Below are 57,671 nucleotides of genomic sequence, written 5' to 3' on the forward strand. Positions count from 1 at the left end.
TATTAGTAAACGGATTAGGGCGGTTCTGCTCAAGACTTATTGGCTGTTCAGTTGGGTCTATCTCAGCAAGGCGCCTATGGTCTTTTACTGAAGTGTCTATGGATTCTCCACCTCCTGGCTTAAAAGGATTAAGGCCTTTTTCTACAAGATTCAACCAAGAACCTGCGGCAGTATGCTCTACACCTTCAGGAGGAACAATCCAACCATGCTTAGTGTACACAAGTCCTAATTCAGCATATAAGACTGCAAGCATATTATCTCTTTCGACAACAAGACGAGTATCAGGAGAAGTAACTATGCCATCATAAAGCTCTCCAGCCCATCGCATTAATTCTGTACGCCAAGCATCTGCATTAGCAGGATCTACATTAGGGTTCTTCCTATAATATGTCGCTGCATCCCTGCATGCAAGGATCATAAATATAGACCATTCTGCAGATCTATTATTTCGTGTATCACTATAATCAACGCCTGTTAGATTCCCATCTGCATCAAGAATACCAGCCTTATACATTGCGTTTTCTATTATCTTGAAGGTTTCGCCTGGGCCTCCTAAATTATCATCAATCCATTTAGGGCCCTTAGACAAAGAAGCCCATAACTGGACATCTGTAGCAAAAACCTCATCCTTGGTCCATGTCTGGCTACCAATGTCAAAACTGGCACCTCGACAAAATTCATGCTTACTCGAATCATGTGACCAGCTAAGAAACTCATCTATCCACTGTATGCCTTGTGACAATTTTATTTCCTTACCGTCATGTAAGGTTTCATCGTATCCGCCAATAAGTTCATGATACTGCTCGTAAAAGTTAAGCATTGACTGATTATTCTCTAAAGATGCTGTATTATTAAAATGATCCATGCCAAGCCAATGATATGTACCTCTTGGCGCCATAGGAACAGGTTTTAAATCTGCACCCTGATTTTCTTTATCCTTTTGAAGTATCAATGATGCGCGCAAAATCTCTTCAGCTAATTGTGCTCGAACATCATTCTTCCAATCAATTTGATTCTTAAAGTCTGCTCCATGCTCTAACACCAGGCTCTGTAAACACATAATCCCTATCCATGCAGCCTCACCTGCTATTGGCTGCCATTGACTCCAGGTGATATCCCTGCCTTTATATGTTATGATATACCTCTCGCTTATAAATTTAAAAGGCCATCCCCTTGTTCTTTTATTATTATTATCCTTGCCTATTACTGTGGGGTCGTTTTCGTAATAATTAAATGGATTTGCATAATCATTTGGACCGCCCCAATTACCGCGTATATTACTTAACCCGCCTGTCCTGCCTGACCAATAAACATCTGCTATTCTCTTAGTCCTTTCAATAAAGTCCTGGTCACTTTCATCCTTTCCATGTTTAGCAAGGGCCATGCCAGCTAGTGCCTGATCATAGCCTAAAATACCATGTATTAAAATCTGCAGCATATGATCGTCTACTGCTTGATCATAGATACTCTCATTTTCGCCTGGAACATTTAATGTCTTGATAAGCCTTTGTGCCTCATCCGGGGCATCGGGCCAACCCATAATCCCTATGTACAGCTTAGCTCTTACATTCTCAATCCAGTTTATTATTCTTTCGGCATATCCCTGAACTACCGGTGGTTTGTGAAGTTCATCTATCTCTTGTACCTGCTCCCTGATTTGCTTTACCCTCGGAACTAAATATTCAGCTATTCCCGCTTGTTCCTGGTTAACCTCATCAAGAGCACCCTCAAGTGCATCCATGTCTAAATCTTTCTTTAGGCCCCAGAATGTCAACAACACCGCATCATATCCAGTTTCTCCTATATCGCTCAATACACTCTTTAATGTGTCTTTATCGCCAAACAACTTCTTTACCCTGCGCAATTCCCTGAATCCATTTTTCAGATCACTTGTTATTTTCTTTTTAACCCTCTCTCTTGCAGGATTCGTCATGCTTTTGCGCTCTCTTCCGCATGTAAGATTACTCAAATCTATAGGAATCATATAGTACCTTGCCTTATTAAATATGGCGGTAAGCTTCCCTATGTTTTCTTTGGCAAGATTAATCTTTTGCTCCGCAGTCATGGGCTCTTGAGGAGCACTAGCTGTAAGAGTTGAAGCGGGATTAAGAGCTATTGCAGCAGTAAAAAGTCCTGTAATTTTTAAAAATGTCTTCCTATCTATTCCTGGCATTCCAGCTGTCATTGTAAACTGGCCGCCACGGAAATAATATATCGCAATAAGGGCCTGAAGGCTCCGAAAATTGTCTTTCTTGAGAAGCTTTATTAAATCACTATCTGAATACTCCCCTTCAGGATCTCCCATCTGTATTACAGCGCTAGTATCAAGATCATCAATTCCTTTATTTAGCTTATAAAGAATTTTTTCTATGTCATCTAGCTTGAAAACAATCTTCTGGCCCGAGAGTACTGCACTAGGTAAAGTTACGCCTTGAACAATTATCTCGTCTGTCTCTCCAGATGCTTTATGAAACTCTAGAGGATCTGTATAAAGCAACAAAATATCCTCTCCCTTAAAACCTAAAACGAATTTTTTGCTTTTAATGCCTTTGATTGCCTGAGCCTTAGTAATATGCACTGTGGACTTATTTGCTAAGAGAATTGGGATCTTAGTCTCTTTTGAGTTTTCAATAGAAGCTAAAGCAGTCTCTTCATTAATAGCAATACCTTGCACATCATAATTAGTCCTATAGAATTCACCTAAAGCTGTTAAGTTAAAACGGTCTTTTCCTTCTTCTGTCTGGAGTTGCGACTGGAGTCTTAGTATATCAGATGAGGCATACAAGGTGTGGCTGGATAGAAACGTTGCGAGGAGTATGAAACTAATTAACCTGATTGTCAGACCTTTTTTAAATTTAAGCATATTCTAGACAAAAAAATAGCTCTATTTGTACTATAATTATACCATAACTTTACATTTAAAGCAAGACCTAAAATGTAAAGGACCCCCCGCAACCCCGGAGGTTGCCAGCACGGCAACCTCCGGGGTTGCGGGGTAGGAGAGGATTAATGTGCGAGGATCTCTGTCATCTTGAATACTGGCAGGAACATGGCTATTACTATGCCGCCTATCACTACACCTAGAACGGCTATTATAAGCGGCTCTATGAGGCTGGTCAATCCACTCACAGCAGCATCCACCTGGTCATCGTAAAAATCCGCGATCTTCCCGAGCATCTTTTCGAGTTCGCCTGTCTGCTCGCCTACATTTATCATCCTCACCACCATAGGAGGAAAAACGCCGCTTTTCGCGAGCGGATCAGCTATATTCTGTCCCTCTTTTATACTCTTGCGAACATCTTCAAGCGCTTTTTCTATTACCGCATTCCCTGAGGTCTTCGCTACTATCTCGAGTGAAACCAGTATCGGCACCCCGCTCTTCACAAGTGTCGCGAGCGTTCTTGTAAACTTCGCAACTGCCACCTTTCTCAAGAGTGTACCCAGGATCGGTAGTTTCAAAGTAATACTGTCAAACACCATTTTGCCCTGTGAAGTCTTAAAATATCTCGCCAGCGCAAAACCAACCACGCCAAGAACAGCGACGACATACAAGAACATACTGCGCAATGTATCGCTGACAAGGATCAAGATCCTTGTCGGGAGAGGCAGCGTGCCTCCCAGCGTCGCAAATATGCCCTTGAATGTGGGAATGACCTTTAGGAGCATGACAAGCGTTATAAGCATTGCCATAGTGACCACCACTGCGGGATAGATCAGGCTGGACTGCACCTTTCTCTGTAAGGCGCTTGCCTTTTCTAAATAACTGGCGAGCCGATCCAGAATATCATCCAACGCGCCGCTTGATTCACCGGCCTTGACCATATTTATATAAAGGGGTGAAAAAACAGCTGAGTGTTTCAAAAGCGAGTCTGAAAAACTAGCCCCTGCCTCTATGTCATCCCTGATAGTCGCCACGATGTTTTTAAAGTGCGGCTTTTCTATCTGGTCATATAAAATATCCATGGCCTGTACAAGCGGTATTCCGCTATCTACCATTGTGGCCAGCTGCCGGGAAAATATGACGATCTCCTCGAGCTTTACGCCTCTGGAGCTAAAAGGAGCTGTTCTCTTTTTGGTCTCATTTATAGAGACTATGGTAAGGCCTTTTCTGCGGAGCGCGTCCATTAACACAGCCTTGTCAGAATATTCTAAGGTACCGCTTACTGTCTTGCCTGTATTTTCTTTTGCAACATATCTAAACGTCGGCATGTTTAATCCTCCGATGTAACTCTCGAAACCTCTTCCATGGTAGTGACCCCGTCTTTATATTTCTCCATCGCATCATCTCTAAGCGTCTTCATTCCTTTAGAAATAGCGTATTCCCTTATATCATCTGTCGAGGCCTTTCCTATGATCATTTCCCGCATCTTATCATCTACGCTCAAGACTTCCAGTATAGCACACCTTCCGTAATAGCCAGTGCCTGAACACTTTTTGCAAGTTTCTTTTTTTCCTTTACAGTCTGGGCAAATTACCCTGCATAATCTCTGCGCTGCCACCAATATCACTGACGAGGCGATCAAAAAAGGCTCGACACCCATATCCATAAGTCGGTTAACAGCTGTTGGCGCGTCATTGGTGTGGAGTGTACTCAAGACAAGCTGGCCTGTCAACGACGCCTTTATTGCTATATCAGCAGTTTCAGAATCGCGTATCTCTCCGATCATTATCACATCAGGGCTCTGTCTTAAAAGAGACCGTAGCCCACTCGCAAAATTAAGGCCTATATCTGAATTCGCCTGCATCTGAGTTATACCCTCGACCTGATATTCCACAGGGTCTTCTATTGTTATAATATTTTTGTCCGGCGTATTTAACTGACTTATTACGGAATAGAGTGTGGTGGATTTACCGCTGCCTGTCGGACCAGTTACCAGTATCATGCCAAAGGGTTTAGCGACTGCCTTTTCGAATCTCGTCAGGGCATATTTTGAAAAACCTAATTTATTAAGTCCTATAGAAAGACTGGATTTATCAAGCGCCCTCAATACTATCTTGCTTCCAAATGATGTAGGCAAGGCCGAGACCCTGAAATCTACTTCTTTGTTCCGTGTACGTATCTTAAACCTGCCGTCCTGAGGCGTGCGCGATTCTGTTATATCCATACCTGACATGATCTTAAGCCTTGCCAGGATCGCATTTTGATTTTTCTTGGGGATCTTAAGTACGTCATGAAGATTGCCGTCGATCCTGTATCTGACCCGCAGATCATCTTCTTCTGGCTCAACATGAATATCTGACGCCCTTTTCTTTAATGCCTCCACAAGGATCAGATCCACCATCTTTACGATCGGAGGCGCCTCTCCCTCAAGGGCCGCATCAGTTATATCAAACTCTTCTTTTATAGCGCCTATTACTTCGACATCACCATCTTCGGCGTCTTTAATAATATCCGATAGCGTCCTTCCCTCTGAGGCGTAAAACTTATCTATTGCCTGGAATATCTCTGTCTCTGTGCTCAAGACTGGTTCTACATTGCACTTTGTGATCATCTTTAAATCGTCTATTGCAAATATATTCAGCGGATCGACCATGGCCACAACAAGTGTTGTGGAAAATTTACATATGGCAATTGCCCTGTATTGCCTTGCCACCTTTTCAGGTATAAGGGGAACAGACTCCTTTTCTACTTTATATTTCGAGAGATTTATGGCGGGGATACTAAAAGTGCTGCTCATGACAACCAGCAAGTCCTTTTCGCTTACCAATCCTTCCTTAAGAAGTATCTCAGGCAAACTCCCGCCTTCCCTTGCCTGCTTTTCCCTAACGCGCTTAAGGTCTTTCTCTGAGATAAGCTTGTTTTTAATCAGGACCTGACTTAATTTATAGTGTGTGGTTGCCATATTTCGTTTTATTCATCCGCTACAGTAACTCTTAATATCTCTTCTAAGCTGGTAACGCCTTCGAGCACTTTTATAAGGCCGTCTTCTCTGAGTGTCCGCATGCCTTCTTTTCTTGCCTGGTTTTTCATCTCACTTTCCCGTACATTTTTCAAAATCATATTTTTTATCGACGGGCTCATGGTCAGGATTTCGCATATGCCCAACCTTCCGCTATATCCTGTGTTAAAACAGTGCTCGCATCCCTTTGGCCTGTAAAGAGTCGAGTTCTTTGACTTATCCTTACCAATGCGCAGGTCAGCAATAATCGCATCACTTGGCTTATAAGATTCTTTGCACTTTGGACATAACTTACGGATCAATCTTTGGGCAACTATAGATATTAAAGAGGCGCTTATAAGAAAAGGCTCTACGCCCATATTTATAAGCCTCACTACTGAACCACACGCGGTTGTCGTGTGTAATGTTGAAAAAACAAGATGTCCCGTAAGCGCAGACTTTATAGCGATGTCCACTGTATCAAAATCCCTTATCTCTCCTATCATTATCACATCAGGATCCTGCCTCAAGATAGAGCGCAATGAACTTGCGAACGTAAGGCCTACTTCAGTCCTTACCGTGACCTGATTCACACCCTGGATCTGGTACTCAACAGGATCTTCAACTGTTATAAGATTTTTCTCAGAAGAGTGGACATGTTTCAATAATGAATAAAGCGTGGTGGTCTTTCCACTGCCTGTAGGCCCGCACACCAGTATCATTCCATGAGGATGGGACGCTGATTTTTTAAACACTGCTACATTATTTTTTTCAAAGCCGAGTTTTTCAATATCCAGCATAGCGCTAGACTTATCCAGCACCCTGAGCGCCACCTTTTCGCCTTTAGAGGAAGGTAAGATAGAGACCCTGAAATCCACTTCATTATCCTTTACCCTTAATTTGAAACGGCCGTCCTGAGGAAGCCTGCGCTCAGCAATATTCAGTCGAGACATGACCTTTATCCTTGAGACAATAGACTCATGCCTGCTCTTTGGCAAAGACTCTATTGTCTTAAGCACTCCGTCTACCCTGTATCGTATGCGCAGAGATTTTTCCATTGGCTCTATCAGGATGTCGCTCGATCGCGCCTTTATACCATTTTCAAGGATCGTGTTTGTCAATCTCACAACAGGCGCCTCTTCTACTAATTTATAGAGGCGTGCGGAATCAACTTCCTCTTCAGCCTCTGCCCTGATGATCTCAAGGTCTGCAATTTTCATGTCCTCCATCAGGTCTTCTATTGCTGCATGAGAATATCCGCCATAATGCTCTGCTATTACATCCTGTACTTCTTTCTGTGACGCGATAATAGTGCCTGTCTCGAATCCTGTAAGCGAACGGATATCATCTATCGCAAATACGTTCAGGGGGTCAGCCGTTGCTATCGTAAGGATATTTCCTACTTTAGAGACAGGGACGATCTGATATTTTTTCGCTATATCAGCTGGCACTAGCTTCAATATCTCAGGATCGATTTTAAAACGGGAGAGTGCTATGGGTGGAATGCCTAAGCCCTGACTTAAGGCTGCCATTAGATCTCTTTCGCTCGCAAATCCAAGATTAACAAGAACATCCTTTAGCAAGCCGCCCTTCTGCTTCTGGACCTTCAAGGCCTTTTTTAGCTGGGCGTCAGTGATGACCTTGTTTTTTATCAATATCTCAGTAATGCGTTCTTTGAGAGAATACATAGCTATTTATAATGATTATTTATTGCGTTCTTGATATCCGTCGCTGTGCTTACAAAAATTTGGACGCACAGACCTGAAACAAGCTCTATGTCTTCTATTGCGAGACTGTTCAAAGGGTTTGACATCGCTATTGTAAGATTATTGCCGATCTTATCCACGGGAATGAGACAAAACTGCGTAGCCACATTCTTTGGCACGATCTTAACGATCTCAGAATCTATATCATAATTATCGAGCGGCAGGTAAGGGAATCCGTATTGCGCGGTCAAGGCCTGCGCAATAGCTTCTTCAGTCGCATATTTCAGACCCACAAGGACTTGGCCAATGAGCCCGCCCTTTGTTTTTTGCACCTCAAGCGCATGCTGAAGCTGCTTTTTATTGATAATTCCTCTTTCAATAAGAAGCTCTCCTAATTTTTTCTTAATGATCTTTTTCGCCATTTATGTCTTCTCTTTAAACATCCTCTCTAAATCCTGCACCTCAGTGGTCCTGCCCAGCGCGTCTTCCTTTGTAATCTGTCCTTGTACAAAAAGATCAAAGAGTGACTGGTTCATTGTCTGCATACCTTCTCTCTGAGCAGTCTGCATAGTAGAATAAACCTGATGCGCTTTTGATTCCCTGATCTGACTCCGCACCGCAGCGCTGTTCACAAGAACCTCTACTGCCAGCACCCTGTCCTTTCCGGATCGGCTTGGTATCAGCTGCTGCGACAAAACACCCATCATCACAAACGAGAGCTGTGCCCTGACCTGGGGCTGCTGCCTCGCAGGAAAAACATCGATGATACGATTTATTGTCTGTACGCTATCTGATGTGTGCAGTGTCGCTAAAACCAGATGGCCTGTCTCTGCAATAGTCAATGCTGCCTCTACTGTCTCGAGATCTCTCATTTCCCCTATCAAGATGACATCAGGATCTTCTCTCAGAACATGCTTGAGCGCTTTTGCAAAAGTAAGCGTATCGCTGCCGACCTCTCTTTGGTCTATTATTGACTTCTTATTAGTATGTACATACTCTATGGGGTCTTCAACCGTAATTATATGACAATCCTTGCGGCTATTGATCCAGTCTACCATCGAGGCCAGCGTCGTTGATTTTCCACTGCCAGTAGCGCCTGTAACAAGCACAAGCCCTTTGGGCTTTTCGCAGAAGCCCTCCATTACATTTATTGGCAGGCCGCATTCTTCAAAACTCCGTATCTTAAAAGGCAATGCCCTGATAGCAGCGCCAACGTATCCCCTCTGCCAAAACACATTGACCCTGAATCTGCCAAATTCTTCTTTAGTAAACGCGAAATCCAACTCTCTGTCTCTTTCAAAGTGCGCCTTCTGCTCATTGGTAAGAATAGAATATATTAAATCCTTTGACGAATTCTCAGTCAATTCCTTCTCGCTAAGCGCCACAAGGCCCCCATGCACTCTTAGATGCGGGACAGACCCGACTCCCAAATGTAGATCCGATGCATTCTGTTTTACCATCTCCTTCAGTAATTGATTTAGATCTATTGCCATGCAATTCTCCTTTCGATATTCACACCACAACCCTGTTTTTACCTAATGATTTCGCGCTCTTAATAAGCTCCTCTGCCTTTTTCATAAGCTCATCTGCGCTTGAACCATCTATGGGATTCTCGCTCACGGCTATACTTACAGTCAGTTTCCCGCTGATCTCCATAAGTTTTGCAAGTCCAGATTCTACTTTTTTCTTTATCTCCTCTGCAACGTTTGCAACTTGTTTTTTATTTTTCTCAGGAACAATTATTGCAAACCTGTCTGTGGACAGGCGGCCGACTTTATCTACCGCTGTCACGCTGCTATTGAGCATCTCACCTAAACATTTTAGCAGAGTCTCTGCTTTTGATTCGCCAAAGCGCTCGTTAAAATCTTTAAAATTATCAATATCTACGAGCAGATAACCGCATGGCCTCTGGTAAAGACACGCCCTTTTTATTTCTTCGTCAAGCCTTGCATGTATAAAACCTTCGTTGTAAAGTCCTGTTAATTCATCCTTTACTGCGAGCTCCTTTGCTTTCTTTACCAGGATATCGTTCTCAACGGCTATTGTAACCTGTTTAACAAATATCCTCAGAAGCTCCTTTTCGTCTTCTTTGAACAGAAAATCCTCTTTTGCATTGCCTAACACGAGCATGCCGTAAGGCCTTCTGGAAATAACTATTGGAAGGATAGCAATGTTTTTCAAACCAAGCGAGGCGATAATCTTATTCGCTGCTATACTCCTAGGCTTCGAAGCCTTATCTATAATAAGCATATCTGTAACAAGATCACCTCTCTTAAGCACTAATTCACTCACTCTCTTTTTTTCAATATTTGACTGTGAAAATACCCCGGGTTCTCCTGAAACGCTGTCCGGCAGCATAATAAACGAGCAAGAACCGTTCCCGAGCTCTGATATCTTTTGCGATATAAAATCAAGGATCCTTAGAAGATCCGTTGAAGAAGATATGAGATTGCCTACCTGCAAAAGCCCTGAAAGCGCAAGTACCTTCTTATTTATCTCCATATTGATCAACTTTGTCTTTTCACCATAGTTCTTCAGCTCTTCTATGTTATCCTTGATCTTCTGCGTCATAATATTTAAAGACATTGATAGCTCACCGATCTCGTCCTCGCGATCCACCTTGATCACTCTCTCCATGTCTCCTTCTGCGATTCCCCTTGCGTCAACCGCCATCTGGACCACAGGATCTATCATCTGCTTTGTCGTATACAGCCCAAGAAGGGATATAATAATAGATATAACCAATATTAGACTTATATTGCCCAGTGAGAGACCAAGAAATAAAGCAATGTTAGGAAAGATGTAAGTCGTAACAAGCCATACGCATATCAAAAGCGGTATAAGCGACATCAGAGAAAAGGCGATCATCGTCTTGTACTTCAAACCTTTAGGAACCAGGGACATCTTTTTCAAGAAATTAATCATATTAACCTCCGTTTATCTTCATTTACTTTAGTATACATTACAACTCATCTAACTTCAAGCAACAATAAAGCTCCAGGGAAACTTAGTATCTCTGTTTTTAGTCAGGTACGGATCTGGATTAATTCCAGATTCTTCAAAGCATTGCAGCCAGAGATCGTAGTTAAAATGCTCTGTCCATGCCTGAAGTCTGGCACCCTTTTGCCAGGCCATTTGTATAACCTGGCCTACTTTCCTGTCTCCCCTGGATAAAATCGCTTCGATCCTGCTCATGCGAAGATCATGAAAATCCATTCTTATTTTTGTCTTTGAACGTAAATATTCTCTTTTATTTTTCAACACTTCTATATCTTCCATGCCTTCTCTTTCAAATTCCGAATGCGGCTTTGGTATAAATGGAGAGATGCTCAGGTTGACTCTTTTTATGCTCGAGGCAAGCTCTATGATCGCGTCTAAATCCTCTTCTCTTTCACCTGGCAGCCCTATCATAAAATAAAGTTTGACCTTTTTCCATCCTGATTTAAGCGCGATCTCAGATCTCTGTATTATATCTTTATTTTCAATATCCTTGTTCAAAAGTTTCCTTAATCGATCACTGCCGGATTCTGGCGCGAATGTCAATCCAGCCCTTTTCACAACACCACCTGCCTTGCCAGCATCAAAACTTTTGACCCTAAGAGAGGGTAAGGATATCTTTATGCCCAGCGGTTTAAACTTCTCCCCTAACTTTCCAACAAGTTCCTCGAGATATGGATAATTTCCGCTGGAAAGAGATAAAAGTGAGATCTCTTCATACCCTGTGCTTTTTATTGACTCTTCTGCTATTTCCAAAATCCTTTTTACTGAGCGTATGCGAAGAGGTTGAAATATTTTACACGCCTGACAAAACCTGCAGCGGTGTGGACATCCACGCATGATCTCAATACTGATCCTATCATGCACGATCTGAAGATACGGGACGATCGGATCTGTAGGAAAATACGCGCTGTCGAGATCCCCTATGATGCGCTTCGTGATATTTGATGCCCGATATGTTGGAACGTACACACCTTTAATCTTCGCAAGCTCTCTCAACACCTTGTCCCTTGTCCCGCCTGTCCCGAGCGAAGTCGAGGGATGTCCCTTGTCCCTAATAATGCCCGTAATCTCAAGTACCGCCTCTTCAGCCTCGCCGATCACAAACGCATCGACAAAGTCTGCCATTGGCTCAGGATTAAACGCGCATGGCCCGCCAGCTATGACCAATGGATGCTCGTCTCCTCTATCAGCGCTACGAAGCGGGATCTCGCCGAGCTCTAAAATATTCAAGACATCCACAAAACTCATCTCGTACTGGAGAGAAAAGCCAAGTATGTCAAAATCCTTCAGCGGCCTTCTGCTTTCCAGCGACGTAAGCACAGTCCCTTCCGTTCTCATCTTTCGCTCCATGTCAACCCACGGCGAAAACACCCGCTCACAAAGAATATCCTTTTTGCTATTCAAGAGACCGTATATTATCTTCATCCCCAAATGACTCATACCTATTTCGTATATATCAGGAAAACAAAGCGCCACCTTTAACCTGTCACTCGTCCATTCCTTATGGACAGCATTCCACTCCTTATTTATATATCTGCCTGGTTTTAAAATAGTTTTCTCCATATGAAGTAAAAGCCGAGGCTGGACCTCGGCTTTTCCGAGGTCCAGCCTCTACCTGTGTATTGCTATGCTCTGCAAGAGGCCCAGCGCCATCATTGTGACCAAAAGTGATGAGCCGCCGTAACTCACAAGAGGCAAAGGTAGTCCCACAACTGGCATAAATCCCATGGTCATACTCAGATTTACAATTACCTGCACGCCTATCATCGTCAATAGTCCTGCAGCCAGAAGCCTGCCGCAGGGATCAGTAGTCTTTTCAACTATAGCCATTGCCCGTCTTATTAAAATATAATAAAGGGCGATTAAAACAATGCCCCCGAAAAATCCCCATTCTTCTCCTGCTACAGAAAATATAAAATCTGTATGCCTTTCTGCCAGAAAATTTAACTGGTTTTGCGTGCCAGCCAGCCAACCCTTTCCAAAAATCCCCCCTGAACCTATGGCTATCTTCGACTGGATAATCGTATAGCCAGCGCCTAACGGATCCACGCCAGGATCAATGAACACCAGGAGTCTTTCCTTCTGATAGTCCTTTAATAAAAACCACGCTAACGGAGATAGTAAAACGCCAGCGCCTATCATAGAAAATAAATATTTAATTGGCGCGCCCCAGACGTACAACAACATAAATAATATCGGGACAAAGATAAGCGCAGTCCCTAGATCAGGCTCTTTAAGTATGAGAATAAACGGGGCTATTGTCATGAGTAAAGGTACGAAAATATTCTTAAGCCTCGCGTAGGCTTTATGAGTCGTGAGATACTGCACGAGCGCCAGCGTTATAAAAAGCTTTCCAAATTCAGAAGGCTGGATATTAAAAGCGCCTATTGCAAGCCACCTTTGCGCGCCAAGCCTGCGACTGCCAAATAAAAGCACAGCAAAAAGAAGCGCTATCGTCAGAAAATAAAATATATTTCCTATTCCCACGATCTTTCTGTAGTTTACGTTTATCATCCACATAAATATCAAAGACCCCAGCAAAAACCAAACTACCTGCCTCAACACAAAACCCCCATTATAAGGATATGTAGCGCTAAATAAAAACAAAAGCCCTAGCGCAAAAATCCCCAGAGCGCTCCCCATCAACACCCAATCAAAACCCTTATACTTTTTCAAGTCTAATTTAAGCATATTCGTTTAGCCCGTTTGCCCGTTTGCCCGTTTGCCCGTTTAGCCCGTTACCCGTTGACCGACGAAACGGGCAAACGGGCTAAACGGGCAACGGGCTAACGGGTATACCAGTATTCTATCGCCTTTCTCGCGATAAGCGCGGCAACATCACCGCCTGATCCGCCGTGTTCCAAAAAAACTACAAAACTAATCTCGGGTTTTTCATAAGGCGCGAATCCAGCAAACCACGCATGCGTCCTCAGGTCTCCCCCGGCCTGAGAAGTGCCGGTCTTGCCAGCAATAGAAACGTCACTGCTCCATGCCCGAAACCCTGTGCCGTCCTTATCATCGACAACGCCCCTCATCGCGCTTCTGATCAATTGTAGATTTTTTTCCTGCAGCTTTAACTTTATCTTCCTGGGCTTTCTCTCCAATATATGCGGTTCAATAAGATAGCCTCCGTTTGCCACAGCTGCTACCATGCGAACTATCTGTAAAGGCGTAACAAGCACATAACCCTGACCTATTGAAAGATTCGCAGTGTCACCCGCATACCAGCTTTCTCTTCTCTCTGTCTTCTTCCATGCCCGCGATGGCAAAAAACCCTGCATCTCACCCAAAAGCTCTATACGCATCTTTTTCCCAAAGCCTAAACTCTTAGCATATTCCAAAATCTTTTCAGCACCTATTGAAAGTCCCACGTTATAAAAATAAATATTGCACGACTGCGCAATCGCATCTCTAATATGCATCGCTCCATGACCGTCCCTATTCCAGCAGTGAAAATTGCCTGCACCGACCTTTAATCTTCCCCGGCAAAGAAAATCCGTCTCTGGCGTTATTTTATCAGACTCCAGGCCCGCAAGCGCAACAACTATTTTAAAAATTGAACCGGGTGGATATTGGCCCATGATAGCCCTATTTAAAAGAGGCGCATCGCTGTCGTTAAGGACGCTAAGGATCGAACCTCCGGGATCATAAGAAGGTGTGCTGACCATAGCCAGGATCTCCCCGCTCGAAACATCCATAAAGACTGCTGCGCCTTTTTTTTCTTTCATCGCTCTCCATAAAAAATTCTGCAGTTTCGCGTCTATTGTAAGAGAGATATCATTGCCCTTCCTTGGCCTTTTAAAATTCAAGATCTTCACCTGTCGGCCGCGATTATCAACCTGCACCTGCATGCCTCCATCCCTGCCACGCAGATGACCATCAATAACCTTTTCAATGCCATCCTTGCCTATCAGGTCCCTGGCATTATAACCATAACTCCTGAGTAACTCCAACTCGCTCTTATTTATCTCTCCCACATAACCAACGATATGCGCAGAAGCCTTTTTGTATACATGCCTCCTTAAAGGAAATTCTCTGACCAGGACGCCTGGCATATCCAGCTTTGACTCCTCTATGAGAACTGCCTCTCTCTTGGATACATTTTTTAACAACTCGCATGGCGCGAACGGCGCCTGATAGTTGCGTTTGTAATTTCTTTTCAATAAACTCTCTGGGATATTCAGAAGACTGGAAAGCTTTGCTATCTCGACATCGACATCACCGGCCTCTTGCGGTATTATAAAGACACCGAAGGCGAGCGTGTTATCGACGATCGCATTATCGTTTCTATCATATATGATCCCTCTGGGCGCGGCTATATTTAAGAGACGAATGCTGTTTTTGTAACTAAGATCTCTATAAAGCGGGCCTTTGATCACCTGGAGATAATAAAGGTAGGCGGCCAACAATATAAAAAGAATCGCAAATAAAAAATTTAAAGCCCTTATCCTCATATTGTCCTATGGCTACCATCGGCGATCTTAAACACCAGCGGCGAGATTGCAGTCGAAAAAAGAATTGTGATAAAAAAAGACGGGCGGATAACTCCACTCAGAACAAAATACAAAAGATAAAACAGGCCCAGCCCGCAAAATGAAAATATAAATTGCATAAAAATATTTTCCTTGTAAGACATGTGCTCCCTGGCAAGGCCTGATGCCAGGCCTATCATACCGTAAAGCGCGATATTCAATCCAAATGCGCAGCCAGAGAGTACTTCCATAAAGATCCCGATCCCGCAGCCAACGAGCGCTCCCAAAACCGGCCCTTTTCGCAGCCCTGCAAAAATCGCCAGCACTACTAAAAGATTTACATCATCCAGCACTGTCATTTGCAGTAAACCGGCAATAAAGATCCAGACAAAAAGCATAACCTCTCCTGCTAACGAATTACGAGTACCTCTTGTAACTGTCTCATGTCTACTTCTGGCTCTACAAGCGCGTTTAGATAAAGTCCGCTCGCGTCCTTATCCACAGAGACCACCTCGCCTATCAATATCTCCTTTTTAAATATACCACTGAATCCGGAAGTAATGATCTTGTCGCCTTCCTTGACCTCGCAATCTAAATCCAGATATTTCATAATAAGACCTGAACGCATATTTCCTGTAATCGCGCCCTCATCCCTTGTGCGCTGGACAATAGCGCTGACCACTGAATCACGATCAGTGATCAAAAGTACCCTGGCAATGCTCCAGCCCACCTCGCGCACTCTGCCCACAAGGCCATTCCCACTTATCACCACCATGCCTTTGCGCACATTGCGACTCTTACCTTTATCGATAATAATCGTGTCCTTTAGACCCGAAGGATCCTTGGCTATCATCATGGCTGGCACAAATTTATGTCTTTTAGCTTCTGTAAAATCAAGGAGCTCTCTAAGTCTCTTATTTTCCAAGCGAGTCTCCTGCAATTTTAAGATCTCTTTTTTCAGATTGATCAGATCCTCGCGCAAGATCTTATTCTCGCTCCGCATCTCATTAAAATTAGAGATATCGCGCAGCGCATAATACGAACCAGATACCACCTTAAGCGGCATGCGGAATATATTCAGGATTTTTATTTGGGTCTCTGCTGAAAAAATTTGGGAAAGAAATAAAAGGCTGGCTACACTAAGAAATACTATTACAAAAGGAAGGTTTTTCTCTTTTTTGCCCACGCACTAATGTTAATCCTTATATTAAAAATCCAGCCTAGAACGAACAGTGACTTTCTTTAGGTATTTTATTTCGCTTAAGACCTTGCCAGTGCCTATTGCCACTGCGGTCATGGGGTCTTCAGCTATATGGACAGGCAATCCTGTCTCTTCGCTTATCAGCTTATCCATTCCTCTTAAAAGAGCACCGCCTCCTGCTAGAATAATTCCCCTCTCGATCAGATCAGCTGAAAGTTCCGGTGGAGTCCTTTCAAGCGTCATCCTGGTGGCCTCGAGTATTGCTGAGATCGGGCCTGCGACTGCTTCTCTTATTTCTTCAGAAGAAATCGTGATCGTCTTGGGAAGGCCTGCCACTAAATCGCGACCGCGCACCTCCATTGTCAACTCTTCTTCAAGCGGATACGCAGAGCCTATCTTTATCTTTATCTCCTCTGCTGTGCGTTCACCGATCATAAGATTATACGTCTTTTTCAGATGTTCAATAATCGCCTCGTCCAGCTCGTCACCACCTATACGAATAGAGCGCGAAAATACAATACCTGCGAGCGATATAACAGCTATCTCAGTCGTGCCGCCGCCAATATCAATGATCATGTTGCCGCTCGGATCCTGAATCGGAAGCCCCACGCCAATAGCTGCTGAAATCGGTTCCTCCACCAGGTAGACCTCGCGCGCGCCAGCATGCTCTGCGGAATCCTTCACAGCTCTCTTCTCCACCTCTGTAATGCCAGACGGGATCGCGATCACCATACGCGGCCTCACAAATACCCTGCGATTGTGGACCTTTTTTATAAAATATCGGAGCATATCTTCTGTTATTTCAAAATCAGCAATAACACCATCCTTCATCGGCCTTATCGCAACGATATTGCCTGGCGTGCGTCCCAGCATTCGCTTTGCCTCTTCTCCTACTGCCAGTATATTGCGCACTCCCTTCTGAATCGCGACCACTGATGGTTCGCACAAAACTATTCCGCGGCCCTTTACATAGACAAGGGTCGTAGCAGTGCCAAGATCGATCCCCATATCATTCGAGAAAAGACCTAACAAATAATCAATGCCTTTTTTTAAAAGTCTAAAAAACTGCGTCATTTTTCACCTCTTCGAATTTCAATAATCTTAATTTTACCAAAGGGACGCGTCTTTGTCAAATATTCTTTAATATTTTAAAAAAACCTGGGAAGGATTTATTGATACAACTGAGGCCAGTTACTTTGACCTTGTCTTTAATAGCGAGGTCTGCGATAAGCATACTCATGGCTGTGCGATGGTCGCCAAAGCTAGAAACAGTCGCCCCATGCAAGTTTTTCCCACCGTTTATCACTATATGCCCACTCCTTGTCCCTTGCCTGCCCCGTACGAAATCTTTGATTTTCGTATGGGGTCCCTTGCCTGCCCCGTACGAAATCTTTGATTTTCGTATGGGGTCACTTGTCACTTTTATGTCTGCGCCCAATTTCCTCAAATTAGTCACCATAGACTTAACGCGGTCTGTCTCTTTTACGCGCAACTCTCCTATACCTTTAATATAGGTCGTACCTTTGGCAAAACACGCTGCAAGCATTATTATAGGTATTTCATCTATTGCCTGCACGACTTCTTTCGGCGAAATTATAATCCCCCGAAGTCTACTGGACTTTACAACAATATCCCCACACCCCTTGTCCCTTGCCTGCCCCGTACGAAATCTTTGATTTTCGTATGGGGTCCCTTGTCTGCCCCGTACGAAATCTTTGATTTTCGTATGGGGTCCCTTGTCCCTGACATCCGCTCCCATCCTCTTTAATATATCAATGATCCCGGTCCGCGTTGGATTAAGTCCGACATTTTTAATAATAATCTTTACGTTTGGCAAAATACAACCAGCAACAATAAAAAACGCAGCGCTAGAAATGTCACCAGGAATCTTGATTGTACCAGGCGATTTCAGCATAGCAGGACCTTTCAAACTAACTTTACACCCATGCCCCGTACCCGAGCGAAGCGAGTGGTTCGGGGCTTCACCCTTAACCCTACATCCAAATCGCCGCAGCATCTTCTCAGTATGATCTCTCGACTTCACCGGTTCAGATACACTCGTAACACCATTGGCGTATAACCCTGCCAACAACACACAAGACTTCACCTGCGCGCTTGCAATCTTTGATTTATATTTAATCGCTTTTAACTTGCCCCCTTGGATCTTTAAAGGAGGGCAAACCCACTCGGCCCTTGTCCCTTGTCCTTTGCCTGCCCCGTACGAAATCTTTGATTTTCGTATGGGGTCCCTTGTCCCTTCTACGCTAGCCCCCATCGCCTTAAGCGGCTTTACTACCCTAGCCATTGGCCTCTTCGAAAGCGAACGATCCCCCTTAAGAACAACTTTAAAATCCTGACCAGCTAAAATCCCAGGTAAAATCCGCATCGTAGTTCCAGAATTACCAAGATATATAGGGCCTTTGGGCTTTTTTAACCCCCGCATCCCCACACCTGACACCTGACAGCTGAAAGCTAACAGCTTAATAGACACTCCCATGGCCCGAAACGCAGCTATAGTGCGCAAGATATCATCAGCCATCAATAGATTTTTTATGCGTGTAGTACCCTTTGAAATGGATGCGAGCATTATTGCTCGATGAGATATAGACTTATCAGGAGGGACGATTATCTTACAGACTTTCAATAATAAAATTACCTTTCTTCATGCGATTTATATTTCCGCCTGGCAAAACAGTCGCGGATGACATAGTATCATAAACCTTATTTATCTCAGCCACGCCCAGAAGCTCTGTTCCATCCCTTACTTCGAATTTCATGCCATTCTCAATGCCATTATCCTGGCCCAGATCAGTAACAACAAAGCTGTACTCTTTATTAACAACAAGTACTGTTCCTCTTAAAAGCTTCTTGGTTTGCTCTACTGCAGCTGATGGGGCACTTGCAGAAGAAGAACTCACCACTATCTTATCTAAATCCACTGAACTCTCTTTTAAATCAGAGATCTTATCCTGGAGCTTTTTCTTTTCAGACTTGAGCCTGGTGAGACTCGCCTTTGCCTTCTCGTAATCAAACTCCAAACCCTCCAGCTTCTTTGAAATGCTCAGCTTCTCTTTTCTCTCTTTTTCCAGCTCATCTTTTAATTCGTCGACTTCCTTTTTCTTTGCGGTCAGATCCTTTGTCGCTGCCTTAGCCTTGTCTTTTTCGTTCTCGATCTTCTCTGAAAAACCATCTATCTTTTCCTGCAGCTCTGTCATCTTTGTCTCTGCTTCTTCCTTGGCCTTCTTATTAGAATCGATCTCTTTCTCGAGTCGCCTCTTGTCTTTGAGCGTGGCAGCCAGCTTATCCTCCAGAAGCACCCTCTTCGTGTATTCCCTTTCCTTGCCTATAAATGCAAATACAGCAAGGCTTGCTGAAGCAATACTTGCGACCACTAACAAGACGAGAACGATCTTAAATGTTTTTGACATAAAATCCCCTTTTTGTGAAAAGTATATCCTTAAATAACTGAATTGTCAAGGATTATGAATGATTAGAGTTGTAGGCCGGGTTTAAACCCGGCCTACTAAGAAGAGCCCTACTGCTTACGCTCGTACTCCGACAGGACAATGTCGCTCAGTAATCCCCTGAACTCCTTTGTAGTCGGAAAAGCAATATCATGCCATTTACCATCTTTGTCTTGCCTTCGCGGCATGCCTACGAACAAACCATTCTTGCCTTCCACCACCTTGAGGCCCTTTACAATAAATACATTTGCGAACAAGAGATCCGCAAAGGCCTTAAGGTTTGTTTCTCCGCTGAGCCTGTGCAGGTTCAGCACCTGGATACCATTATCCGGCTTTACCATACCTATCACCTCCTGTTATATTAGACACGGGAGGAGGGTACTTTTCTTTCAACTTTTTTTTGAGCCTGCTGCATTCCTTTAAATATCATGATAGTGCGCCTTGCAGCCTCGCCTTCCATCGCCCACTTAAATCCCAGGATCAGCGACGCTGTCAGAAACTGCAAAAAGTACCTTTTGAACACAAATGAAAGCGCGAGCATAATAATTGTGCCAAAAAGCCACTTCAGTTCAGAGCGTGATCTTCTTTCTCGAACCCCAAGCATCTTTCTGATCTTCCCTTTTAGTAGCTCCGGGCATTCCCATGAGCCAGATCCAGCCTCATGGGCAAGCACTAAAAGATCAAGGCACTTCCCACAGCTAGCTATATGCGCTTCTATCTTCTCTCGCTCAGCACCTGAGAGAGCACTATCCAAATACGATGAAAGCTCCCTTTCATTAGGACACCTCATTGTCATCACCTTCCTCTATTATATATGACACATCAAACCTCTTATTTTCTTTCAAATTTTTTTCAAGCGCCTCTTTAAAATAGGCTTTTTTCTGGCAATAATAGTGGAGACCGTATTTATAGGCATCTTCATAAACCCTGCTATCTCCTTGTGCGTCCTCCCGTGTATTATGCTGGATTTCATCACGATCTTCTCTTTAGCGCCAAAATCCTCCATTGCCCCATCTAACTCATCTGCCAGAAGCATACTGCTGTCCGGCTCTACCTTTATATTATCCATCCTATAAAATTCATCTTCAGGAAGAAGTCTTTCCTTCTTCTGTCTCACATAATTAAGCGCCCTATTCTGAGTAACTATGCTGAGCCATGCGTTTATCTTCTTTCTATCCGCTACATCCCTAAGCCTGTCCTTCTCCCACAGCTCAAGAAAAATCCCCTGAACGATATCTTCTATGTCATGCTGGCCAAATGCAATACCGCTTCTCCTCAGCTTCTCCCTTGCCGAATAATACAAAAGGCCTGAGAAGCGTTCTATGAACTCTCCCCAGGCCTTTTCCTCGCGCCTGATACAACGCTCAATCAACTTCTGGGTATCTCCAAGCATACTCAGATACTATCACGCACTCACCTAAACCTCCATAGCCCCCCAGTCAGGTTAAAATGACCTACCTTGGTCGACCTCCCCCTCTGCTGGTCGAGGCGAAACCTCCGCAGTTTTCTTTTGCGGAGGTTTCGCCTCGACCACATCCACGTCGGGTCCTGATAAAACAAAATCTTCATATTCTGCACTATTTCTAAAATAACCACCGTGTAACTCATTATCTATTAAAAATGGGTACTTTTTCATCCCAAGAAAATCCAAATAACTTGACCACCTGTAATTTCTTAGAAAAAGCTTTGCTCGTTCCAAGTCTCTGACGCCTTTCTCTCTGAATTGTGGTTCGATAAGTTTTAAGGGATTACGATGAATATACTTGGATATTTGCATAATGTAGCTTTCTGTTTCAATTGAATTAGCCTTAAAAACACCCTGAAATAACACTCCGTTTCTTTTATATTTCTTGTTAAAATACATTGCATAACCAGTCCCCAGTTTCTGCATAAATTTCTCAACCCCACCTGCGACCATCTGTTGTAATACCAAATGATAATGATTTGGCATTAACACAAAATATAAGATTTTAACCAATTTCTCCGATGCTGAAACTAAAGCGGAGGCGAAACCTCCGTTTTTGCGGAGGTTTCGCCTCCGTAGTATACTTGCAAGTTCTACTGGTTTAGTAGTATTGAATCCTGACATAGAATGAATAAAACGCAAATAGTCCCTGTCCTCACAAAAAACTTTCCTCTTATCTGTGCCGCGATTATAAATGTGATACACGCCTTCTTCAACAAATTTGACCTTTCTCATATCAGTCTTTTGACCGAGGTTTCGCCTCGACCATCCTCCCTTCATTATATTAGACACGGGAGGAGGGCGATTTTCTTTCAATTATTTTCAAAAAAAATAGCCAGTGTCACTTTTTAGCAACACTGGCTATATGCTTACATGCTCAAGTGGTCGGAGGTTTCGCCTCCGCTACTTGTTTACGGCTGGGTTGGGGGTACTATTGGACCTAGCTCTCGGATCTCCTTGTTCTCCCTATTTAAATCGTACATATTGTTCGGGTCCATTCTGAAACCGAACTTTTCTTGCATTTGGCGATCTATCTCTGTGAGATTGTTCTGTTCCATTGAAAAGTATGCCTGCAATACGCCCATTCTCCCAAATGTCGCCTGTTTTGAAATGTATAATTGCTCGAACTCTGTCATTTGCTCGTCGTTCTTAAAAGAACATACTACCTTTCCTTCGCTTGGCGCAACTGCTACTTCCTGTGCCTCAGCTTCCTTCTCCTTCTTCTTGCCCCATGCAGCAAAAGCCGCATCGTCAACTACAAGAACAAGTCCCGCGACAAACATAATCAACATCAATACTGCCACGATCTTTCTCACTACCACACCTCCTTTGGTTTATTAAAGTTAACGGCCGAAAAACCAGCCGCGTTTCTTTTTCTTCTTTTTCTTTTCCGGTTTCGATTCCGGAGCTGGCTCTGCCTTTTTCTCTGGCGCCTTCTTTATCTCTGGCTCTGGCGCAGCTGCTTTCTCTACTGCCGGCGCCGTAACCTTACTAGCTATATTCGCGAGTCTCTCCTGCGCCTGGCTCCTGTTCCAATTGTCCTGCGCCTGCGCAACAATGTTATCCAGCACATTCTTTGCCTCGTCGAACTTGTCCAGCACAACCAAAAGATCTGCTACACGCATAGAATGCCACAGATTATGCGGCTCTAAGACCTGCGCACGTCTATACTGCTCGATCGCCTCATCCCATCTGCGCCAGTCGCTCAAACGATCTGCAAATCTTGTGACTAGCCCGGCATTATCCGGCAATACCTTTAATGCCTTCCTATAAAAAGCAATTGTCTCGTCAATGGTTCCTTCCCGTTCATAATCATCAAGGATGGAATTTACTGCTCCGCCAACAACAGCAGGATCCTTATCTATAAAATTCCCTATCTCCTGCAGAAGCGCATCCTTGTCTTCCTGACTCACTGCAAAAACTCCAGCCGGCACTACCAGCAAAACAACCAAAATCACACATATCTGCCTAAACATACAACCCCCTATTCTTTAAACATAGTTTACTGCTCTTACGGGAAATGTCAATGATTTTTGTTAAGATTGCTTCGCTTCGCTCGCAATGACATCTAGTTAAGTAGGCCAGGTTTAAACCTGGCCTACTTAGATGAAGTGTTAATGATTTTGTTAGGGGGTTTTGGGGCCGTGTTCGATTAGGGTGCCGGCGTCGTCGAAGAACTTGCCGCCGCGCAGGAGACGTTCGGTCTGGACATGCCAATACTGGCCATAGTGTTGTGTGCCTTCATCTGCAGCTTCATCATTATCATTATAAGAAATGACATGCAGGTACAAGGTTTTACTGTTGGCAGATGTATATGTGCCATCAGGCATATTGATGTCGCCTGATGACCATGTAGCGCCTCCAGAAGCTGAAGTACTGGCGCTCGTATCCCAGACATATTTAAAATATCCTATATAATCACTGTCCAGATTGCTAGATGAAAATTGGAATGTGTCACTATCACCCTGGTACCATGTACTTGTAGAACGGCTGTTGGCCTCTGTTGCGTCTGCATCAGATGGTTTGGTCCAGATGGTGATGTCACTCGTAGCTGTATTGCCTACATAATCCCGTATCCAGCACCTGAAGCTATACTGTTTATTAGGAGTCAGGCTCGTCGCGCTATAATTGCCTGTAGCAGCATATTCATCACCGCCAGTATCTGTTATAAGCGTTGCGCCTGTATCAGTATAACTTGCAGCCTGGACATGCTTGATCCTATAACAATCAGACGGCAAGCTGCTCTGGCCATCACTGCCGCCTGAGGCATTTACAGTAATTTGCGTAGAAGTTTTACTAGATAAGCTTATAGTAGGCACTGCAGGCACAGTAGGATCGTCTTCGATTGTAAAGGTTGCAGTATTGCTATTGCCATTGGTGCCGGTATTTATGGCTCCGTCGTATATTGTAACAGTTTTCTGGCCTGGCGCAGCAGCACTTGCAGCCCAACTATATGTCTCGTATTCATTAGTCGCAGAATAATCCCCTCCCATAGAAATATCATCCCCGCCCCCTGTCCAGCCAGTGCCAAGTGAAGGATGAACCATTTTCCTTAATGCCGCGCCGCTGGCATTATCACTAGCATCGCAATGCACAGTAAGGCTGCCAGAATAGTTGGAATTGTACCATGCGTGCGTAGCTGTGTTATCATATTGATACTCAGGATTTGTGCCTTCGCTTATATCAGTAACAGTAACTGTAGGATTAGTAGTGTCATATTTAAATGTAAATCTCGTATAAGGACCATATGAATTACCGACATTGTCATAGGTGGTAATCCTCAAATAATTTGTGCTGGGATTTCCAACAGCGGACATCGGGCCAACAGAAGTCGATACATTAAAATTATCCGGACTTTCACTCGAACTTGTCCCAAAATACCAGTCATAGTCACTCGTATTGACGCCTGAGAGCGAATCGCTTCCAGTGGAACTACCGTCTGTCCCGTCCCATTTAAAGCTCGGTGTAGAAATGGTATTCTGCCACTGGTTAGTATTCAATGAAAGATAATTAGTGCATTTCACTGTCGGGCCTGCTGACGGCGCCGCAGTATCTGTCTGGACATTATATGCGGAAGACTCGCCAGTATTCTCTTCCATATCCTTCATCTGGAATTTAATCTTATTTTGGGTGCCTGAGTTTTGATTAAAAGATACGGAAGAAGCAGTAATGGTCTGAAAGGCTGTAGTTGCATCCGAACCTCCGCAAGACGCAGAAAGCCATGTTTCATTCCATGAACTGCCACCATTTGTAGAATATTGATATTTTGCTTCAGATACATCTAAACCGCTACTAGTATCCCTTGCCTGTACTGTGCAATTAGGGGTCTGATCTGCAACCCAACCTGCTGGACTGAAATTTTGCCAATCACCATCAAAAGTAGTATCTGTGAGCCACGCCACAGTCCAGTCACTCATTATCGGAGTAGCTGTAGCGCCATATAAAAACGTGGCCTTGATCCGGATTCGGTTATATGTCGTGGTGTTCAGGCCAGAAATAGCTATAGGAGAAGTGCCAAAACCAGTGGAGTTGCTAGCTAAAGCGCCGTCAGGTATCAATGCCCAGGTAGTACCAGCGCCATCTCCGTCAGTATCATATTCCACCTGATATGTAACGCTGCCATTTGTCTCTGTGTCATTCCATAAAACCTGACCCCAATTAATAACGCTCGCATCCGCAGCTACGCCATCGTCATAGTCGATAGTCTGCGATGTCAATGTGCAATCGCCCACATACACTGTGATCTCTGTGGCAGAGGCACTCTCGCGGCCAGCCAGATCATACGCCCATATATTAAAGGTATAGTACTGATTTGTGGTAAGACTGGATATTGTGGCTGTAGTAGCACTATTATAATCGATCTCGTCTAAATTAGTAGCGTCAGGCTCAGCTGTGTGTAAAGTATCGCCTGTTGTAACCCCACTCGCTGCCTGCTTATAATAAATCTTATATTGATCGAAATTCGTCTCAGTGCTCTGCGCGCCAAAATTCAATGTTACAGAAGTCGATGTCTTTGCATTAAACGTCAAATTCCCAGGCGCAGTCGGATTGGTCAAATCAATCGTAATCGTATCGTTCCCCAGGCTGCTTGTTAGGCCTGCATTATCTGTAACCTGCACATAATACGTATTCGCGCCCTCACTGCCAGTATCAGTATCCTGCTCCGCAGCCACGGTCACGATCTCATCAGGCGTTGCATCCCCGATCTCTGCATTGACTGACGCGATGCCGCTCCCGCTTCCATCTGACTCTGTCCACTGCAATCCCACAGTAGTATCGTCGTCATACGCCGCGCCATCGCCGGGCGTATCAGCATAGCATGCCACGCCTGTCACAGTCGGATCTACAGTATCTACAATAAACGCAACTGACCCGCTATTTGCCTTAGTCCAATCACCTGTTGCACTTTCGTCATCAATAGCCCTGACCTGCCAGTAATAACTGGTCTGGCTCAATGCCGTTGGCGTGTATGTAACATTGGCTCTGGGTGACGCGCTTCCTGTCCCTTCTGTTACATCAACCAATGGGCTGCCTGACTGCGAATCAAAGGTCGCGGCAGTATCAATCTGTATCTGATACTTTATAATATCGCCTGCATCAGGATCACTTATATCAAACTGCAATGTCGGCGTAGTATCACTCGTGCCTGCGCCAGTATTATAATTATCAATAGTCGGCGCAGAAGGCGTAGAATTAGTAACTGCTGTAAACTGCTGCGCAGAACACCATACACCTTCTGCATTATAATTATCCCAGAACTTTATGCGCCAATAATAGATGATACTATCCATGCTAAGCGCAGATCCAGCATACGTAATATCAGGGCATCTTGCATTCTCGTTCGTCGAGGTCATGGCAGTCTTACCAGAATCCCACATCATTGTGCCGTCACCACCTCTTTCTGTCTCACTGCCAGACGAGATGCTGGGGTCAGTGGAGAGATACTTGCGGACCTTTAGATACTCCCAACGCTGGTCATAAGTTTGGCCTGTAGTAGATTCATCATATCTCCTGCCCAATGTTACTGACTCATTTGAGATTGTGTTTGTGGCATTCTTGGTATCATCGCTAGAATCTGAGAGGTCCTTGATATATAATGTGACATTATTTGAACTATCCGCTGAAATCTTTACATAGTGGTTATTGGCAAGGGTGTCAAAACTGTAGTTACCAGCCCAACTGCTATCATTTCTATAATAGTACTCTGTAACTGAGGCATGTTCTAATAAACCAAAGCTATTTGATGATGAAATCCAGAATCCTGCTGTCTGCTGGCCATTGGTTGCCACAGTGTTACAGATCGTCTCTGTCTCCAATATTAAAGGTGCTGAAAAACTAAGCTGTGATTGGAGCCTGCCTGTTGTATTAGTGCCTTTTAACTGGCCTCCTGTAATGCTCCATCCAGTAGAGTCAACTATGTTCCATTTATTTGTGTCAATGCCTCCGGCTTCAAAATCATCGCTAAATATATAGACATTTTCCAAATCGCCATCCGGGCTGTCACCTACGTCGCTGTCGTCATAGTAGGCGTAGTATTTAGTGCTCGACCCGCTCGCTGCGATCGGCTCCTGCAGCTTAAACCATGTCTCAGCTGTGCCCACATAGTCACGTGCGATCTCACCTGCGCAAGGCACCTGGCCAGTTGTAGACCAAGTCGGACCATTCGTAAGTGTACCATGATTACCATTACCGCTTGAATCAAGCGCCACAGTGCCACTTCCTTCGTCAAGTCGCCAGTAGCCCTTAAGTCCTGGCTCATCCCCGCGCAGTCTCGTATACATGTGCGCATTGATCTGTTCTGAAGTAAGCGCAACATTCCAGACGCGGACCTCGTCAATATAACCTGGAAATTCATAGCTACTAGATGGCAGCCGGCCAATCGTCATTTCATTACTGTTTGTTGGTGCTGATTGACTAGATGCCGAAGTATATACATTGACCCCATTGCGGTATAACTTATACACTGATCCATCATAGGTAACAGCTACATGCTGCCACTCTTCGGTTGTAAGAATAGTTGAAGCTGAAGTATATGAAGTAGAACCACTATAAAAATTCAGCTTGCCGGTTGTACTAGCGTCGTTCCTAAAAAGCCAGCCCGACTCATTATAAACGCCTATAAAATTATCGTTCGCACCCATAGTTGCGTCTGGTTTTATCCAAAGGGATAATGTAAAAGCAGATCCCAGCGAAGGCGGATTATCAATTTGTACACTATCATTGCTCCCATCAAAACTCACACTCCTATTCGTATCAGCTGGCTCCCACAGGATGCGCCAGTCGCGGCGGTCGCTCCGCACCTTGCCTGCAGTCTGGATCGCTGCAGTATCCTCTGTGGTCTTCACAGAATAACCTGCCTCTGCAATGGATGCCACATTGTTCGTAACAGTGAGCTGTTTTTTATATATATAATTTGCATCCAGCCAGCTCGAAGGATTAATGCCTTCTTCTTCAGCTGATGAAGAAACACTGGGTTCAGTGGCAAGATAATTTCTAACCAATGCGAATGTCACCTTTGTCTGAGCTGCACTACTATAAGTATTAAAACATATATAATGAGGATTAATTATTGTATTAGTAACAGTCACGCTTGAATCTAATCCATTAGTGAATGTTACATGGGTTGCATCTGTCCAAGTTACCTTAAATCTAGCATAAGATCCCGTCTGTAAATTTAAAACAGCTGTATTATCTGACGTAGAAGGGTATCTTGCTAAAACATCGCCAGTCGACCAACCAGTAATTGTACTTACTCCCGCTAAAGTTGGTGTAGATCCAGGATCGTGCCAAAAACCAATACCGAGCCCACCGTATGCCGAATCATTTACATGTTTTACATCAGCCTCAAAAACAACTGGCTGTGTTGTTGGATTAAAAGTCATTTTAGAATAAAGCATATTATCTGAACCCGATGCCCCAACTCCGACAGTTGCTTCTCCTGCTGTATATGAAGTTGTTCCCCGAGTGTTCCATTTGGAAGTATCAAGAGCTGCTGAAGAAAAGTCATCGCCGAACACATACACATTGTCTAAATCACTCGACGGGCCATCATCCTCATCACTATTGTCATAGTAGGCATAGTATTTATCACTCGACCCACTCGCTGCTATAGGCGCCTGGAGCTTAAACCATGTCTCGGCTGTACCTACATAGTGCTGGGCTATCTCACCTGCGCAAGGCACCTGGCCGGTCGTGCTCCATGTCGGGCTATTTACAAGCGTGCCGTGATTGCCATTGCCGCTGGAGTCTAAGGCTACAGTGCCGCTTCCCTCGTCTAATCTAAAATAAGCAGCAAGTCCTGGCTCATCTCCGCGCAGCCTCGTATACATCCTTGCCTCTATCTGCTCTTGCGTAAGCGCAACATCCCAGATGCGGACGTCGTCAACGAGACCATTAAAACGTTGGCTACCACCAGTAATTCCTCCAAGCCTCAAAACACCTGTTTGAGTACAACTTCCTGCTGTACCTGTCCAAGACCCCGTAGTAACCAATGAGCCATCGCGATATAATTTTAAACCAGATGTCTCAATAACAGCAACAAGATGAGACCATGAAGTAGTTGCAGCGCCAAATGAATAGCCATAAGTACCCGTGAACAATTTATTGCTTCCATCAACAAAATAATAGAAATAATAGTCACCGCTTGAGGAATCTATATTCCAGCCATTTGATGAAGCAGCTGGATATTTACTAGCTATTGCCTTCCAATCGCCTTGACTTACTGTACTAGACTTTACCCATGCGCTTATTGTTAATGGTAAATTTATTTGATTTGTATTATGCGGAATATCCACATAATTAGTACTCCCATCAAAATCCAAACTCCTATTCGTATCGCTCGGCTGCCACGCTACTCGCCAATCGCGCCTGTCTGAGCGCACCTTACTTGCTGTCTGTAATGCCGCAGTATCAACCGTAGTCTTCACAGAATATCCTGCCTCTGCAATAGATGCTACATTGTTCGTGACAGTGAGCTTCTTCCTGTACCTATAATTAGCATCCCACCATCCTGATAGAGAGGAAAAGGAACTATCGGTATTCACCTGGATCTGATAATCAGCAGATGTATTTAAGGTATTAACATCATCATAGATAGCACTGAACGCAGGCGTTGTATCAGTAATATTCGCAGGATTTGTCGCGCCTGACTGGGCATTGTCATTATTAGAATACGGTGTCTGCGGCGCAGAAGGCACACTATTAGCTACCTCACTCCCCCAGCTTACCAGATTATCATCTTCTGAATAATAAGCAGCCTTTATCCAGGCGGCTGGACGATTAGTGTTTGAGATGCGGACTTCGTCAATAATACCATTAAGATAATCTTTTGGTGTGTTATCACCTTGTCTTCCAATAGAAAATCTATCTACATTAGATGAATAAGTAACACTTGTAGTTAAATCAACCGCAAAACTTCCATTAACATATAATTTTTTATCTGTACTTGAATTATACACAGCAGTCACATAATACCAATCAGTTGTATTAAAAGTTGTTCCAATTATTGTATAATAAGTAGTATTCTGTGCAAAAATTTGAATATCAGTGCCAATAAAACGAACTGCATATGCAATATCAGTAGCTGATGCATCAGTAAGATGAAAAGGAACATGCGGTCCTGTATCATTATTCTTAACCCAACTAGACATAGTAAAAGGATAAGCTGATACAATCTGGCTGTCTATTGTTACATAATCATTATCTCCTGCAAAATCAAAGCCAGTTCCAATCTTTGCTGCAACATCATCATTTCCATCCATACTAGTTGTCGTCATATCATTATCATTTGTGGATGAATCCTTAATATCGCCCGTCCCTCCATCTATATCCGATTCGTTTAAATGTTGAACCAACTTATAATTGCTATTCCACACATTTTCAGAAACTGAATCATTTCCATCCTCAACGTAGGTCGTATTGTCTGCCTGTGATGAATCATAGTAAAGATACAGTGTCGCATCAGAAGCACTATTAAAAATCAAGTCTGATTTGGACACCCAGAGCCACGCATCTTCATTAGCGTCATCCCACTTCTCTATTTCAGCATAGATTTGGGTTGTGCCGTCAGATTTTGTCAGGGCTATCTTTTTGCGGTTTGCATCACTAGTCAATTCATCAAAGATAAAGGAAATATCGTCTGTGCCCGTTCCTACTGCTGTCCCCAAAGTTAACAATAATGGAAAATGAGCCAAACCCTCATCTATATTTGCGTTGGATACTGTAACCTTGGCTCTTTTTGCCCATGTGCCAAGCCAGCCAACAGAGAGATTTTCTTCGCTTCCCCAACTTACTAAATTGTCACTTTCAGAATAATATACAACCTTAACCCAAGCATCTGCACGTCTCATTGTTGAAATTCTCATCTCATCAATTTTACCATCCAAATCAGTTGCCCCAGGAGCAATTGCTCCCATTACCAAAGCATTAGCATTAGACATATCTCCTATACTAGTTACTGCATCCTCTTCATATCCAGCAGGGTCTGCAACCATACTATTTGTATCATAATAAATTTTTGTATTTGATTGGTTGTCATCATCCCAAACAACAGCAACATGATGCCAATTAGAACCCCCAAATGCCCCTGCTGTATTTATTTCAGATTGATTAGTTCCATCTGATGCATAAAATATCATTTTGTCAGTAGAAGTGACTCTTAAAGAATATCCAGGCTGATTATAGTTCGAACCTGCTTTCTTTCCGAACAAGTATGTTTCTACGCCGTCAACATCTCTTGCAAACCAACCACTAATAGTAAAGTCCTGCGATGCAGTCATATCAGCAACATCTCCCATAGTTACATAATCATTGCCTCCATCAAAATCAAACCCAATACCAATTTTTGCTGAAATATCATCATTAGTGTCCATGCCACTTGTGGTGCCATCATTATCATTTGTGGATGAGTCTTTAATATCGTCCGTCCCTCCATCTATGTCAGATTCGTTTAAATGTTGAACCATTGCATAATTACTATCCCACACATTTTCCGAAGTAGCATCATTTCCATCACCAACATAGGTTGTATTATCTGACTGTGATGAGTCATAGTAAAGATAGAGCGTTGTTGTTGACCCTGATGCTAAAGTCAGATCAGATTTTGATACCCAGAGAAAAGCCTCTTCATTTGCATCATCCCATTTTTCTATCTCGCAGTAGATTTGACTGGTGCCGTCATATTTTGTCACAGCTATCTTTTTTCGATTGGCATCTGAAGTCAATTCATCAAAGATAAATGATACATCATCATTGCCAATGCCAACAGATGTCCCAAGTGTCAAGAGCAGCGGAAAGTGAGTCAAATCAGAATCTATGTTGGTGTTAGATATAGTGACTGCCACCCTCTTAGCCCATGTGCCAAGCCAACCAGCGCTAACATACATAGTGAGCTGCTGCGTGGCACTCCACGCGCCTTGTGCGCCAGCATTATCCCAGAATCTTATACGCCAGTAGTAAGTAGTGTTATAGCTCAATGCAGTTCCAGCATAGCTAATATCAGAACATCTTGTATTCTCACTCAAAGACCCGCCTAAAGAAGTCTTTCCCGTATCCCACTTGCGCGTTCCGTTAAAAGTATTCGCTGTGTCGACTTCTATCTCATAATACTCTGTTATGTCTGAGGTATTTATATCATCGTATATGGCTGAGAATTCAGGCGTGATGTCAGTTACATCTGATACAGGCGTTGTCCCGCCTTCGCAATGCGGGGTTTGAGGAGCTGAGGGCGTCGTGGTTGTCCAGGTAATACTGGCACTACTGAGTTCGTTATCATATGATTCGCCTGATTTGGCGCCTATACAATCCTGCATAGTCCAGATTATACCTGCACCTGAGGCATTAATATTGTAAGTGGCCGTAGTATCGGAGTCATTGAAAGTCAAGCCAGAAAATGTGTCAGTCAAAGTAATACTGGTAACAGTAATATAGGAGCCGCCTGAAGCAATATGGTCAAAGGCGCCATAGTTCAGCTCGGTGACTGTAGCAGTTGAGCTAATATTCAAACCTGAGCTATTTGTATAATTAATATTATAATGCTGGGCGTTTATAGTACCTGCCACATTAAAGGTGTAGTACCCTGAAGCGCCGTCTCTAGTTATAGTAGCCTCATTACCGTAAGAACCATTAATGGTCAGCGTCCCTCCCTGACTGATCGTTATTGTGCCACTTAAAGCGATGTTTAAACTGCTGTTTTCTTCTAATACAAGAGTACCTCCACTGGCAACAGTAACCATATTCACAGTCAATTCCGCGCCATCATCAATAGTAACAGTAGCGCCTGAATTTACTACAAGATAAGCCGGGTCCGCATATAGAGGTTTGGATAGACAAAGCGCTGCAACTGTCACTATTGCGAAAAACCAAATTATGCGTACGGCTTTATTGATCATTGTCTACCTGCTTAAACTTGGTCAATTCTCCACTCTTATGCCTACTGCTAAAAATTATCTCCATACATCTGCAGTCTTGCATTGATATTATCGAGTTTTATTCCTTGGTCTTCGATGATTCTTTGCTGCTCTTTGATAGCCTCGATCAGGATGGCTGCTATATTTGAGTATGTCACTCCCTTGTATCCATCACTATTTGTTTTGACTAATTCAGGGACTACCCCTTCGAGTTCCTGGGCGACAATACCGATCTGATGGCCTTCCCTGTCCCGCCAATCAAATTCAACACCGCGCATTAGCATTACCTTATTCAGGGCAGAATCTATTGTACTGATGTTTTTCTTTAGCCTCACATCGCTGGAATGAACTAGGTTGCCGCCTACATAAACGTCACCATTTGTTCTGATCTCCATTATCAGTCCTCCTGTAATTCCACCAGTGTCTGTATGTTTATAAATCCCGAGATGTCCTTGAAATGCACTTTGGGTAAACGCCCATTTCAGATTATCACCAGCAGTATATAGACCGTGATCTATTATTAAGCTATTATCTGAAAAACCTGAAGCTATAGAATGTAATCTAGAAAAAGGGCTGGTCGTGCCGATGCCGACGTTACCGTTAACCGCCATATTTCCGAGTGAATCAACCGAGACTACAGCGGCATCTCCTGAGTCCTGGACTTCAAATGCAGTTGAGCCATTATTGGTGCTAAGCTTGGCCTCGACATCAGCGGCCATTGCTCCTGCTGGCATAAGAAAGACTAGACTTGTGATTACTGCGATTACTGCGATATGCTTTTTCATAGTGTACCTCCGTGTTAGCTTTCAGCCTTCAGCAGCTATCAGCTGAAGGCTGACAGCTGATAGCTGACAGCTCATTAAGGTCCCGTCATCCTCACATCATCTGTTGCCTGTGCGTCAGTGCTGCCTGTCATTGTATCTGTATCAAACTGCTCCTCAGTAGTCTGAAACCATGTCGGCGCTGTAACTGATGTATCTATGGTAAACGATCTCGCGCCAGTCCAGCCTGACCAGGTATTCAGGCCGCCTGGGTCACGCGTGCGCACCTTCCACCAGTATGTACTTGTATTCGTAAATGCATCACCTGCCTGCACAGTATAAGTCACCTGCGTACCGCTCGTAAATGTGGCTGCAGTCCATCCAGCATCAGTCGGGTAATTGCTGGATGACTTAGTCGTGGCAGAGCCAAAATTAAAATCATCATCCCATGTTATCTCATAATCCAGATTATCACTATCTGGGTCAGTACCTGTAAATTTAAATGCAGGAGTGGTTGAGTCTGCTTTTTGATTGTCAAACAAAAGCGCTATTGTCGGCGTGGAAGGCGCTGCATTTGTTATCCAGCTCACAGTCCAGTCATTAAGGCTTGGTGAGCCGCCTGAATAAGTAAGCGTGGCCTTGAGCCGGATCTGATTGTAAGTAGTGGTATTCAATGCTGAGATATCTACAGGGCTTGTGTCAAAGCCGCTTGAATTCCCTGTCAATGCGCCATCTGGTATAAGCTCCCAGCTATCCCCATCCCAGTATGTAACCTGATACTTTATGTCACCATTTGTCTCTGTATCATTCCAGGAAACCTCATCGTAAGTCGCTGCGCCTGAACAATCATCAAAATCTACTGTAGTAGAGGTTATTGTGCCTGTTCCATCATTAATGTCCTGCTGTGTGCCACCGTCAGCCGGACTGGCAGAACCTCCTTTTGAGGTCTCATAAAATACAGCTATTTTGCCAGTAGAGCCTGTAGAGCCGCTTCCGCCAGAGCCGCCGCCTTTGGCATTAGGTCCTAACTGACCAGGTGCCCCTGCCGAACCGCCTGAGCCGCCAGAACCTGCAGTTGCTACTACGAGGCTTGTGCCCAGGGTTACAGCATCACCGTAGATCAAAACACTACCACCAGAGGCGCCGTTAGCGCCGCCGCCGCCACCACCGCCGCCACCATCATAACAATATGTACCACTGCCGCCATTGCCGCCATTGCCGCCGCCGCCGCCATTGCCGCCGCGACTATAAATATTACCAGCTACAGTAACAGTACCTCCACCTTTAATAATCACCATGCCGCCACCAGCGCCGCCAGAGCCGCCGTCGTATTGATTGCCGCCAGCAGTAGTGCCTGAAGTAACCTCGTTACAATCCCAAGTGCCGCCACCGTTACCACCTTTACTACCTTTAGAAGCACCGCCACCCAGCATTATCTTAGAAAGGTCACTCTGAGAATCATTGGTTTCTGAATCATAAGGAGAGCCACCACCACCGCCAGCGCATGGACGATATACGCAACCACCACCACCGCCGCCGGTACCAGGTGAATTAGCAGATCCACTACCACCAGCAGTTGATTCAGTAGCATGTCCAGTATCAGTACCCCTGCCTCCATTGCCGCCATAAGTACTACTGCCTCCATTGGTCGCATCAGCAGAGGAACCACCGCCGCCGCCATAGGTAGAACCTGATCCAACGCCGCCAGAGGTCTCGCCGCCGCAGCCACCAGAGCCTCCAGTGCCACCGCCAGTCGCTGTTCTGCCTATATAACCTTCTGGTCCGCTAGAGTCTCCTGTCCTAAAACCTTTTTGGTCAACATTAATATTTCCGCCGCTCTGTATATCTACTGTACCGCTTGCACTAAATGCCACAACACCGCCTGACGTCCCATTCCATGCTGAACAGATAATTGAGCCGCCACTCTGTATAGTCACAGCGTTATACTGCGGCACGCGCTGTAACATTATCTTCTGGCCAGTCAGATCTGAATTAGAAGCTGAAGCGCCATAGATCTTAGCAATATTAGTACTGAATGTAACTGTGGTGCTGGCAGCTGATGACACATCAAGTATTTCATTTTTACCAACGTTGCCGTTATAAGTAGCGCTGCCCTGCATATTTATTAGGAGTGCCTTGTCGCCTGCAGCAAAGCCATTGATCGACGCGACCGTGACTGAATTTGTGCTAATGGCTGAAACTGCGGTTACAATGCCGTCAGCGTACGAACGGCCAGCTTCGATTATGTCTGTATTAATATTCTTAGACGCACTTATAGTAACATTGCCGTCGTCACCCTCTCCATCCTCTGGCACTTTTACATAAACTGCATTACCTGAGACATACGCGTCTCCTGCAATAGTATCTGTATTAAAGTCAGCAGTCGTAGTCTGTGTCCACGGACACGCTGCATACGCATACCGCGGCTCCGGCACGATCACATAACTTGCGATCATGGCGATCGTGATTAATATCCTTAACCAAATTGTCTTGCGTCCGAGTGTGGTCATGTTAAGCCTCGTTTGTCCCTGGGTAACTTCGTAAGTTGTCCATTTATGGACAACTTACGAAGTTACCCAGGTCATTCATAGACCTTTAATTATCTTTTTCAACTTCCTCTTAATCTCTTTTTTCCCACTCAGGAACTTGCCATCTATGAATACCGTCGGTGGTGTCGGGTTCCAGAGTTCCTCTTTTGCATATTCATCCTGTATCGCTAGAAAATGCGCGAGTCCTTCGCGTGTATCAATATTATATGCCTCCACTGAAATCTTCTTATAATACTTTTTTGCTAAGCTCGGCAAAAACTTATCCATTATATCGCGGCAGTCATTGCAACCGAGCGTGAAAAAAATCTTGAGCGGTGTTTGATCATACTGCTCCTGCTTCGGAAAAACAGGCTCTTTCACTGCGCCATGCTTTTTGGCTTTGCCAGGCGCCTTGCCAGTCACACTCCATATGGCCGGCTCCTTATCAGGATCTTGATAATGCACATACACATGCTTTGAGAATTTGCCATGCACCTTGTTTGTGTCAATCTTTACCTTTATCTGCATGTCTTCACCTGGCTCAAGGCTTTTCTTGCCTTCATCCACTATTGCCATGCATCCGCAGTCAGCAGTAACTGCCTTTATCACAGCTACTTCATCCCCTGTATTCTTCGCTGTAATCGTCTTCTTCATGACCTTAGCCTTCTTTATCCTCCCCAGCTCCAAATCCTCAGTCACGATCTCCACTTTCGGCGCAGCATAGGCCATTGTAGGTAATAGCGCAATAATCACCAGCACCAGTACAACCCTTTGTAACCTTCCATAACCTTCCACAACCTTACGTAACATTACGTAACCTCCACGTATCAGTCCCCCAACTTAGCAGCAAGCCCTTGATTAAAGTCCATCATCATCTGCTCTGCCGTGCGCGCATAGTTATACATCCGCAAATCATCTATAAGTCCGTCAAAGTAATTTGTCAATGTCCCGGTATTTTTCGCCCCTATCTTTACATTATACGAACTATCAATATCAATGCCATTGGAATTGCTTGTCTGCAGCGCGCCGTTTTTATATAGCTTAAGCGCTGTGCCATCCTGCGTAATCTCGAAATGCACCCAGGATGTATCTGAAAAAAAGTCAGCATCAGCTATCTTCGAAGTAGTGCCATTAATATACCAATAAAGGCCAGCATTGTACTGCTGAAGCGCGAATCCGTCAGTCCAATCATCTGATACCTTATTTATAGGAAATCCAATATTCGATGTATTGGTCGGCTTGACCCAGCCTGCCACTGTATACGCTGTCGTAACATTCATTGATGCATCATGAGTCACTGTCACTAAATCATCTGTGCCGTCAAAATCTATTGCCCCGCCGAATTTGCCTGTCTCCCATGTGAGCCCAGCGTCGTTCGCGCCATTATCGCCTGTGCCGTCGCTATTGTTGTCAGAGTCGTCATACGCAGTATCGCCATCTGCAGACGAACTATCAGCAGCGCTATCCATGCGCCAATGCGCCACAGGCTTACCTTTATTATACAGCCAGCTCGCCTGGGCTTGGGTGAGGGCGTAGTCGTAGATGCGGACATCGTCGATAAGGCCGTTTCCCCACCTGTCGCTACCATAATTATAGTCTCTACCTATATCTATAGGTATAGTATCAGCAACTCTCGTTATATCCATGCTTGTCGTCACCACAAACCGACCATCTACGATCATGTAAGCCTTGTTTGCACTATCATCATAGATGATTCCATATTGATGCCAGGTGGTAATATCACTAAAAGTATATGTACCAATATTATTAAATGTCCCCGAGCTATTATGGAAATACCCGCCCCAGCCCTTTGTATCTACGTTGGGGTGTATTATAAAACCATTCGCTCCTCGAAAACCTGCCAACCAGCCGTACGCATTATATGTCGCAGTGTTTGACTTTGCCCAAAGTATAACACTCATACTCGGTTGAATTGAAACTGAGTCAGGTACATCTACATAATCGCCACTTCCGTCAAAGTTCAAACACGGGCCGTGTTTACCCTGAGTCCAAGTTGGATTTCCATTAATCGTCCCATCATAATTATTCTCGCTCGCGTCTCTGCTAAGTATACCTGTATTCTCATCAAATTTCCAGTGCGCAACAGGTAAATCCCCGCTCCACGGATCCTTTTCACCTGTTCCACCTCCGGGGTGGAACGCGGTTCCAGCATTGTAGTCGGTCATGACCTGCGCTGCGGTGCGGGCGTAGTTATAGATGCGGACGTCGTCGATTTGACCTGTGAAATATGCACTGCTCTGATCAGCACCATACCTCCCAATATAAGCGTCATCACTTGATGTAGCAACCTGTTCTATTGTAGATGCTACCATAGGTACAGCACTTCCATCTTTGTAGATTGTAACTGTAGTTCCATTAAACACGATAACGGCGTGAACCCATGAACCAGTATCAAATCTAGTATTGGTGTGTGCTATTGTACCTCCGCTTCCCCGCACCCCCATTTCATAATCATCTGAATCAATCCAAATCTCTATGCCATGAGTATCACTCCATCCGTCCTTAGTCATTAACAAAACTTCATCATTACTGCCCACTTCTCGTTTTATCCATAATGCTACTGTCATAGGATTACTTGAAAGACCCCCGCCAGGAACTAAGACATAATCCCCAGTCCCATCGAAGCTCAACGCCTTGCCGAGTTTGCCGTCAACGAATTTTGTGTCAGCTACCATGGTGCCGTGGGTGGATTTGTAGTCATTATAGATCTGCTCTGCTGTGCGAGCGTAGTCGTAGATGCGGGCGTCGTCGATAAGGCCGTTCCAGTATTGACCAGGATTGCTCAGATATAAAATTGATGAATTAGTTATGCTAACATCTGCGTCCGCTGAAATATCAGCCTGACCTGTTAATACACCGTTAATATATTTTTTGACATAACCATCTCTGTCAACTGAATAAGCCAGATGATTCCATGCTCCAGTAGCTAAGGTACCGCCTGGATTGGAATTATAAATGACCTTACTAGTGCCACTAATCTGCAAAGAAGATCCACCAGCTATGCTATACCCTGGAGCAGAAGTACTATAGCCTCCACCTTTCCTTAATAATATATTTGCGCCTGTTTCCTTCTTCACCCAGGTCTCCAATGTAAAATCATTTGTTGTAAAATTTAAACTATCGTCATTCCCGCAATTCACATAATCACTCGTCGCGCTAGCAAAGCTGCCGCAGTATGGGCCGATCTTTGAAGAAGATGAAAATGCAACACTACCTCCTGCTGTGCCGTTATTCCCGTTGCCGCTCGCATCAGTCCAGTCATTGTCCATCCTCCACCACCCCACAGGTGCAGCTCCTGAATTTGCGCTGGATTCGGCATTGTGCGCGATCGAGCCAGTGCCCTCGTCGAATTTGTAATGCGCAACTGGCGCGCCTTTATTATAGTCGTAGGCGACTTGCGCCTGCGTACGGGCGTAGTTGTAAATCTTGACTTCGTCGATTAGGCCTTCGAATCTATAGTCTCTATTATTACTGTCTCCTATCATTACAGGACCATCGTTTGCAGTAATTGCACTTGAATCAGACTCAGTAAAAACAGAAGAACCATCGTAATATACCTCTTTCCCTGAACTGCCCCATTTAAATACCACATGATGCCAAGCACCGTCAGTGGCCCGAGTATCATTGCTATTCCAATTTGTCGCGCCGCTTCCATCGTAAAATCTTACATATAAACTACCGTTAGGCTGAAGCCAAAGTGCCCATGCAGAGCCAGCACTATGAACTGCCTTATCAATAATAGTATCAAGGGCATCTCCGCTTGAGGCTGTTCTCTTGAACCAGACAGAGACAGTGCCGGCTGTTGTTAAATCAATATCCCCGCAACTTACATTATCGTCGCTTCCGTCAAAACTCAATGCTGAGCCGTATTTTCCTGCTACTTGTATGGCTCCGGTTATAGTACCGTTGTATCCATTGCCAGATTTATCGTAGCCGATCGAAGCTGCAACATCACCCAATTTCTCGAAGTCGTAGTATGCAAATGGCGCATTGCCCTCGTTCGGATCTATGCCTGTGCCAATGTGCGAAGCCATGCCAGCATTGTAGTCGACCATGAGCTGGGCTGCAGTGCGAATGTAATTATAAATCTTTGCATCATCAATTAATCCATCAAAGTAATACGCCTGATCAGTCGACCTCACTGCTGCGCCTACAGTAAAATAATAGGAACCTCCGGTCAGGCTCATCTCTGTACTTGTATAGCTATCTTTAAGGTCTCCATTTACATATAGCTTGCCCTCATCTGTATCATTATCAAAGCTAACTGCCACATGCGTCCATTGCCCATCTGTGCCTGATATGTCGTATGTGAGATTATTATAAAAATCTGTTGCAGGACTTCCGTAAGCGCTCACGCCCCTAAGCACCGCACCATCTAACACTATTCCATAACCATATGTGTGTTCAGGGTATCTTGATTTACCTATTATAAATCTTACGCCGCTCAGCGCATCAGGCTTAATCCATGCACATAAGGTTAATTTTGTATAACCTCCAAACACATTTCCCATAGTAACATAATCTCCTGTTCCGTCAAACTCCATAGCCTTACCAATCTTACCATTCACAAAGTTTGCATCTCCTGTAAGCGTCCCATCGTTGGTCCCGATATCATCGTAAGCAGTAGGACCTCCGCCCTCGTCAAATCTCCAGTAGGCGACAGGATCGTTGCCCTTGCTGGTTGCGTATGCTTCGATTGTGTAATGTGTAAGGTGTAATGTAGAATGTAAAAGTATAATTGCCAGGATTAAAATAACTTTTTTAGTTTTCATATTTATTCTCCTAACCATTACATTACACCTTACACATTACACAAACCTTATTCTCCAAGCCTACTCGCCACACCAGCATTATAATCCTGCAAGACCTGTCCCGCGGTCCTTGCGTAGTTATAGATTCTCACGTCGTCGATCAGGCCGTTGAAGAAATTATAGCTTGTATAAATACCGTTACCAATTTTAAACACACCTGAATCAACCGTACTTAATGACTTCACCTTTGTATCTTTTAATACCCCATTTATATAACTTCTTACAGATGTGCCGTCATATGTAAATGCAACATGTTGCCACTGACCTACTGTGTACAAGCTATTGGGAAAGTCGGCACTAACGTCACTTGAATAAAAATGAATTCCAATTACTCCACTATATGACATAATATCCCATAATTGGCTTGTAGCATTTGTTCCATATCCCATTATAATTTTATTCTGCGAAATGTTAGGATATAACCAAAAAGAAAACGTTCTAGGGTTAGCCCCTGACGCTAAACCAGAAGGGCTACTCACACTCGCATAATCATCCGTCCCGTCAAAGCTCATGCAGCGGCCGTACTTTCCAGTAGCGCTGGCGGTGTGGGCTGCGGCTATTGTGGTTTGCGGGGCTGTTGCGCCAATTGTTACTGTGGCGTTGTTATTGCCTGTATCATCATACGCATCTGTGCCGCTTGATTCATCAAACCTATAATACGCCACAGGCTCACCTTTATTATACAGCCAGCTCACCTGGGACTGGGTAAGGGCATAGTCGTAAATGCGAATATCGTCGATGCGACCGTTAAAGTACCTCTCTAATGATTTTGACTGCGCTCCAATCCTTAAAGGGTTAGAATCTGGTACCGCATTCTGGTAAGTATATGAATCTTGCAGTAATCCATCTCTATACATTTTAATAGTTGTTCCATCTTGAGTCACAGCATAATGATGCCATGAAGTATCTAAGGTAGTGTCACAGTCAATAAAGACATTGGCGCTATCATAAACATAAGTCCCTATTTTATCAGATGATAAATTCACCATTATTCCATAACCATTACCTGCAAAACTACCCTTGTTTACCATAAAACCATAATTCGTATAACTACTACCTGCCACATTAGACTTAGCCCAACACGCCAGCGTAAAAACATTTATATTTAAGTCTATATCATCACTGATTTCAACATAATCTCCGCCATCAAAACTGAGCCCTGGCCCGTGTTTGCCGTTGGTCCAGGTGGGCACGTCTGTGCCTGCGCCGTCGCCGCCTAGTGTGCCGTCGTTCGCGTTTTCGCTCGCGTCGCAGGCTAGGACGCCTGTGTTTTCGTCCATGCGCCAGTGGCCTACAGGCAAATCCCCGCCCCACGGATCAGCAACACCTGTTCGCTGAGCCCCGTGCCGCGATGCAGCACCAGCATCATAATCCTGCTTGACCTGCGCTGCAGTGCGAACATAATTATAAATCCGCACGTCATCCATAAGACCATTATGATAACCACCATAATGACCTTTGGCACCCATATACAAATGATTTGTTGTAGTACCTATATCTATGCTTTGCGTAACCTGTGACCAAAGCTTACCGTTAACATAAGACTTGATAGCCGTTGAACCGCTCGTCGTATTATCTGCTGTATAAGCTATATGAACCCACTTTCCTACTTCAAAAACATCATATGCGTAAAGATAATAACCGCTACTATACACAAAAAATAATGCCTCGTCTTGATATCGTGTAAAAGAATATCCTCCTGTCCCGCTATATTTCGATACAAAATCACTTGTATCTGCGCTTAGACTTGTATGCTTTATCCACGCTTCAACAGTTATTGCTGTTTGCACATCCAAACTTGCATCGCTCCCGCAATCTACATAATCCCCACTTCCATCAAACTCCAGCGCCTTGCCGATCTTGCCGTCGACGAATTTTGTGTCGCCCACAAACGTGCCGTGCGTGGATTTGTAGTCATTGTAGATCTGCTCGGCTGTGCGGGCATAGTCGTAGATACGGACGTCGTCAATATCGCCATTGAAATATCCTCCAGTACCTGTATAATAAACACCTAAGTAAGATGTGCCAGAGATATTAAGCGAGCTCCCTGTCTTTGTAGTGTCTGTTCCAATATAAACACCATCTACATACAGATCAACTCCCACGTCTTCCTTATGCACGCCAACAAAATGATGGAAACTTGTAGTATCTAAAGGCGCTGTAGTACTTATATATTGATAACCAGAACCCCAGCTGCCATCATATGCTTGCCAAAAATAAGCATTGCTCCCATCCTGACCTAGCTCCATATAGGACCATGAAAAAATTGTATGGCGCCCCGCATCTAAAGCAGCAGGCTTGGCCCATGCCTCTACAGTATAATCTCCGCTTATCGAGCCAACAACATCTGAGCCTAAGTTTACTTTATCATCTGTCCCATCAAAATCCAATGCACCAGGCCCAATTTTTCCTGAGGTCCAGCTCATACCTGTATTGTTTGCACCATCATCTGCAGTGCCGTTGTTTGCATTACCTGATTCATCGCTTACTGTTGCTCCGTTCGCCGCGCCTGACGAAGCTGTATCCATCCTCCACCACGCCACAGGCGCGGCGCCGGAATTAGCGCTGGATTCTGCGTTATGCGCGATCGAACCTGTGCCCTCGTCAAACCTGTAATGCGCGATCGGCGCGCCCTTAGAATAGTCATACGCGATCTGCGCCTGCGTCCGGGCGTAGTCGTAGATTTTGACCTCGTCGATCAGGCCTTTAAAATTTCTCTGTGTAGTACCACTCCATGTCAATCTTCCTATTTGTATCCCAGTAGAGCCTCCCATTGTAACAGCATTGCTAAAAGTTTCTGAACTATCATCTTTATAGATTGTCACGGTGTTTGCAGTATCGTCATATGTAAACGCTACAAAAGTCCACCTATCTGAAGCTAATGACAGAGTCGAAGTTTCTTGCTCCCCATTGCTGTCAGCGCCAGGAGATATAAGAACTTCCATCTGTCCATCAGTCATTCTGAAATCAAAAGATTTGTTGCCGCTTTCCCATTTTGCAATAAATTCTTGAACATCACTCCCATCTCTCGACCAAGTTACATCAGAACATTTTACCCATGCAGTAACTGTTAAAGCAGAAAATGAACTTGTTATTGATGTGCTTACATAATCATCCCCGTCAAAGTTCAACGCCATGCCGTGTTTGCCCTGGGCTGCGGTTGCGCCAGTGATGGTGCCGTTGTTGCCGCTGCCTGATTCGTCATATAAATTAGCGCCGGATAGATTGTCCATCGAGTAGTATGCAACCGGCGCATTGCCCTCATTCGGATCCGCGCCGCTGCCAAGATGCGCTGCTGCGCCAGCATTGTAGTCGACCATAACCTGCGCTGCAGTGCGGGCGTAGTTGTAGATGCGAACGTCGTCGATAAGGCCGTTAAAAGGATAAGAAGCTGACCAGGGAATACGCCCTATCCAAAACGAGCTTGAAGCTGAAATGCTGCCAACATTCGCGATGGATTGCTGCAAAACCTGTTCTCCATCAACATAAATATACGCATTGTCCTCAGTTCTATTCAATACAAACGCTGCATGATGCCAATTTGTATCTGTAATCACTGTAGAAGAAGTCTCTACATCTTTATTATTCGTACCTCTGATATACCAATATATTTTACCGCTTGAAGGGTGGTTCAAAAGAGGACTGAATGCATTTGCTCCCCCATCTTCCTTGCTCCATATATATTGTAAATTAGAATTACTATTTGTCTTCATCCATACTGTAACTGTATAGCTATCACTGCCAGGATTAAATAACGAATCTCCGTCGCAATCTACATAATCATTGGTCCCATCGCACTCCAGCGCATTGCCAATTTTCCCGGCTGCCCACATCTCGCCTGCAGTATCGTTCGAGCCAGTGTTGTCGCCAGGCGTGAGCGTTCCGTCGTTAGTCGAGATGTCATCGTAAGCTGTAGGGCCTCCTCCTTCATCAAATCTCCAGTAGGCAACAGGATCGTTGCCTTTGCTGGCGCCTTGCGCTTGCGGGACTAGTAGGAACAAGGCTATGAGGGATAATAGGGGAATATAGGGGGTAATAAGGGAACGGAGTAGACCTTTACCCCTGCCCTTATGATCCCTTATTTTCCCCCATTGCCCCTTATAATCCCTCATCATTAATCTCCTAGTCTACCTGCCGCTCCATTATTAAAATCCTGCATCACCTGTCCCGCTGTTCTCTCATAGTTATAGATACGAAAATCATCTAGTTGACCTTTTAAATATTGTGCAGTGGCCCATCTGCCTATCTGCAAGGCCTGGCCAGTCAATGCGCCATTGCTGGTTGCATTTTCATTATTGAATACACCGTCGATGTATAGTTTTGTGCCAGAAGCTGTATGCGTTACTGCAATGTGGTACCACTGGCCATCAACTAGCGCAGAAGTTGATGTTAGCTGGCTGCATGTGTACACATTTACCTTATCGTCATTCTGAAGATTAAATTCCCAGCTAGTGCCAGAGCTATAGCCCAAAAATGTCCTCCATCCAGAAGATGCATCCATGTTAAACCAGAAAGAGACTGAATAATCTGTCATTGTAAAGGTACCTGGTAAGCTCGCATAATCATCCACCCCATCCAAACTCAAACACCTGCCGAATTTGCCTGTTGCGCCGGCTGTGCGGGCTGCGGCTATTGTGGTTTGCGGGGCTGTTGCGCCTATTGTGATCGTGGCGTTATTGTTCGTTGTCTCATCCCATGCATCTGTGCCGCTAGCCTCATTAAACCGATAATGCGCCATGGGCTTACCTTTATTATACAGCCAGGCGACCTGGGCCTGGGTCATGGCATAGTCGTACACCCGAACATCATCAAGAATACCCTGATAAGCATATTGCTCTCCGCCGCCATCGTTTTCCTTGCCAATAAAATTCAATACAAAAGCATCGCTTTCTGTCAATGTCTGCGTAGTGCCTATCTTAGAACCATTTGCATAGAATGTAACACTCGTGCCGCTCCTGACCATTACCTGATGTGTCCATTCACTAAGCGGGAGAGCATAAGAAACTGAGACATAAGTATCTCCTGGCCTGTAATAAGTTGAACTGGCGCTAAAATAGTGCGAATATCTACCTGATGCCTCGCCAAGCACAACATTGTAATTAGATGGATTCATCCACAGAGAAATAGTATGTGTTGTCCCGCAATCAAAACTGTTTATGTTCACATAATCCCCATCTCCGCCAAAATCGAGCCCTGGCCCGTGTTTGCCCTGTGTCCACGTAGGCACGTCAGTTCCTGCGCCGTCGCCGCCTAGTGTCCCGTCATTCCCATTCTCACTCGCGTCGCGCGCGAGCACGCCGGTATTCTCATCCATCTTCCAATGCCCCACAGGCAAATCCCCGCTCCACGGATCCTTTTCACCTGTTCCACCCCCGGGGTGGAAAATGGTTCCGGCGTTGTAGTCGGATTTGATCTGCGCGTCTGTGCGGGCGTAGTTATAGATGCGCATATCATCGAGTTTGCCATCCATATAATGAGAGCCCGCTGAATCATATCGGCCAATAACTAAATTTCCATTTGTATTAATCGCTGCTGAAGGCTGATCCACTGTCTGAGATACTCCATTAAGATAAACTGTATGATACGGAGTTGAATCATCCCACACAGCTGCAATATGGACCCATTCCTGACCTGGGATCGTAGGACCGTCTTTCACGCCATTTTCTGTGTAGCTATAATACTCATTTGCCCCATCAGGAGCATCACCAGCAGCTCTTGAAATACTTACCATATTTGCTCCTGTACCTATCATGAGAATGTAATCATAATTACCGTTAGGCTGACTGGCATTATTAAAATACCCCCATGCTTCAACAGTAAATGGCGCGTTTAGCGTGCCTAGTGGGATAGTGGGGATATAATCCCCAGTCCCATCAAACTCGAGCGCCTTGCCGATCTTGCCGTCTACGTATTTGGTGTCAGCGACCATTGTGCCGTGGGTGGATTTGTAGTCATTGTAAATCTGCTCAGCTGTGCGGGCGTAGTCGTAGATGCGGACGTCATCGATTAGGCCGGGTGCATAGAGACCACCTCCTACTCCTCTACCCAACTCAAAAGCACTAGTTCCGCTACCCATGCTATAGGAATCTCTATCATCCACTTCAATACCATTGTAATATAATCTAAAATTATTGCTATCTCGCACTACTGTTATCATCTGCCAGACACTCTCCTGAATCTGGCCATCATTAGAGGTAAGACTATTTCCGCCTGTCATATTCAACTCAACACTTAACTGGTCATTATTCCCACTTATTAGACGAATAGCAAACTGTCTATTACCATCAGTGTTTGTCTGGTATGCATAATACTCCCATCCATCATCAAAAGTTGGCTTTATCCAAAAGGAAAAAGTCCAAAGTTCATCTCCGTCCAAAGCAGTTATCCTTGGAATACTCACATAATCATTTGTGCCGTCAAACTCAAGGCAGTCCGGGCCGATCTTGCCTGTCTGGTCCCACATTTGAGCAGTCGTGGTATTCGTGCCTGTTGATTGCGGATAGAGCGTGGCTGTATTTCCATTGCCCGACTCATCAGCAGTGGTTCCGCCAGTGCCCTCATCCATCCTCCACCACCCAACAGGCGCAGCGCCTCCAGAGTCGGCAGTCGAGTATTCGTTGTGTGTGATCGAGCCAGTACCCTCGTCAAATTTATAATGCGCAACAGGCCTACCTTTATTATAGTCATAAGCAACCTGCGCCTGCGTCCGGGCGTAGTTATAGAGCTTTACGTCGTCGATAGTCCCGTCAAAAGAATAGCTTCCACCAGTATCGTAAGCTCCCAGTACCAGCTGATTTGTAGTAGTATCTATATTGCCTGTCTGGGCTACTGGAGTACCATTCAAAACACCATTTAGATAAACTTTCATATATGCTCCGTCATAAACACCGACAACATGAGTCCATTTATTCAAAGGAACATATGAAGAAGAATATGCCTGTTTACTTACACCGCCTATTTTAATTCTAAAAAACACCCTCCCATCCCCTACACCACACAAACCTGTTCTATAATATTCGCCTTGCTTAATAAGAAAAATTGGATAATGTATATCATACGAATTCGGCCTGACCCATGACTCAATTGTAACAGCTCCTGTAATATCTAAAATATTATTATTACCACAATTCACACGATCTGCGTCTCCATCAAAACTTAAAGCACTGCCATGTTTTCCCTGTACCCATGTTGCATTATTAATAGTGCCGTCATTTCCGTTGCCGCTTCTGTCATACGCATTCGTCCCAGTATTCTCATCCAGCGGCCAGTAGCCCACCGGCGCATTACCCTCATTCGGATCCACGCCTGCGCCGAGATGCACAGCAGAGCCAGCATTGTAGTCCACAAGTATCTGCGCGGCTGTGCGGGCGTAGTTGTAGATCTTTACATCGTCGATCAGGCCGGAAAAACGAGAACTAGTGCCAGCATATGAACCGATGTAAAGTAGATTAGCATTATCCGCAACACTTCCGCTACAACTATATGAGTCGATGTACTGCCCATTGATATAAAAATCAACTGTATCAGCATCCCGTGTAACCGCAACATGTGACCATTGACCCTCTGGTGTACTGCCATGACTACCAACAGTAGAATAACTCCAAACAGTACTGTCAGCATAAGTGATTGTCTCATTAGCATTCTTATAAATTGAATAATGGGAATCCTTATGAATGATATCGCCAGCTCCCGCGCTTGCATTTGGTTTTATCCACGCTTCTAAAGTCAATTCTGTTCCTGTAATACTTAAGCTCGGACTATCAGCTATCTGCACATCATCGTCTGTTCCATCGCATTCCAATGCGCCTCCAATCTTTCCCTGAGAGGTCCACATCTGACCTGCAGCAGTATTTGTACCGCCAGTGCTTGGTCTGAGCGTACCATCGTTAGAACCTATTTCATCATAAGCCGTCGGACCCCCGCCTTCGTCGAAGCGCCAGTGGGCTACTGGGTCATTGCCTTTGTCTGCTGCATAGACAAGGTTCGTTAATATTGTTAGAATCGTTATTATCGTTAATTTCGTTAGTAGCTTGTATCTCATTTTAACTCCGTCAATTTCTCCTGTACGTAAGAACGCATTCTCACATCAGGAATCCTTCTGGCCCAACCCCTGGCCCTTGCAAAGCTAAAGGCCTTAGGGAAATGCATCTCTGGAAAATACCCGAACTGCTTCTTCTTGCGCCCGGAAAGATATAGGCTGTCCACCAATGCCTTTTCCGGCTGGGCTATCAAAAAACTCCCGCTTCCCTTATACCAATCAAACCCGTTAAAAAACCCCGGCGAAATCTTATGGACTGAAAAAACCCCTAACTTCGTCCGAATAACCTTTGTATGCACTGTTGAAGCCAATGTAACCATCTGTGGAATCTGCTCAATCATGCCATAAAGGTGCAACGCGCTCACAAAAGAAACATACGCCCGATGCCTTGGAAAAAGATACGGCACCACTGTGTAAGGACTTAAGCCATTTGTGCCAAGCTCTGCCCAGACACCTTTATATATCTTAATCACGATGCCCTGCCTTTTAAGGACATTAAGCGCATGGGTAGTGTTTGATAAAGACTTACCTGAAATAGCCGCGAGCTCATGCGTCGTAAACGCGGGCCTATTTAACTTTTTAATAAATGTAAATATCGGCTGCCTGGTCATCTCCGACTCCCTAACTGTTCTATAAAACTTGAGCTGTAGGCCAGGTTTAAACCTGGCCTACTATAAAACTCGATACCTTCAGCTTTATCTCATCCCATGAAGATGATGAATCATATACAGCCTGATCTTCTGGTGCTAGATAAGAGAGTACTGTATCCCTGAATTGCTCAAATCCCACGCTAAACACATTCTCCTGCGCCTTCTGAGATTGCTTCGGGCGCTGCGCGCCCTCGCAATGACATTGAGAACTCAAAACATATAAATCAAATATATCCCGCGCCTGGGTCGTTGAGCGGCCTAGCAAAGCGCCTATCTTCTGCATTATCGCTGATTCAATATCATAGTGCGAGACAAGTAAAGGCGCTATCTTATACGGCCGCAAAACACTATTCAGTAGAGGCTCAACTACCGCAGTGCCCTTAAAGCCCCTGCGAGAAAATTCAATCTTAGTGAAAAGGTCTTCTCCTGCGAATGTTACCAGATGCACCTTGAACCGCTGCGTAGTCTGGGTCTGCTTTGCCTTAATCATGTCCGGCACTACTACCTTTGCCACGCCAAAGGTCTTAAAAATCTCATGGAATGAAACATTAGACAATATCTTCATGACTATGTCCTTGAGAACCTCGACCTCTATTCCTTTAACATCTATATCCATATCCTCTGAATAACGAAAACTATTATAGAAAAAGCGCAGGTTTGAACCACCCTTAAGCGCATACAGCTCAGGCTTTACCTTCCTGACAAACCACCTCAAGAACTCAATGTGAAATAACTCTCTTAATTGCAATTGGTTATATATTGTCTTTTCCATTTCAGTTATGTCCTTTAGTTGAGCTTTAGCTCAATTAAACTACATAATAAGTATACCTGTTAGAAAGTTGCTTGTCAACTCCTTGTTTTGGGGATTAGGGTTTTGGTTATTAGGTAATTGGGGGATTGGGGACAATGTCCCCAATCCCCCAGTCCCCAATCCCCTTACTATAGTAGACACACCAGAAGGCCAAATTCTTTCAACTTTTTTCATCATCCCTAATTTCCTAATCATCTGATCCTCTTCTCCCCTTGTCATTGCGAGGGTACGAAGTGCCCGAAGCAATCTCTTATTCCCTATTATACTTCAGCTTAACTTCACCTAACTTCGCATTCTTACTGCTATCCGCAGTCATGGTGAATTTCAGGGTCATATAGTCGCCATCTGTATAGGTTAGGTTCAGATCAGTGCCTGGCACTGAATAGGCATTCCAACCATTGGCAGTCCTCTTAGTATCAGTATCATCCAGTGTATCAGCAGTGTCGTATACTGCAAGCGTCACGCCACTATTACCTGGCGTGGCATCGATGTTCGTGTAATATGTAACCGCTGCCGTAGCATCCCACGTGCCAAAGTCTTCTGGCATCAGAACCCTCACATATACGTCATAGGACTGATTCGAGGCATTTCCAGCCCAGTTGTAGTAGTTGTGGAAGTTAGAGGCTGTAGAATCAAAGCTAGAGGTCATTATGCCGTTTCCTGTGCCGCTCAGGACTGCTGTGGGGAACTCTGGGGTCAGGTCTATGGTGTTTACGGTCTGGCTACCTGCGCCGCCAATGGTTCCAGTAGCTGTAATGTTGCCAACTACGTGTAAAGCCTCGGTTGGCCCCGTCGTGCCGATGCCGACGTTGCCAGCTGTTGTTATTCTCATAAACTCTGCTGGTGTTGAACTTCCAAAAATAATATTAGAAGTCCTGGAACGAAGCTCAATATCTTGACCAGAAGTAGAAGGATAAATCGTCCCTGCTCCTGTCCCACCCAAATATATTCCACCAGCTTGAAAATTAAATTGATTACTTCCAGCTATAACATGTAAAGCACCTGTTGGCCCCGTCGTGCCGATGCCGACGTTGCCAGCTATTAAAGTGCCATTCCCGTTGGCTCCTCCGCCATCACTAACTCCTAATTTATTAACGCCCAAACGAACTAACCCTACATCTGTTGCTCCACCTAACCCAGCTGCTCCCCAGGCAATAGCAGTATCTGGACCCAGTTTAAAATAAGTTTTATAAAATTGAAAAGCATCAACGCCCTCACTTGCAAAATTAAAATAATCGTCTGACGTTTCATAAAACCCAGTATCCCCATCACCAAACGCAATACCATTAGCCAATGCGCCTACGCCATTATTCAGATGAAGTAATGCGATAGGCGCCGTCGTGCCTATGCCGACGTTGCCGTCATCTGTTATTCTCATTCTTTCTAAACTCGGACCAGCAGTATAGAACTTGTGCCCATCAGAACCCCAGTATTCATTCATATCATCAGTCCCAATTCTCATTAAGGTTGTGTAAGTCCCACCTGACGTTTTCCCAGCAATACCTTGATTGTTTATACCAAGAGCAATCCAACCATTTACCTCTAATTTGTAAGCTGGACTCGTCGTGCCAATCCCCACCTTACCATCTGTAGTCACGATAAAGTCTGTGTTGGTTCCATCGGAGACTGCGAGTTTGCCAAGTGGCCCTGTCGTGCCGATGCCGACGTTGCCGCTGTTGTAAAGTATCCCACTTGCTCCATAAAAACTAAATGCACTACCAGCACCATTATTAATAGCATAAGAATAAATTCCATGATTATCATTGGCATTAACTGGTGTAGAATATGTCGCAATACCATAAGATTTCCCACCCGTATATGTATTTAAAAAATTGCCAGTAACAGAGGTACTTGAGCTTAATACCTTTAATTTTTGGTCTGGCACCGTCGTACCTATGCCGACGTTGCCGCTGGTTATTTTTAAATCGCCGTTTGGTACCGTTACACTATTATCACTTCCAAATGCTATTGATTGAATTGAGTTATTATAAATAGAAAAAGCATTAGCTCCAGTGACTTGAAGAGAACTTGCTTTATTAAATGTAATTCCTTCATATCCATAATTGCCAGCAAAACTCTTATTACTCCCATAAATCAATATGTTCGCATTATTAGTCCCTGAAAGTCTCATCGTAGGATTGGTAGACCCAATGTCTAAAGCATATATTGGCGCCGTCGTGCCTATGCCGACGTTGCCAGTGGTTTGTTGAACCGTTATACCAAGTCCATGAAATTCTCCCAAAAACAAATCATTAGTAACTCCAGATTTAATGAGCAGATTACCTCCTGAGCTATCTATTCTTCCAATAACAGAACCAGCTCTATTAAACTCAATAAATTCATTAAACGACGCTGCTGAAAACTTAAGCGTTCCTTCATTTATTTCCAACTTCGCCCCAGGCGCCGTCGTGCCGATGCCGACGTTGCCTGTGCTTGTGGTATCGAAGATCATGTCGTAGGCGCCCATGGTTAGAGTGGTGTCTTCTGTTAGCGTGCCGCCTAGTTCAAAGGTGGAGCCGTCTTGGGTTAAGCCGCTGCCAGCTGAGAATACTGCTGCGCCGGAGAATTGGGTAAAGGCTAGGGCTGTAGAGCCGACTGTGACTGCTTCATCTGTAGAGCAGACCCAGGCTGTGTCTTCGTTTAGAGTACCTTTCTCGATGAAAACGGCTGCTGAGACGACTTCGTCATTTTCATTAAAGTCGCTTGCCCTTGTTGGCGCGCCTGATGCATTGACTGTGTAGATACCGTTCTCGCTTCCTGTGGTCTGATTCTTAATTAGTATACGGTTGCCTGTTACAAGCGCTATGCCGTCCACTGTCTGGGCATTTGCATAGGCTGTAGCGAGTGCGCCATTGGCAGTAGTGGCGACTCTTACAGACTGCTTCCACTTTAGACCTGCTATAGAAGCGTCAATGTAGGTCTTGGTAGCATGCTGAGAGGCTATCTTTGTATCAGAATCTGCTGCGAGCGTCGTAGTTGTATCAAGATAGCTCGTAGGCAGATAATTTGATGCAGTGATTGTATCAGGTATATCATTGTCAACAAGAGCCCTAAATGTTGGCGCTGCTGAGCTAGAAGTCGGACCTGCAAGAACTATATTCGCGCTCTGAGTGTCAAAAGTAACAGCTAAGGTGCCGCTACCTGTAACTGGAGAGCTAGCCACATCAAACATAGCTGTAGGCATAGTAAGGCCAACGCTTGTGACTGTGCCTCCAGATTCACCATCCCATGCCACTGAGTCAAGCGTGCGCTTACTGAGATTGCCTGATGAATCAATCATAACCGCAGCAGTCTCGCTAGCGCCAGCCACACCAGCTAATCTCACAGTGCCACTAGTATGTAACTGCGCCAATGGCCCTGTCGTACCTATGCCGACGTTGCCCGAAGTTGTTGCAAGCTGTGCCCCAGTAGTCGTTCTTAGGTCTCCAGTTACATCCAGTTTATATGTTGGAGTTGTGTCCCCGATGCCGACGTTGCCTGCATTAAAATATGCCTGACCACCAGAATCATAAGAACGAATCATTACGTCAGTATTTCCTGCGGCGTCTTTTAGCTGAATAAATCCACCACTGGAATTTAATTCAAAAGATGCTGCTCCACTATTAGAATTATTTGTAATTTGAAATCCAGTAGCATTACCTCCTCTCAAATGCAAGGCTCTATTTGGACTTGTTGTTCCAACTCCTATAAAACCATTTTCAACTATAATGTTCCCATTTACATTTAATGGTGCCACTGGCGCTGTTGTGCCGATGCCGACGTTTCCTTTATTGTCTATCCTTACCCTTTCCGAAAATTCATCATTATCATTTGTCCAAAATACAAGAGCACCTAATTCACTTATGCCTGATGTATCAGATACCACTGCTCCAATTTTAGCTTGGTCTTTAATCGTACCATCAGCTCGCTCCAATTCAAATGATATTGCTCCTCCTAATCCGTCAGCTGCTGTACCGCTTGTTCCTCGCCGAATATTCAAAACGTCAATTAGTGTATTTGTACTACTTGGTTCCGTAAGAACGTCCAGTACGGTCTCTGGCCCCGTCGTGCCGATGCCGACGTTGCCGCTGGTATTCATAAATAAACCCGAAGCTGAACCACTACTCTTAACCAGAAAATCTTGAGAAGCACCCGAAGCATTGAAAATTGTGTGACCTGTAGCATGATTCATATCCAACAATGAATTGTTATCTCCGTAAAAATATATTCTGTCGTTTTCAAAGAACATCCCTGTATTCACATCATCATTGTGATAGATTCCTGAATCTGTTCCTATATATCCTACTACATCTAATGCGTAATCTGGCGCCGTCGTCCCGATGCCTACGTTGCCAGTTTCATTTACATACAAATCTCCCGATTTTATATCAACATAACCAGAAGCAGCAAGTGCAATATCATCGTTTGATTGTATGCTTATATCTCCAGTACTTCTACTACGCAGCCAAATATTACCAGTTGCACCAAAAAGAAAACCATAATCACCGTCCGACCAATCGGAATGCCACATACCAACATAATCATCAGCATCAGAATATGCATTTCCAATTAATAATTCACCTACTTTTAAACCATCATATAAAGTCGTTGCATTAACCTCTAACATTTTACTCGGCCCCGTCGTGCCTATGCCGACGTTGCCTCCTGTGATGCGCATGTATTCTGTGCCGTCTTCTACGAACTCTATGTAGCCGTCGCCTTCATCTACGACCTCTACCTCTGTGTTTAGCTCTACTATCTTGTCCGCTGATATGCCTGAGACAGCGCTGTCCACATAGGCCTTGACTGCTTGCTCTGTTGGCACAGCATCATCACTGTCACCAGCAAGGTTTTCATCAGTAGAAAACTCATTTATAGATGTACCTGCTGAAAGCTGCAAGGTGCCTTCCACGTCCAGCTTTGCAAGCGGCGTGGTCGTGCCTATGCCTATATTACCACTCGCAACACTCGCGCCTGTAGCATCCAGGCCTGTGCCAAAGATTAGATTACCTATAGAGAGCTGGTTCGAGCCAGTAGCGCTCTGCGCGTCTATGTCATAGCCAATGATGACGTTGTTCGCGCCACTCGTGATATTATTGCCTGCCTGGTAGCCGAGCAGGATATTATTGCTGCCTGTGCTCAAGGCATAGCCTGCGCAATAGCCGACTAAGGTATTATTAGAATAAGAATTACTGGCTACACCAGCACCTGCTTGACTACCCAAAGCAACATTATTGGAACCAGTCAGATTATTGCGCAATGCATCATAGCCTACGCCAGAGTTATTGCTTCCTGTTGTGTTTTCATATCCAGTGCGGTGGCCAAGAAAAGAATTCCCACCGCCTGTGGTAATGTCTGTACCTGCGTTTCCGCCTATAAGAGTGTTGTAATTTCCTGTGGTTATGACTGAACCTGCAGCATAGCCAAAATAGGAGCTACCCCTACCTCCTGTTGAGCCAGCGTATAGGCCTACAGCAGTTGAATCATTAGAGAATTTAAATACAGGTAGGGTGTTTGCGTAAATCACGCCGCCTGTGGTGTTAAACTTAGGCGAGCTTGCGCCTAAGCTGGCATCAGCAGTTGTGTCAGTATAGGTCGTGGTAGTGTTATTACTAATGGTAGCTACGTACTTGGTCCTGTCATAGCCTTGACCTACTGTGCATCTATAGATCTTTCGCGCAGTAACATGGGCTGAACCAGTAGGAATATTTGTGAGCCCGACCTGCTGGTTGCCAGAGGTGGTGGTGGCTACAGTACCGTTAGAGCCTCTTGCTGTTTCGCCCTCGGCAGTGACAAAAGTAATTCTGTAGTAGTAGCTTCCTATTTCAAGGCCTGAGCCTGCCTGTGCAGTAGCTGTTGCTGCGCTTGGTTTTGTCTCCTGGCCAAACCGCAGATTGCCATGGTCAACGTCAAGCAGCCTAGCCGGCGCAGTCGTGCCAATGCCGACCTTGCCGCTACTCTTTACAACTGCATCTGCAGTAGCATCGCCACCGTAAAAAAGCACATCTCTCCCGCTGCTTATGCCAAGCTGGATATCGCCACTAGATCCCGATTTTAGAAGCAAATAACCTGAGCTATTAATCTCATAACTTGTACTACCTGATTCCTGAATAAGTAAACTTCTACTACCATCATTTAATTTTATATTCCCATCATAGACTTCTAATTTCTGTCCTGGCCCTGTCGTCCCGATGCCGACGTTGCCGGATGTCATTGTTATGTTTCCTGTTCCTGTCCACGAATCATTGGTTGTATCAGCTGCGCCAGCAGTAATGCCATCTAACTTGCCTGCATAAGTCGAAGTCATGTAACCATTAACTGACGATGTTGCTGCTGCCATTGAAATATCTGGAGTAGCTCCTTCACTAGAAACAACAGGAGCGGTTGCAGTTACTGATGTTACTGTACCTGCAGGCCAGGATGTGCGGGTCACTCCGCCTAAACGGATACCTGTACCTCCTACATCTAAGCTTGCCAATGGCCCCGTCGTGCCGATGCCGACGTTGCCTGTGCTTATGACGTTTAGACTATTTGTGCCGCCTGCGATGAGGGAAAGGGTATTATCAGCAGCATGTCCTAAACCAGTATCCACATCATCTCTATATGGAACTATACTTGGATTTGTTGCTGATGAATCTTCGTGTAGAATAGCACCACCCCAAGAACCCAAATTTCCAAGTAAATTACCATTTATAATCCAATAATCTCCGCCATTATGACTTATATAGAACTCATCCTCACTATGTTCATAAATCCCAGCACCCCCATCACCAAAAGTTAAGCCAGTAGCTAAACTACCTGTGCCACCGTTGATATTAAGGATTGACTGTGGCCCCGTCGTGCCGATGCCGACGTTGCCGCTTGTATCTATAACCATTCGAAACTTACTATCGGTTCTATCATAAATATATAGTTCATTATCATTTGTCCCAAAACCAAATCCTCCCTCAGTATTACTTAATTCCATCCACGCCCCATC

General features: G+C 44.6%; 31 protein-coding genes (2 of these 31 cut by a window edge). All 31 read right to left on the reverse strand.

The window, feature by feature from the left end; all coding sequences use genetic code 11:
• On the reverse strand, nt 1-2,863 hold the 5' portion of the coding sequence (locus P9L93_07895; protein MDP8230999.1) for a FlgD immunoglobulin-like domain containing protein. Its footprint begins 326 nt before the window's first position; the window shows 2,863 of its 3,189 coding nt (coding positions 1-2,863); the start codon lies at nt 2,861-2,863; its stop codon lies beyond the left edge, outside the window.
• Between the two features lie 143 nt (nt 2,864-3,006).
• Nucleotides 3,007-4,209, reverse strand: a complete 1,203-nt coding sequence (locus tag P9L93_07900) for a type II secretion system F family protein (protein MDP8231000.1) — start codon at nt 4,207-4,209, stop codon at nt 3,007-3,009.
• 2 nt (nt 4,210-4,211) lie between these two features.
• On the reverse strand, nt 4,212-5,843 hold the full coding sequence (locus P9L93_07905; protein MDP8231001.1) for a GspE/PulE family protein: 1,632 nt from the start codon (nt 5,841-5,843) through the stop codon (nt 4,212-4,214).
• An 8-nt stretch (nt 5,844-5,851) separates the two neighbouring features.
• Nucleotides 5,852-7,567 carry an ATPase, T2SS/T4P/T4SS family gene (locus tag P9L93_07910; protein ID MDP8231002.1) on the reverse strand — a complete coding sequence of 572 codons (1,716 nt, stop codon included), beginning with the start codon at nt 7,565-7,567 and terminating at the stop codon, nt 5,852-5,854.
• Between the two features lie 2 nt (nt 7,568-7,569).
• Complete coding sequence (locus P9L93_07915; GenBank protein MDP8231003.1) at nt 7,570-8,007, reverse strand: hypothetical protein; 438 nt, start codon at nt 8,005-8,007, stop codon at nt 7,570-7,572.
• On the reverse strand, nt 8,008-9,078 hold the full coding sequence (locus P9L93_07920) for a type IV pilus twitching motility protein PilT (protein ID MDP8231004.1): 1,071 nt from the start codon (nt 9,076-9,078) through the stop codon (nt 8,008-8,010).
• A gap of 19 nt (nt 9,079-9,097) precedes the next feature.
• Nucleotides 9,098-10,510: a diguanylate cyclase gene (locus P9L93_07925; protein ID MDP8231005.1), complete on the reverse strand. Its 1,413-nt coding sequence runs from the start codon at nt 10,508-10,510 to the stop codon at nt 9,098-9,100.
• 54 nt (nt 10,511-10,564) lie between these two features.
• Nucleotides 10,565-12,148, reverse strand: a complete 1,584-nt coding sequence (locus P9L93_07930; protein ID MDP8231006.1) for a radical SAM protein — start codon at nt 12,146-12,148, stop codon at nt 10,565-10,567.
• A 48-nt stretch (nt 12,149-12,196) separates the two neighbouring features.
• Nucleotides 12,197-13,276, reverse strand: coding sequence for a rod shape-determining protein RodA (rodA, locus tag P9L93_07935; GenBank protein ID MDP8231007.1), 1,080 nt, complete (start codon nt 13,274-13,276; stop codon nt 12,197-12,199).
• Nucleotides 13,277-13,371: 95 nt separating this feature from the next.
• Nucleotides 13,372-15,039 carry a penicillin-binding protein 2 gene (gene mrdA / locus P9L93_07940; GenBank protein ID MDP8231008.1) on the reverse strand — a complete coding sequence of 556 codons (1,668 nt, stop codon included), beginning with the start codon at nt 15,037-15,039 and terminating at the stop codon, nt 13,372-13,374.
• A complete protein-coding gene (locus P9L93_07945; protein ID MDP8231009.1) occupies nt 15,036-15,455 on the reverse strand; it encodes a hypothetical protein in 420 nt (139 codons plus the stop codon). The genes mrdA and P9L93_07945 overlap by 4 nt, the downstream gene beginning before the upstream one ends.
• A gap of 11 nt (nt 15,456-15,466) precedes the next feature.
• Nucleotides 15,467-16,243, reverse strand: a complete 777-nt coding sequence (mreC, locus tag P9L93_07950; GenBank protein ID MDP8231010.1) for a rod shape-determining protein MreC — start codon at nt 16,241-16,243, stop codon at nt 15,467-15,469.
• 21 nt (nt 16,244-16,264) lie between these two features.
• Entirely contained in the window at nt 16,265-17,332 is a 1,068-nt protein-coding gene (locus P9L93_07955; GenBank protein ID MDP8231011.1) for a rod shape-determining protein, read from the reverse strand.
• Between the two features lie 55 nt (nt 17,333-17,387).
• A complete protein-coding gene (gene aroA / locus P9L93_07960) occupies nt 17,388-18,902 on the reverse strand; it encodes a 3-phosphoshikimate 1-carboxyvinyltransferase (protein MDP8231012.1) in 1,515 nt (504 codons plus the stop codon).
• Nucleotides 18,889-19,686 (reverse strand): hypothetical protein, encoded by a 798-nt coding sequence (locus P9L93_07965; GenBank protein MDP8231013.1) that lies wholly within the window; start codon nt 19,684-19,686, stop codon nt 18,889-18,891. Before P9L93_07965 ends, aroA begins: the two co-directional genes overlap by 14 nt.
• 107 nt (nt 19,687-19,793) lie before the next feature.
• Nucleotides 19,794-20,063, reverse strand: a complete 270-nt coding sequence (locus P9L93_07970; protein ID MDP8231014.1) for a SpoVG family protein — start codon at nt 20,061-20,063, stop codon at nt 19,794-19,796.
• Nucleotides 20,064-20,083: 20 nt separating this feature from the next.
• Nucleotides 20,084-20,518 (reverse strand): zf-HC2 domain-containing protein, encoded by a 435-nt coding sequence (locus P9L93_07975; GenBank protein MDP8231015.1) that lies wholly within the window; start codon nt 20,516-20,518, stop codon nt 20,084-20,086.
• A gap of 45 nt (nt 20,519-20,563) precedes the next feature.
• On the reverse strand, nt 20,564-21,115 hold the full coding sequence (locus tag P9L93_07980; protein ID MDP8231016.1) for a sigma-70 family RNA polymerase sigma factor: 552 nt from the start codon (nt 21,113-21,115) through the stop codon (nt 20,564-20,566).
• Between the two features lie 51 nt (nt 21,116-21,166).
• On the reverse strand, nt 21,167-21,922 hold the full coding sequence (locus P9L93_07985) for a transposase (protein MDP8231017.1): 756 nt from the start codon (nt 21,920-21,922) through the stop codon (nt 21,167-21,169).
• A 176-nt stretch (nt 21,923-22,098) separates the two neighbouring features.
• The gene (locus tag P9L93_07990) at nt 22,099-22,503 is read right to left on the reverse strand and encodes a hypothetical protein (protein ID MDP8231018.1); all 405 of its coding nucleotides are present in this window, start codon (nt 22,501-22,503) and stop codon (nt 22,099-22,101) included.
• 27 nt (nt 22,504-22,530) lie between these two features.
• Entirely contained in the window at nt 22,531-23,163 is a 633-nt protein-coding gene (locus P9L93_07995) for a tetratricopeptide repeat protein (GenBank protein MDP8231019.1), read from the reverse strand.
• Between the two features lie 150 nt (nt 23,164-23,313).
• Entirely contained in the window at nt 23,314-33,075 is a 9,762-nt protein-coding gene (locus P9L93_08000) for a LamG-like jellyroll fold domain-containing protein (GenBank protein MDP8231020.1), read from the reverse strand.
• A gap of 47 nt (nt 33,076-33,122) precedes the next feature.
• The gene (locus P9L93_08005) at nt 33,123-33,878 is read right to left on the reverse strand and encodes a tail fiber domain-containing protein (GenBank protein ID MDP8231021.1); all 756 of its coding nucleotides are present in this window, start codon (nt 33,876-33,878) and stop codon (nt 33,123-33,125) included.
• A gap of 74 nt (nt 33,879-33,952) precedes the next feature.
• Complete coding sequence (locus tag P9L93_08010) at nt 33,953-36,364, reverse strand: hypothetical protein (protein MDP8231022.1); 2,412 nt, start codon at nt 36,362-36,364, stop codon at nt 33,953-33,955.
• A gap of 75 nt (nt 36,365-36,439) precedes the next feature.
• The gene (locus tag P9L93_08015) at nt 36,440-37,192 is read right to left on the reverse strand and encodes a DUF1573 domain-containing protein (GenBank protein MDP8231023.1); all 753 of its coding nucleotides are present in this window, start codon (nt 37,190-37,192) and stop codon (nt 36,440-36,442) included.
• A gap of 17 nt (nt 37,193-37,209) precedes the next feature.
• Nucleotides 37,210-41,175, reverse strand: coding sequence for a LamG domain-containing protein (locus P9L93_08020; protein MDP8231024.1), 3,966 nt, complete (start codon nt 41,173-41,175; stop codon nt 37,210-37,212).
• Between the two features lie 47 nt (nt 41,176-41,222).
• On the reverse strand, nt 41,223-45,215 hold the full coding sequence (locus P9L93_08025) for a LamG domain-containing protein (GenBank protein ID MDP8231025.1): 3,993 nt from the start codon (nt 45,213-45,215) through the stop codon (nt 41,223-41,225).
• A gap of 113 nt (nt 45,216-45,328) precedes the next feature.
• Entirely contained in the window at nt 45,329-49,255 is a 3,927-nt protein-coding gene (locus P9L93_08030) for a LamG domain-containing protein (protein MDP8231026.1), read from the reverse strand.
• Complete coding sequence (locus P9L93_08035; protein ID MDP8231027.1) at nt 49,252-49,863, reverse strand: hypothetical protein; 612 nt, start codon at nt 49,861-49,863, stop codon at nt 49,252-49,254. Before P9L93_08035 ends, P9L93_08030 begins: the two co-directional genes overlap by 4 nt.
• Before the next feature lie 46 nt (nt 49,864-49,909).
• Entirely contained in the window at nt 49,910-50,674 is a 765-nt protein-coding gene (locus P9L93_08040) for a nucleotidyl transferase AbiEii/AbiGii toxin family protein (protein ID MDP8231028.1), read from the reverse strand.
• A 289-nt stretch (nt 50,675-50,963) separates the two neighbouring features.
• Nucleotides 50,964-57,671, reverse strand: partial view of a hypothetical protein gene (locus P9L93_08045; protein MDP8231029.1) — the 3' portion only. It continues 2,712 nt past the right edge of the window; only the last 6,708 of its 9,420 coding nucleotides appear in the window; the start codon falls outside the window, past its right edge — the gene reads right to left on this strand; it ends in the stop codon at nt 50,964-50,966.

It is taken from the genome of Candidatus Gorgyraea atricola, from assembly GCA_030765235.1.
GTDB lineage: Bacteria > Omnitrophota > Gorgyraeia > Gorgyraeales > Gorgyraeaceae > Gorgyraea > Gorgyraea atricola.

Bases quoted from the DNA above. Each gene is read 5' to 3' on its own strand.
- P9L93_07900 (MDP8231000.1), bottom strand. From the start codon at position 4,209: ATGCCGACGTTTAGATATGTTGCAAAAGAAAATACAGGCAAGACAGTA.
- P9L93_07905 (MDP8231001.1), bottom strand. From the start codon at position 5,843: ATGGCAACCACACACTATAAATTAAGTCAGGTCCTGATTAAAAACAAG.
- P9L93_07910 (MDP8231002.1), bottom strand. From the start codon at position 7,567: ATGTATTCTCTCAAAGAACGCATTACTGAGATATTGATAAAAAACAAG.
- P9L93_07915 (MDP8231003.1), bottom strand. From the start codon at position 8,007: ATGGCGAAAAAGATCATTAAGAAAAAATTAGGAGAGCTTCTTATTGAA.
- P9L93_07920 (MDP8231004.1), bottom strand. From the start codon at position 9,078: ATGGCAATAGATCTAAATCAATTACTGAAGGAGATGGTAAAACAGAAT.
- P9L93_07925 (MDP8231005.1), bottom strand. From the start codon at position 10,510: ATGATTAATTTCTTGAAAAAGATGTCCCTGGTTCCTAAAGGTTTGAAG.
- P9L93_07930 (MDP8231006.1), bottom strand. From the start codon at position 12,148: ATGGAGAAAACTATTTTAAAACCAGGCAGATATATAAATAAGGAGTGG.
- rodA (MDP8231007.1), bottom strand. From the start codon at position 13,276: ATGCTTAAATTAGACTTGAAAAAGTATAAGGGTTTTGATTGGGTGTTG.
- mrdA (MDP8231008.1), bottom strand. From the start codon at position 15,039: ATGAGGATAAGGGCTTTAAATTTTTTATTTGCGATTCTTTTTATATTG.
- P9L93_07945 (MDP8231009.1), bottom strand. From the start codon at position 15,455: ATGCTTTTTGTCTGGATCTTTATTGCCGGTTTACTGCAAATGACAGTG.
- P9L93_07955 (MDP8231011.1), bottom strand. From the start codon at position 17,332: ATGACGCAGTTTTTTAGACTTTTAAAAAAAGGCATTGATTATTTGTTA.
- P9L93_07965 (MDP8231013.1), bottom strand. From the start codon at position 19,686: ATGTCAAAAACATTTAAGATCGTTCTCGTCTTGTTAGTGGTCGCAAGT.
- P9L93_07970 (MDP8231014.1), bottom strand. From the start codon at position 20,063: ATGGTAAAGCCGGATAATGGTATCCAGGTGCTGAACCTGCACAGGCTC.
- P9L93_07975 (MDP8231015.1), bottom strand. From the start codon at position 20,518: ATGACAATGAGGTGTCCTAATGAAAGGGAGCTTTCATCGTATTTGGAT.
- P9L93_07980 (MDP8231016.1), bottom strand. From the start codon at position 21,115: ATGCTTGGAGATACCCAGAAGTTGATTGAGCGTTGTATCAGGCGCGAG.
- P9L93_07985 (MDP8231017.1), bottom strand. From the start codon at position 21,922: ATGAGAAAGGTCAAATTTGTTGAAGAAGGCGTGTATCACATTTATAAT.
- P9L93_07995 (MDP8231019.1), bottom strand. From the start codon at position 23,163: ATGTTTAGGCAGATATGTGTGATTTTGGTTGTTTTGCTGGTAGTGCCG.
- P9L93_08000 (MDP8231020.1), bottom strand. From the start codon at position 33,075: ATGATCAATAAAGCCGTACGCATAATTTGGTTTTTCGCAATAGTGACA.
- P9L93_08005 (MDP8231021.1), bottom strand. From the start codon at position 33,878: ATGAAAAAGCATATCGCAGTAATCGCAGTAATCACAAGTCTAGTCTTT.
- P9L93_08010 (MDP8231022.1), bottom strand. From the start codon at position 36,364: ATGACCACACTCGGACGCAAGACAATTTGGTTAAGGATATTAATCACG.
- P9L93_08015 (MDP8231023.1), bottom strand. From the start codon at position 37,192: ATGTTACGTAAGGTTGTGGAAGGTTATGGAAGGTTACAAAGGGTTGTA.
- P9L93_08020 (MDP8231024.1), bottom strand. From the start codon at position 41,175: ATGAAAACTAAAAAAGTTATTTTAATCCTGGCAATTATACTTTTACAT.
- P9L93_08030 (MDP8231026.1), bottom strand. From the start codon at position 49,255: ATGAGATACAAGCTACTAACGAAATTAACGATAATAACGATTCTAACA.
- P9L93_08035 (MDP8231027.1), bottom strand. From the start codon at position 49,863: ATGACCAGGCAGCCGATATTTACATTTATTAAAAAGTTAAATAGGCCC.
- P9L93_08040 (MDP8231028.1), bottom strand. From the start codon at position 50,674: ATGGAAAAGACAATATATAACCAATTGCAATTAAGAGAGTTATTTCAC.